Here is a 57,671-nt window from a genome sequence, read left to right as displayed (position 1 = left end):
CTTGAGAGTCTCAGAAATGAATGATAATTAGGGTATTTACAAATATGAATACATGTAATATAATTAAGTTGTAATATGTCTTCGGGGCAGGGTGAGATTCCCTACCGGCGGTAAAGTCCGCGAGCCGTAAATGGCTGAACTTGTGAAATTCAAGTACCGACAGTAAAGTCTGGATGAGAGAAGATTGTTAGCAGTGCTGTGATATCGATTTATTCATTATATGAATATATTGATGTTAATGACTGATAAAGACAATTAGCCCCAGGTGATTCCACCTGGGTTTTTTTTGCTCAAATATCATACCCTCGGACATTATTAAAATATAATATAAATTTTAATAATTAAGGAGAGAATAAAAATGGAAAACAGAATTGAATTGAAAAAAGGTGCCAGAATGGAAACGAAATCAGTAGTAAAAATAGGTATGCTTTCTGCTATCGCATACATCATAATGTTCCTGGAATTCCCTATTCCGATATTTCCCGCATTCCTTAAGCTTGACTTTTCAGACATACCTGCACTGATAGGCGGATTTGCAATATCTCCGATAGCCGGAGTCCTTATACAGCTTATAAAGAATCTGATACACTTCATCACAAAGACGTCTACAGGAGGCGTTGGGGAGCTTGGAAACTTCATAGTAGGAGCTTCGTATGTATTTGCAGCAAGCTATTTCTACAAGCTTCATCACAACAAGAAAGGCGCTATAATAGGATGCCTCGCAGGAACTGCAGCAATGACGGTAGCAGGGGGATTCTTCAATCTTTTCGTGCTTCTTCCTTTCTATTCAAAGATAATGCCGGTAGAGGCTATAATAGCAATGGGAAGCGCTATAACACCGCTTATTCATGACCTTCCATCGCTTGTACTTTATGGAATAGTTCCATTCAACATATTCAAGGGTATAGTAGTGAGCATAGTTACCATACTGATATACAAAAAAGTGTCACCAGTGCTTAAGAAAAGATAATATAATAAAAATTTCAGCAAAGTGAGCTAATATTTAAAAGAAGAAGGGTGGACGTCACGTCCACCCTTTTAGATTGCCCTGAAAACAGTATTAGAAAAAACGTGTCATGAAAAACCTGTTAGTAAAAATTTATATAGAAAAAAGAAGCTCGCTGTACGAAGGGTATGGCATGAGCTCTGAAGGCAGCAGCATCTCTATCTCGTCTGCTGACGTCCGGAGAAGGTTCATGGCAGAGGTGACATCCTCTCCCATGTATCTTGCAGCTTCCTGAAGATCTAAAATGTTTCTTGAGCGTGTAAGCATAGACTCAAGCTCGTCAGAGCGTCTGATGAGGGAGTTTGCAAGAGATGAAAGCCTTGAAATCAGAGAGTGGGATGGAATCCTCTCCGAAGTAGCAGTAAATTCAGCCAGTCCGCTGTGATAGTTTATGAGAGTCTGCGTGTATGCTATCGCAGAAGGAAGGATATCCTTTCTAACTATGTCAAGCATTGTAAGCGCCTCTATGGATATTACCTTGCAGTAATTATCAAGCATCACCCGGCACCTTGATTCGGCTTCCTCCCGAGTGAATACGCCGTGAACAGAGAAAAGGGAAAGGCTCTTTTCGGTGCAGAGCTTTCGAAATGCATCTGCGGAAGACCTTATGTTTTCGAGTCCACGATCGCTAGCTTCCTGCTCCCACTGCCTTGAGTATCCGTTTCCGTTGAATATTATCCTCTTGTGGTTTCTAATGTCTTCTCTCAGTATTTCCGTGACGACCCTGTGAAGATTATCCATGCCGCAGCCGGAGAGTAAGGATTCAAGCCTGTCGGCAAATTCCCTGAGAGAGTCAGCCATTGCTGTATTGAGTATTATGTTAGGGCCGGAGAGTGAAAAGCTGGAGCCAGGCATCCTGAATTCAAACTTGTTTCCGGTAAATGCAATAGGAGAGGTCCTGTTTCTGTCCGAGGTATCCTTTTTGAAGTCGGCCAGGCTTCCCGCGCCGGAGCGGAACATGCTGAGCTCTCCTCTTATGAATTCTGATCCGCCTTCTATCGAATCCAGGATCGAAGAAAGCTCATCTACGAGGAATATCGAAACTATAGCAGGAGGAGCCTCGTGCCCTCCAAGGCGGTGGTCATTTCCGGCACCTGAGACAGAAGCTCTCAGGAGGTCTGCGTGACGGTCGACTGCCTTTATGAAGCATGAGAGCATTACAAGAAATACCATGTTGTTTTCAGGGCATGGACCAGGCTCAAGAAGATTTAGCCCGGTGTCTGTACAAAGCGACCAGTTATTGTGCTTGCCGCTTCCGTTTATTCCAGCAAAGGGCTTTTCATGAAGAAGGCAGGCAAGAGAGTGTTTTTCTGCTGTTTTCTTCATCATTTCCATTGTAAGCTGATTGTGGTCGACAGCCAGGTTTGATTCGGTAAATACAGGGGCAAGCTCGTGCTGAGAAGGAGCTACTTCGTTGTGCCTTGTCTTTGCGTATATTCCGAGCTTCCACAGCTCGGTGTCGAGCTCTTTCATGAACTCGGATACTCTAGGCTTTATGCTTCCGAAATAGTGGTCTTCCATTTCCTGTCCCTTGGGCGGCTTTGATCCAAAGAGGGTCCTGCCGCAAAGCATCAGGTCTTTCCTCTTCCTGAAGACCTCCCTGTCGATGAGAAAATATTCCTGCTCAGCGCCAAGGGTAGCTGAAACCTTTCTGACATCACCATGACCCATTAGAGAAAGCACCCTCAGGGCCTGTATGTTAAGGGCCTCAAGGGATTTCAGCAGCGGGGTCTTCTTGTCGAGCACCTCTCCGCTGTATGAGCAGAATACGGTAGGGATGTACAGCGTAGAATCCATTATGAATACGGGAGAAGCAGGATCCCAGGACGTATAGCCTCTTGCCTCGAAGGTGGCCCTGAGGCCTCCTGACGGAAAGCTGGATGCGTCAGGTTCTCCCTTTATAAGCTCCTTTCCTGAAAATTCCATCACTATCTCATTGTTTTCTGACGGCATGATAAAGCTTTCGTGCTTTCCGGCAGTTATGCCTGTCATGGGCTGAAACCAGTGAGTATAATGAGTGGCGCCCTTTTCTATGGCCCATTCCTTCATGGCATTGGCGACGTGATTGGCAGTCTCCAGGCTGAGAGGGCTGTTTTCCTCAGCAGTTTTCATGAAGGTGCTATATACATCTCCTGGGAGCCTGCTTTTGAGAGTCTTGCTGTCAAGCACCATGCTTGCAAACAGTTCGGGTATATTCTTCACTTTTTCTCCTTTCGTAAGCAAATATCTATAAAAGCGGAATGCCTGATTTGCTGCAGATGTCGAGGGTATCCTCATCCCATATCGAGGACTGTACTTCTCCTATATGGAGCTTTTCAAGAAGCAGCATGGAGAGCCTCGACTGTCCGATTCCTCCACCCATAGTCAGAGGAAGGACTTCGTCTATAACCATGGAATGAAACTTCAGTGTCCTCCTGTCATCGCAGAGTGATTTTGAAAGCTGGTAGTCCATAGCCTTTGAATCAACTCTTATTCCCATGGAGGATATCTCGAATGCGCACTGGAGGGTCTCGTTCCAGAAAAGTATATCCCCGTTGAGGCTCCAGTCATCGTAGTCAGGAGCTCTTCCGTCGTGCCGCTCGCCTGATCTGAGGAGATCTCCTATGTTCATTATGAATGCAGTCCTGTGATCTCTGAGAAACTCGTTCTCTCTTTCCTTTGGCGAGAGCTCAGGGTACATGTCTTCAAGCTCCTGAGATGTAACAAAGCTTACATCCTTTGAGAGCTCAGTCTCGAGCTGAGGGAACTGCTTCTTCAGCACATTGTGGGTATTTACGGCTGAGTCTACGATCTTTTTTACCGTATCCATCAGATAGCAGCGGTTTCTTTCAGCTGGGGATATTACCTTCTCCCAGTCCCACTGATCTACATATATGGAGTGAGTGTTGTCCATCTCTTCATCGCGCCTTATGGCATTCATGTCTGTGTAGAGTCCCTCGCCGCTTTCAAATCCGTAGCTGTGAAGCGCCATGCGCTTCCATTTTGCAAGCGAGTGCACTACCTCTGCATCAGTGCCGGTTTCCTTTATGTCAAATCTTACCGCCCTCTCAGTGCCGTTAAGGTTGTCATTTAATCCGGTAAGCGGGTCTACGAAAAGCGGAGCAGAAACGCGCTTCAGATTTAGGGAAGCTGCAAGCCTTGTCTCAAATTCTCTCTTAAGTATTCCTATTGCAGTCTGGGTTTCATACAGGCCGAGCGCAGGCTGGTATGAGGGGCTGATATAAACTTTGCTCATGATTTTCTCCTTTTCTGTATAAAAAAAGACGCCGCGGGTAATAACCGCAGCGCCATTGCTGATGCTAAAGATTATAATGGCATACAGAATATTTTGTCAACTGTTTTTTCAAAAAATTTAAAAATCATCATGATTTATGTTGACATGAAGCCTCTGATTATTATATAATTTTTGAAAGAACAAAGGCGTTCATCAGATGTGCAGGTAAACCAGGTTGCCGGCAGATTTGATGGACGCCTTTTTTAGAAAGGAAAAGCCATGGATACTACCATTAATGAGGTTCTGCAGTTTGCAGAGGAGAATGATATAAAATTTGTGCGCCTTGCCTTCTGTGACATATTCGGGACAGAAAAAAATATGGCGATAATGGCAGATGAGCTGCCAAGGGCATTTAAGTACGGGATTTCTTTTGATGCATCTGCTGTAAAGGGTTTCATGAATGTGAATGAGTCGGATCTTTTTCTTTTTCCGGATGCTTCGACTATTTCGGTGCTCCCTTGGAGCCCCGGTGGAGGAAGAGCTCTCAGGATGTACTGCAATATCAGATACCCGGATGGCAGGCCTTATGAGGGAGATTCAAGAAAAATCCTTGAGGCGGCCACCAGAGAAGCAACTCAGATGGGATATGAAGTAAAGATCGGAGCAGAAACTGAGTTCTATCTGTTCAAGCTGGATGAGCATGGAGAGCCTACGACGATTCCTCATGACAGCGCCGGTTACATGGACATACCTCCAAGAGACAGGGGAGAGCATGTAAGAAGAGAGATATGTCTTACGCTTGAGGAATTTGAGATAAAGCCGGTATCATCGCATCATGAGCAGGGCCCAGGTCAGAATGAGATAGATTTCAGATATGCCGATGCGCTGGAGACGGCAGACAGCCTCATAACCTTCAGATCAGTAGTAGAAATGGTAGCCGGGAGGAACGGGCTTCACGCCAGCTTTACGCCAAAGCCGATCCCAAATGTCAGCGGGAGCGGATTTCACATAAATATGTCGCTCTTCAGGGACGGCGGCAACATATTCAGTGAAGAAAGCCAATACAGAAACGATGCAGAGAGCTTTATAGCAGGGATACTGTGCAGAGTGGAGGAGATAACGGCCTTTCTGAATCCGAGCCACAATTCATATGAGAGATTTGGGTCATTCGAGGCTCCCAAATATATCAGCTGGTCCCATCAGAACAGGTCGCAGCTTATACGGATTCCTGCGCAGGGAGGCGAATATGCGAGAATGGAGCTTCGTTCTCCGGACAGCACATGCAATCCATATATAGCATTCGCGCTGCTCATCTATGCAGGGCTTGAAGGAATAAGAGAAAAAGCCTTGCTTCCAGAGCCGGTAGACGAAAACCTGTTCGAGAATGCCGAAGCAAGAGAAGGCCTCAGGGTGCTTCCCGGAAATCTCTATGAAGCGGTCGAAACAATGCGAAAAAGCAGCTTTGTCAGATCAGTGCTTCCGGAAAGCACTGTGGACAAATTTGTAGACACTGTCATAAAAAGAAAGGATTAAAAGACTGAGAGGTAATCATGTTGGAGAAGATAATGATCGTATCAAGTGCATCCATGGGAGAAGAAATGCTTGGCAGCATCTTAAAGTCGACCCCATATTCCAGCATGATAACAGCAAAAAGCTCGGCCGAGGCCAGAATGAAGATAAGAGAAGACAATGTGGGGATAGTTCTTATAAACTGTCCTCTTTCTGATGAATTTGGGATAGATCTCGCGGAAGAAATCAGCAGGATGAGCAGCAGCGCAGTAGCACTTATAGTAAAGAGTGAGCTCGTGGACCAGGTAGAGCACAGGACCGGAAAATTTGGAGCATTCGTAATACCAAAGCCGCTTTCAAGGCAGGTACTGCTTCAGTCGATGAAGATGCTTACGGCTACAAGAAAGAGAATACAGGGCTTTCAGGATGAAAACCTGAGGCTGAGGGAGAAGATAGACGAGATAAGGCTGATTGACAGGGCCAAGCATGCGCTGATCCAGTATCTTGGGATGAGTGAGCCACAGGCACACAGATATATTGAAAAACAGGCCATGGATATGAGAATCACCAGAAGAGAAGTGGCAAACACGATACTCAGCATGTATGAAAACTGATAAGGAGACAGATAGTGACTAAATACGTATTTGTAACAGGCGGAGTTGTATCCGGACTGGGAAAAGGAATAACGGCGGCTTCACTTGGAAGGCTTTTGAAAGCAAGGGGCCTTAAGGTGGCAGCGCAGAAGCTGGACCCATATATAAACATCGATCCGGGAACTATGAGCCCGTATCAGCATGGAGAGGTTTTTGTGACCGAAGACGGCGCAGAGACTGACCTCGACCTGGGACATTATGAGAGGTTCATAGACGAGGACCTCAACGAATTTTCAAACCTCACTACAGGAAAGGTGTACTGGAACGTTCTCAGCAGAGAAAGAAGAGGAGACTATCTTGGAGAGACGGTTCAGGTCATACCGCATATAACTGGAGAGATAAAGCAGTTCATATATAATGCATCTTCCACGAAGCAGGCCGATGTGCTTATAACTGAAATCGGAGGGACTGTCGGAGACATCGAGAGCCAGCCATTTCTTGAAGCGATAAGGCAGGTAGCGATAGAAAAGGGAAGGGAAAACTGCCTTTTCATACACGTGGCGCTCGTGCCGTATCTTAAGAGCTCATCTGAGCACAAGTCAAAGCCGGTTCAGCACTCAGTAAGAGAAATGAGATCGCTTGGACTGAGTCCGGACATAATCGTAACGAGAAGCGATGAGAGCATAGGAGAAGGAATAAGGCAGAAGATATCTCTGTTCTGCAATGTAAAGCCTGACTGCGTCATAGAGAATATAACGCTTCCGGACCTTTATGAGGCTCCGCTGATGCTTGAGGAGCAGAAATTTTCGAGCATAGTATGCAGAGAGCTGGGAATATATCCAGGGGAAGCAGACATGTCGCAGTGGAAGGCGATGTGCGAAAGAAGAAGCAGGGCAGCGGATGAGGTCTGCATTGGGATAGTAGGAAAATACGTAAGCCTTCATGATGCCTATCTTTCAGTTGCAGAAGCGCTCAGGCATGCAGGATTTGAAAATGACGCAAAAGTAGACATAAAATGGATAGAGGCAGAGGAGCTTATGATGCCTGAGAGCAGCTTAATGGATTCTCTGGAGGAAAATCAGGAATCAAGGCTGGAAAGAATGCTGGGAGACCTGGATGGCATACTTGTGCCAGGCGGATTCGGAGACAGGGGAGTAGAAGGAAAGATACTTGCCTGCAGTTACGCAAGAGAAAATGACATACCATATTTTGGTATATGTCTGGGAATGCAGATTGCAGTGATAGAGTTTGCAAGGAATGTGCTTGGCCTAAAGACTGCAAACTCTGCAGAGTTTGACAGAGATACAGAGCATCCGGTAATCGACTTTATGCCTGACCAGAGCGGAGAGATATCAAAGGGAGGAACCATGAGGCTGGGAGCTTACCCCTGCATTGTAATGCAAAATACAAGGCTTGCAGATGCATACTTCTCGAACGAGATCTCGGAGAGGCACAGGCACAGATATGAATTCAATAATGTTTACAGAGATGAATTCACCGAAGGGGGCATGGTTTTCTCAGGTACCTCTCCTGATGGAAATCTCGTAGAGGCAGTAGAGACGGCATCAAACAGATTCTTTGTGGGAGTGAAGTATCATCCCGAGTTCAAGTCGAGGCCTAACAAGGCACATCCTTTATTCAGGAGCTTTATAAAGGCAGCAAAGCAGTACAGATCAGAAAAAAGTAAGGAATTAAAGATTTATACAAGATTGTAGATTTATACAAGATTGTAGATTTATACAATATCTTATATTTAAAGCAAGAGAAAGAGGTGGACGTCATGTCCACCTCTATAATTTTACAGCAATTTAAAGTATAAGCTTCCTGATATCATAGTAAATTCCCGATATGGTACTAAAAAGTAAATCTTGAGGTAAGGTCTTTCAGAATCTCTGACTGGCTGGAGAGCTCTTCGCTTGCCGCAGAGCTTTCCTCTGCAGTCGCGGAGTTCGTGTGAACCACAGTGCTTATCTGATCAAGGCCCTCGAGAGTCTCTGAAAGTGAATCAGCCTGAGTTCTTGATGCCTCTGAAATCTGGTCTATCAGCGATACTGTCTTGTTAACGCCCTCTATAACTTCTTCAAGTACTGTTCCTGTCTCTGACGCCAGAGCAGTACCATTTTTAACTGCGCGGAGCGAATCTTCGATGAGAGCGGTTGTGTTCTTTGCAGCCTCTGAAGATTTAGTGGCAAGGTTTCTTACTTCGTCTGCAACTACTGCGAAGCCCTTGCCTGCGCTTCCTGCTCTTGCTGCCTCTACGGCTGCATTGAGCGCGAGTATGTTTGTCTGGAATGCTATGTCCTCTATGGTCTTTATGATTTTTCCTATCTCAGATGATTTAAGGTCTATTTCTTCTATAGCTTCTATCATCTCGACCATCTTCTCATTGCTCATGTTGGCTGCATCTCCTACAGTCTTTACGTACTGAGCGGCATTTACTGCATGCTGTGCGTTCTTGTTAACATGGTCAGAGATTTCGTTTATGGTAGCTGCCAGCTGCTCTATTGAGCTTGCCTGCTCCGTAGTTCCCTGAGCAAGGAGTTGCGATCCTCCAGCGACCTGATCGGCCCCGCTTGCTACCTGAGACGATATCTGTGCAATTTCGCCTATAAGATGGCTGAAGTTTGATGAAGTCTTGAGAAGAGATTCCTTTATCACGGCAAACTCTCCGTCATATGAATGCTGAAGCGATATGTCGAGCTTTCCGTTGCCCAGATCATCGAGCGCGGATGAGATTTCCTCTATATAGTCTATATAGTTCACAAGCCTTGATGTGAGAGATTTCAATGAATTTGCAAGGTGTCCGACCTCATCATCTGACGATACATCTATCTCTATGTTGAGATTTCCTGCGGCAATCTCGTTTGTTATCTCAGTCAGCCTTCTTAGAGGCGCCACTATGCTTCGGGATGTCATTAAGAGCGCTGCAAAAATAAGAAGGAGACAGAAAGCATAGAATGTAACCAGATAGTTTCGGGTGGAGTCGATTACATGAGTGTATTCCTTTTCCGGGACGATTGAGATTATCTTCCATCCGGTATAACTCTCTTCGCCGACGATTCCATACGAATCCTCTGTTCCGTCATTGAAATGAATCACCTCTCCGCTGAGGCTGCTTATCTCGTCTATCATGTTCTGGCTGAATCCTATCTCAGTCACCGGCTTAAGGACAAGGGCTTCATCCTTGTGTGCAAGCACGGTTCCCTGCGAGGAAACCAGCATCTGATGACCGGATTCATATGAGCTCTCAGCATCTGTTACCATGCCGTTAACCACAGATATCTGTATATCTACGGCAGCTACTCCGACTATCTCGGAGCCATCGTATACCGGGGCTGAGATAGTGAGCACCATGGAGCCCGTGTCGACGTCCTGATAAGGCTCTGTTATTATATATCCGGCATCTATGTCGGCCTGATCCGTAAACTAGTAGCTTTTCTCTGAAAGGTCAAAGCTCTCGTCTCCAACCCAGTCTCCTCCGTCAAACGCCAGGTTTGCTTTTGAGCTGGCAAGGAAAAGGGACAGTATGTTTTCGCTGTCAGTGGCAGTAGAGGCTGCCAGCATCGAGTGGGTGCTGCCGTAGTATGGCGACTTTGTAAATTCGGTCCTGTCTACTCCAGAAGAGAGAATTCTTATTACGTTCTCATCCCTTGCGGCCTTCTGAACCATTGATATGTACTTCGTAAAATAATTGTTGACATCTCCTACGATATTATTGGTAGAGACCTTTGCGATGGAGTTCTCGCTGCTCATTATTACCTTGTCGATCTTGTTGATCACAAAGCCTCCTGTAACGAGCATGGCAACGAGTATGATTCCTCCGATTATGGTGAGAATCTTGGTTTTGATGCTTTTCAATACTTTTACCTCCTTGAATTTTGATGTATTTCGCAATTGTTGTATTTATAAACTTCAATTATTGTAATATAATGAATTGAAGCAGTTATAAAAGACATTATATATCAAAATTAAATTTATTTCAATGAATTATAAAGGAGAAAAGAATGATAGAGCTATCTACACAGGGAACAGTAAGGAAATCTGAGATATATGCAGAGCGGGGAATTTTCAGGCAGGCAGCGCAGATATGCATGGAGAAGTTCAGGATGAACAGAGTGCATATAATAACAGACGAAAATGTCGAAGGCCTGTATCTGGAAACACTTATAGGAGATTTTGCAGACATAGCATATGCACCGGCTGATGGTATATATGGAGATGGTGAATCTGAGGCCGAGTATGAATTTGATGAGGAAAACATCGCATATCCTGATTTTGAGATAAGCTACTCGGTCATTCCGCCGGGAGAAGCCAGCAAGAGCCTGAGCACGATTGCAGACATATATGACAGCCTTGCCGAAGCGCAGATAACGAAAGATGATCTGATAATAGCTCTTGGAGGAGGAGTCGTAGGAGATATATCCGGGTTTGCAGCAGCAACATATATGAGAGGAATAAGGCTATGCCAGATACCATCTACGCTGCTTTCTCAGGTAGACTCATCTGTAGGAGGAAAGTGCGGTCTCAATCTTGCTCAGGGAAAGAACCTGGTCGGGACCTTCTATCAGCCAGATCTTGTGATTGCAGATCCTCTCCTGCTGAACAGCCTCAGCGAGGAAGATTTTGCAGACGGCATGGCAGAAGTCATAAAATATGCGATTGCCTGTGATCCTGAACTCATGCCCCTTATACAGGATTTCATATCAGAGGGAGGCTCAGCACAAAAAAGCTCAGGTATCCTCACTGAAATAATAATAAGATGCATAAGGGCAAAGGCTGATATCGTAGAGAAAGATGAGCTTGATCAGAAGGGCATCAGGAATGTGCTGAATTTTGGACATACCATAGGCCATGCAATTGAAAAGCTCTCCGGATATGAAGGCTACACGCATGGACAGGCAGTGGCTGCGGGAATGGTATATGCCATAAAGATGTTCTCAGGCGAAAACAAGGAGGAGCTCCTCTCGATGCTTACCTCACTCCTTAGAGAATTCGGACTGCCTGAAGAAACTCCGTTCTCATCTGCAGACATAGCGGAATCTGTCATGAGCGATAAGAAGATGGATTCAGAGGGATATATAAGCTTTATTGTACTGAAGGATATTGGAGTTACTGAAATCCAGAGGAAAACTCCATCTCAGATACTGGAGGCGCTCCAGGAAATACAGAGGCGTTAATGATCAGAGCACCATATTGAGTGTGAATACATTATCTTTAGCCTCAAAGCAGCAGAAGCCTCCGTATTTTTCCGCTATCGACATCATGCTCCTGGTTCCTATGCCATGATTGTGCCTGCCTGAATAAGGCAGGCCATTTATTATATGGACCTTTCCTTCAAAGCGGTTTATGATCCTGATGCATATCCTGTCATCAGCCATGCTGGCAAGCACGCTTATTTTTCTATCCTGGACATTTTTGATTTTTAAAGATGCATTTATCGCATTTTCAATCGCATTTGAGAATACAAGGCAGAGCTCAATAACATCTATGTTTACAGACTCAGGTACAGAAACCCTTACCGATACATCGATATTCTCTTCCCGAGCCTTGTGTATGTACTTTGAAAGTATGGTGTTCAGTACATAATTCTCACAGAAATATTCAAATTCATACGCTTTTATAGTATCTCCAATTTCAGCTATGTGATAGATGGATCTTTCGGCATCGTTTTTAGAAATTGCCTCATAGATATCCTGGAACATGGATACGGTCTGATTTCGAAAATCCTCAAGATCGCGGAGCTTCTGATTTATGGAGTCTACTGATTTTTTCTGAAACTCGGTGTGAATACGAAGTATCTCGTTTGCCTTGGTCTTGTCCTGGTATCTGCAGGCATTAAGAAAATACACGTTTATGACTTTATAGACAGAGACCGCCATAGCAAATATCAGTATGCTAACAAGTATATAGTCGTTATCAAAGTTGGGGCTGAATGGCTGAGAGTGAATCAGGAATAGTATTATGCAGAATGATGCTGGTATAGTCGCAAATTTTGCCCAGCCTCTGTCTATTCTGTGTATGATGTCAAAAAATGATTTTCGAAAGAAGAACAACACAAAACTGCATATCAGCATGAAGGTATAGAACTCCATAAGAAGATAGACGCTGTCTCCCTGAGCCAGCACTCTCGAAACAGAGGTAAAGAATATGAGCATGAGGTTTATCCACCAGGAAGTGAAAAAGATGAATATCTGCCTGTAGCCAGATTCCGAAGAAATCATGTCCTGATACAGGAACATTACGGCGGGGATGGTCAGCAGGAAAATCCTGTGAGGAAGCCCAACATTAAACCTCAAAACGAAGTACATATTTAAAATAAAATTAATTAAAATTGAAAAAATCGTTATAATCAAAGACTTTCTGACGCTGTATCTAAGCGGAGTTGCCAGAAATGTTATTATTGAAAAATAAGTTATTCCTGTAAAAAGAGATACTGTATTTAAGAGCTGATCCATTACTGTCATTTCACCTCATGATTATTTTGTTCTGAAAATCTGCAGTTAAGGTCTTCGATGTATTTTTTTGCCATATCGACATCTCCTGAAGAGATCATCAAGCTTATCATATTAAGATGATGGCGCATGTCGTGCCGGTATATCCGCAGTGAATCAAGGCGACTGAGCACGTCCATGTATTCCTTTTTCTGATATTCCTTCTGAAGCTCGAGCATCTCCGCGTCCTTCTGGAGCAGCAGGGTCGAAGATATGTCCCTGAAATAAAGATATATTACGTAATATATGATAAAGCACAGAAGAAACAGGAGAAGGTTAATCCTTATATGAAGCATGTCACTGTCAAAGTGGAGCGAAAAGGCATTGAACCTGAAAAGTGCTATATTGAAGAGAAAGGGAAGTATGCACAGCGTCCCCCAGTTTTCCTGGATTTCATAAATCATGTCGGTGAACGGCTTTTTTATATATGTCTTCAGTATAAGCAAGAAAGCGACTATTATAAGAGTCTGTACAGCGATATAAGCAGCATATCCGCCAGAGAGAGCCGATGTCGCTCCGCCTGTTATAAATGCCGCAAACCGGTTGAGTACATACGTAGTCAGAAATACAAAAGTGAATCGGAATCCTCTTACCGATGACAGAAGATAGCCTGTTATGTAGAGCGAAAAAGCAGAGATTAGCCAAAGCAGCTCTTCGAGAAGTGGAAATTCCATGTAGTAAAGCATGCCATTCATCAGTACCATTGTGGATACTGTTGCAGATATCATTGCAGCAACAGTATCCTTTAAGGAATACGCAAGGGGCGTCAGCGTAATCAGTATTATGCCTGACAGGATCATGTTCATGAAGATGCTCATGAGATAGATTGAATCAGAATATAAAGTGTTCATATGTATAATTCCCTGTAATATAAAAATTTCAAATATGGTTAATATTTCAATGATAGTATAACACAATATGAGGGATTATCAAAAGTAGCAGTTTTGTAGTGACTTTATTGAGAGTTTTTGATAAGATTAAATAAAGTGCGATATTAAAAGGAGAAGATGTGATGGCGAAAGTAGAACTGACAAATATGGTGATGATTGTGGACAGAGAATCAAACAGAGTGCTGGTTCAGGAAAGGACAAAAAGTCCTGAGGGGATTACTTTTCCGGGGGGTCACGTTGAACAGGGAGAGAGCATAGTAGATTCTGCAGTAAGAGAGGTAAGGGAAGAAACTGGGCTTGAGGTGAAGAATCTGAAGCACTGCGGAGTTATCCACTGGTGCAATACGGACAGCAATGAAAGATACCTGGCATTTCTTTACAGGACGAGCGATTACAGCGGAAAGCTGTCTCAGAATGCAAGAGAAGGAAGAGTTTTCTGGACGGAGATGGAGAAGCTTGAGAGCATGGAGCTTTCGGAGAATTTTCAGGAGTGCCTGCCGGTTTTCCTTGTTGAGAATTACAGCGAAGGATTCAGTCAGTGGAACAGCTCGCAGCAGAATCCCATGGAATACAGATAGATTTAAGGCTGCCGGAATTATGAATGGACCGGGATACATAAAAATCAGTTACAGTGTAATACAGAAAAAGCAGATGACCCGAACTTTTTCAGGATCAAACTTCCTGAAAAAAATCCGGGTCATATTTTTTTACATCATGAGGCTGCAGACATCATTTGCATATTCCACAGGGTCCTCCACTGAAAGTCCTTCTATCAGGAGTGCCTGGTTGTAAAGCACTCTTGCAATCTTTTCAGCCTTTTCTCTGTCATTTGCGAATGCATCCTTGAGCGTTTCGAATATCCTGTGTGAGGTATTTATCTCGAGGATTTTTTCGGCCTTTGCACCTGCGCCGTCCGGCATCATGCTGAGCACCTTTTCCATCTCTATGGAGAGCTCGCCCTCGCTTGAGAGACATACCGGGTGGGTCTTTAGTTTTTTGGATGCTTTTGCGGACTTTATCTTTCCACCGAGGGACTCCGCTATGAAATCAAACAGCTCCTTATTTTCGTCTGATTCCGGACTGTCCTCCTGTGATTCGTCATCCTTTGCTTCAAGATCCAGGTCGCCGCTTGAAATGGATTTGAATTCCTTCTCGCTGTATGTTCCAAGCATCTTTATTGCGAATTCATCCACCTCGTAAGTGAAGAAGAGCACCTCATAGCCCTTGTCTGCAAAAACCTCGAGCTGAGGCAGCTTGGCTATTTTGTCAACAGTCTCTCCTGTAGCGTAGTAGATATATTTTTGGTCCTCATTCATTCTTTCTACATATTCCTTAAGCGTCACGAGCTCTTTTTCAGTTGAGGAATAGAACATTATAAGGTCCTGGAGCATGTCTTTGTTCATTCCGTACTCGCTGTAGAGTCCGAACTTGAGCGTCCTTCCGAAGGCTTCGAAGAATTTTACATATTTTTCTCTTTCATCCTTCTGCATCGAGAGCAGTTCTTTCTTTATCTTTTCCTTAATCTTCTTGGATATGAACTGAAGCTGTCTGTCGTGCTGAAGCAGCTCTCTTGATATGTTGAGCGACAGATCCTGCGAATCCACTACACCCTGAACAAAGCCAAAGTACTCAGGAAGCAGGTCCTGGCATTTCTGCATGATCATTACATTATTGGAGTAAAGCTCCAGACCTCTCTCGAAATCCTTGGAATAGAAGTCAAACGGCGCTCTGCCCGGTATATAAAGGATAGATGTGAAGCTCGAAGCCCCGTCCACGCTGTAGTATATCGATTTTAGCGGCTTATCGAAGCCGAAGTGCTTTTCGTTGTAGAAATTCTCGTAATCCTCATCGGTTATCTCAGACTTGTTCTTTTTCCATAGCGGAACCATGCTGTTTATCGTTTCTTCGCCCATCTTCACCGGGTACTTGATGAAGTCGGAGTATTTTTTCACGAGGCTCCTGATCCTGTAGTCCTGAAGGTACTGGTCATAGTCGGTCTCATCCGCATTGTGCTTTATCTCAAGGATTATTGTGGTTCCCTCGTGCTCTCTTTCACATTCCTCTATGGTGTAGCCGTCAGCGCCTTCTGAAACCCATTTGAAGGCCTTTTCTTCACCGGCCTTGCGGCTTATCACCGTAACTCTGTCTGACACCATGAAGGCAGAGTAGAAGCCTACCCCGAACTGTCCTATTATGTCGATCTCGTCCTTTGATTCAGAATCGGTCTGGGACATCTGCTGCTTGAATGCGAGCGAGCCGCTTTTTGCTATAGTACCGAGGTTTTCTTCCATGTCCTCCATATTCATTCCGATTCCGGTATCCTCTATCGTGAGGGTACGCGCATCCTTGTCTATGGATATGTTTATATAGAAATCATTCTTGTCGAAGGTCACGTTTTCAGAGGTCAGTATCCTGTAGTAGTTCTTGTCTATGGCATCGCTTGCGTTGGAGATGAGCTCTCTGAGGAATATCTCCTTGTGGGTATAGATTGAGTTGATCATCAAATCCAGAAGCCTTCTGGATTCTGCCTGAAATTGTCTGGTCTGCATAAAAATATCTCCTTTTCATAATATATTCACGTTTTATTAGCACTCTTTGACGACGAGTGCCAACTCCTGATTATAATTTTACCAAATACCGATGAAAAGTCAAGATTTTATGATATTTTTCTCGATCGTAAGCGTAAGCTCGTTTATGGATTCAGTGAGGCTGTCCATCTTGCTTTCAAGCCTCATCAGCACATACATGCTTACGGCTATAGGAAATCCGAAATTGCTCATCTGAAATATAAAGTCTTCCATCTCTTTCTCCTTTCCGGATTTATTGATATGCAGCCAGGCTCAGGCATCATATTTAAATATGGTCAGATATGCTGGAAAAGGGAACTGAAAGAAAAAAGAAGGCTGTTTTGGGTCGAAAAAAAGACCGGGCTAACGGCGGCGCATCTAAGGGATTTAATCCCTTAAAAAATTCGGCATAGTCGGTTTAAATATCGGCTATGCCGTTTTTTCTTGAGGCTTCGGAAGTTCCACTGCTCCGATACAGTTGAAAATCACTTTAATATGCTGTTTCCTGTGACCGTTGACTATCTCTGCCTTGTAGACAATGATTTTCTCAATAAACTGCCGTATTATCTCCGCATCCAATTCCTTGATGTCTGTGTACTTCTGCACCAGTGACAGGAAGTGTTCAGCATTGAGGGATTTTTCTTTTGTGCTTTCAAGGAATTGCTGTAGTTCTGTAACACGGTTTTGTAGCTGTGCCTGTTCGGTTTCATAGGTAGCAGTCAACTTCATAAAACGCTCATCGGAAATTTTGCCTACCACATTGTCCTCATAGAGCTTTTGGATGATGTTGTCGAGAGCATCAAAACGTGTCTTTGCCTGTTCGTATTCCTTGCGGCTATCTTTTAGTTCCCGCTCAAGTTCTCGCTCCGAGGTGTCTGTCACAAGCCTGATAAATTCATCCTCATGCTCCCTTGCGAAGGTGGTAACCTGTTGTAAATGATGTAATAAAAGTTGCTCTACAACTATATTCCGTATTTGATGAGAACTGCAGCCGCCTTTTTTCTTGCGGTAGGTTGCACAGACAAAGTATTCTTTATCATGCTCCCAACCACGCCCTCGCACTTGGTACAGCTTGTTTCCGCAATCAGCACAAAACATCATGCCGGAGAGAATGCCCATCTCGCCCATCGGGGAAAGTCTGCGCCTGCCATCACGGATTTTCTGCACGATATTGAATGTTTCCTCATCTATTATGGATTCATGCGTATTCTCGAAAACTTGCCATTCGGATGGGTCATTCTTTATCTTCTTTTTCTGCTTATAGGACTTACGACGCGTTTTGAAATTCACTGTATGTCCAAGGTATTCTTGCCTTGACAACATCCGGGCAATTGTGGAATCCCTCCATATATACGGGTCATCGTAGGCTTGCTTTGCAGGAACTGCGATGCCTTTTCTTTTACCATAAGCAACAGGATTTTCAATTTTCCGTTTTTCCAACTCGTTAGCAATCTTGGTGGGTCCGAGACCGCTTATGCAAAGGTGGAATATTTCTTTAACTACGACGGCTGCTTCCTCATCCACAATCCAATGTGTCTTATCCTCCGGGTCTTTTATATAACCGTAGGGAGGATTGGTACAGAGTGGTTTGCCTGATTGACCTTTTGCCTTAAACACGGCTCGAATTTTCTTGCTCGTATCCTTTGCGTACCATTCGTTGATGATATTGAGGAATGGTGTAAAATCGCTATCCTGCTGACTGGCACTGTCTACACCGTTATTGATGGCAATGAAGCGAACATCAGCTTCAGGGAAAGCTATCTCAGTGTAGTAGCCTACCTTCAGATAATCTCTTCCAAGACGGCTCATATCCTTTACGATTATGGTTCCGACATTGCCCGCGTCCACCTCAGTGACCATGTGTTGAAAATCTGGGCGGTCAAAGTTCGTACCGCTGTAACCATCATCCACAAAGAACTGTGTATTCGGGAAACCGTTGTCATCAGCGTATTTCTTGAGTATTGCTTTCTGATTGATGATACTGTTGCTGTCTCCTTGTAACTCATCGTCACGGGAGAGCCTACAGTAGAGCGCCGTTATTTTGCTCTCATTCATCGCAGTAGTGTTGGGTTGTCTATTCATTTTTTCCTCCTTTCCGACAACCCTCAAGCGGATGTTATATTACCGTACTACTGCGGGTAAGTCGAGTAATATTCTTAGGAAATCTTTGAACACTCGGATAACTTTAAATTGCTTAGAATCAGTCGTTTCACCTTATCATAAGCTGTTTCCTTTGCGTTCTCGCTGACCTTTGCCTCAACGATATACAGCGTTCCGTCTATCATGGTTTTTGTGATATGAGGAACAGGGGTGGTCTTGCATTCTGCCATATTTACGTATCTCCTTTCTACCCGGTGGGGGCGGTCACATCTCTGGGTGAAAAATTATCGGACAGCGGTGTGGGGCTTCGTGTGAAAAAACGCAGATTCAAACGGGGGAATAGCCCCAAAGGGGTGGTGAAAGTGCCCTAATGCATACTTTCAGACACTTTCACTGTTAATTGCCCGCTTACAGAGCTATCTGCAACACTTTAATGGCATCCTGGCGGATAAGCTTTCCATCAAGGAACTCAAAAGCAAGGTAGCCAATCTGGTCATTCAGTGCAAACTTCTCTGAAAGCGTCTTGATACTGACCGGACTTCTGCCAATAACCCAGTAGTAGCTAAAATCTCCAAAGGCAATCGGCTTACTGCCAACTTCTGTATTTGGCATATATTCGGAGATAATAACCTTTTTACCGAGGATAGTATCATCGCTGTCTCTCCAGAGATAGTTCCCGGCACTGTCCTTCAATGTGCGCAGAGCCAGAGCGGTTTCATCGTTCATAAGCCATGCGACGTTTTTACGATACTTCGGCTTTACAGAAAAGTACAAACCTATTACATTATCGTAGGTGATTTGAGCGGTAGTAATGCCCACATCTGCTCCATTGGTATCGCTTAAGATCCCTGTGGGCATTTGAATGCCGGTGCCATTGATAAAGGCATTGTCCTCAGCTCTCCCGAAGTTCTTAGCAAAGCGGTTAATCAGGTAGTTTTCAATATCGAAGCTGGCATCATGTATAAAAGATTCGTCCATTTTTACGAAAGCAGCCAGTTTCCAGCTATCCACAGTGTTGATGGTGAAATCATCAATCCCATCGTAAATAGGGATGGCTTCACCTTCCGCCACCCACTGGGCAAAGTCAGTGCTGTCCTTGGCGAAAATACGGTGGCCAGAGCCATAGGCTTTGATGAAAGTGCCGATATTGCGGAACAGGCTTTCTTTTTCAAGAGCAGCCATGTACTTATTACTGGCACTATTCGGCAATTGATAAGTGCCGGTTTCAGTACTGCCTTTTGAGAGTCCGGCATAACTGCTCTCACTGCCGCGCATGGCATTCCAGAAATGCTTGTCATATTCTGGCGAGCCGGTATAAAGTAATCTTTCAGTATAATTCATAATATTTTCCTCCTTAAATTTTGATGTGAGTTTATACTGCTTTGCCGGAATGATAAGTGTATCCGGCATAACGGCAGTATTCTGATAGGTCATCGTAGCCGTTGACATGGACATTAGACTGCCCGTCAGTGACGGTATAGCGAATTTCCTTTGTTACAGTCACGGGTTCACTGGTTCGGCTGCGAAGATGGATTTTGCCTTTGGAACTGCTGTGATTTCTGCCATAAAGTAGATCAATCAGATTCATGCTGTTTTCCTCCCTTCATGAAGATGTATCCGCGCATCTTGCAGAAGTTTGTAGCTTCTGTATATGAGCAGAAGTAAAACTCGGATGCTCCGTCTAAAACTTTCCACTGAGCAGGTTCAGCGTTTTTGCTCACGAAAAGCACTACCGGTTTCATATCCTTGCGGCGGTACAGCGAGACACCATCATAGAGGTCATCGCCAAAATCCGATGGACTACTTTGTTTTGTGATCTCGCTGTAGGCATCCATCATGCCGATAATTCTGAATTGCTTCATCTTCTTTTCCTCCTCTGGTTTTTAATAAGGGATAGCTGGGTTAGGGTTTATCAGCACATACGCACCACCGCCTTTCATGTTCACAGTGGGGCAAGCTGTGGCAGGAAATATATATAATCCTCTATAGAGATATTGATTTTTGAAATAACCATATTTAATTGCCACATAATGCCCCATGTGTTTATGTTAAGAATTCAGATATCAGCTTGTAGCCGATAACCATTGTGGTTTTCTCACCGCCGGTGCGTGGACGCTTTCGTTTGACATCGGCAACGGCAGCAAGACTTTGCTTGAAATTCTTCATGCTTTCAGGATATTGACCATTTTCGCCGCACCAACATCTGTATCTTTCGTATACGGTAGAAGTGCGCTCTTCAGCAGTTCCGTCCTGTTCCATACAATCCTCAACAAAAAGCTGGATTTTATCGCTGTCATGGTGATACTGGGCAGTGGCGTTCTTTACCGATTGTGGCAATGCAAGACCATCTGCGTTTAGCATACGATAGCCATCAAGCAACCAGTTTAGGATTGCGGATTGCACTTCCGGTTTAGCAAATTCGTCCTTCAACGTTCGGTCTTGCTCGGCTTCCTCAAAATGACGTTCAAAGGGAACAATGATGATACGCCCACTGGTGAATATCGTCATATCATTGATAACAGGCAGGTAGTTTGTGTTGATGTAAAGTTTGAACTGAGGTTTGAAATCAAAGCTATTTTCATGCAGAAACCTTGCGTTTATGGTGTCGTTACCCGTCATGCTCTTCACCTGCGCAGCATTGAGTACCAAGCCTTTACCCGGCTCCGGGATATTTACAAAGCGCACTCCGGCAAGCCTTGCAATGTCCTCGCTTGGCTGAGAACTGTTGGTGCTGTTCTTCATAGCGATGGTTTCCGGCTTAGATGAACAGCCGTAGCTACCGAACACCTTCAACACGCTTTCGCACAGCGTTCCTTTGCCATTCCGGGTGCTGGCACCGTAGAGGATGGTCATGTATTCATGCCGGGTATCTCCCGTCAAACCGTAGCCGAGGATTTTCTGTAAGAACCGGGCTCTCTCTGCATCACCGCTTGTGATTTCATAGATGAATGAATCCCAACGCTTACAGCGAATACCCGGTTCGAATTTCACAGGTGTTATCTTTGTCAGCTTGTCCTCGCTGCAATGCTCGGAAAAGGTGCCTGTGTCCATATGCAAGGTGCCGTTTTTGCAGTTGAAAGCGTAAGAATCAGCATCGAACTCCTTAACGGATATGGGATGGTGTACCTGTGCATCCTTGAGGATATTCACGCGGTAGCCGTGGGACTGCCATTTTTTAATGTGGTCTATATAACCTTTCCGCTTATGCTCATCCTTGATATTCAGAGCGTACATATACAGAAGGTCTGCCAAGTCCATACATCGCTTCATCGCTTTCAGATTCCCGACATCCGATCTCCAAATGCCATCCTCGTAGCAGAACCACATCCTGCGTTCCGGCACATAGCGGAGGGTGTCTTTATGGAAGTCTGCAAACAGTCTGCCTGCACCAATATCTGTCCAGGGATACTGGCTTGTGTTCTCTAGTTTCATTTCCTCAAGCCGTGGCATCTGTTCATCAAAGTCCTCGATGGCACTGTTTCGAATGATAGGTGTATAGAAATTTGTCATACCACTGACGGCATTTTGAATGGTGATACTGCCGTAGGTATCACCGCCACGGCGGCTATCCCACTTGTCACGCATCAAACTGGACTGCCGAAACAGTCTGTCTATCTGCTCATAATTTCCATTACAATAGAAAGCGAGAATAGAACAGAGTGCCTGATCTGCTTCGCTCTGTGAGGGGTATCCTGTTATTTCTCCCTCCCACAGTTTTTTGAACTTCTCGCCGTTCTTGGCGGTCAAAGCCTTATCCAGTACGCTCTCATCGGATAAGTAACTTTCTCTCTCCATGATTTCCGCAGACACTTTTGGAGTAGGGCGTTTCATGTGGGTGTCGAGCAGCCATTGCAAGGCTTCTGCACATTCAATGACATCGCCGTTTTGATACACATTGCCTGTGACGGTCACAAAGCGTGTGGTGACATTGGGAACATAGACTTCGATATTACCTCGCTTGATGTAGTAAATTTCTGTATCGTATGTGTATCCATCCGAAGCTAAGCAAAGAATACGCAAGCCTGTACCGCTTGGGCTAATTTCGATATATGTTTGTGGGAACTTCTGAACAATGGCAAGTGCCCACGGCAGTGTTGTGCCGTCTTTGATGCAATGGTCAAGGTCGATGCCTATAATGCCATTTGATACACGGATTCCGATACCGCTGTAGTTCGAAGATGCTGCAACAGCAGTAGTAAAATCAGTAAAGGTTGAAGGCTCAGATACGCTGGCTCTGATCCCTGTCCTTGGGTTATATGGAACCTTGGTTTGTTTGTTATTTACGGTCTCGTACCGCCAGCAGCAGAACTCGGCATTGTCTTTGACATACTGGGGAATGTTGTTAAAATTCATTTTGTTGTTCCTCCTTAGGTATTTCTGCCGCTCTGCTATTCAAAGGACAGATGATATGTTCAGAGGGAGATTTTCTTTCCTCTACTAATAGCCGAAATATTTAACCCCCTCACTATTCACAGGACAGTTATCGCAAACTTGAACGACTTTTTAGAAAAATATTTTTGTCCCTACTTTGTAGCCATGGGGAAAGAGTAAATCTGACGATTTTGGAAAAACTTTTTGTCTTTTACCTACATGCGAAAAATCGAATTCTCTCGAACCTTCAGAAAACAAAAATGACACCCGTAAAGTTACGGATGTCGAAGAAAAGCAGATAAACCGAGAAATTAAATCAAAATTCCTGCGATATTAAATATTTTTATTGTTATTGCCATGATTTGATGATATAATATTGGATATATTTTGTAATTGAGGATATTTTGCAGGAGGTGCAAAAGTGGCGATTTATTACAACAAATTATGGAAAATGTTGATTGATAAAAATATGAAGAAGAAAGACCTTCAAAGTCTTGCTGGTGTCAGCTCGGCAACAATCACCAAGCTTGGCAGAAATGAAAATGTAAATACGGAAATACTCCAAAAAATATGTGCTGCGTTGGATTGCGATATATGCGATATTTTGGAAATGAAAAGAGAGGAAAAAGCATGAATCCTTCATGCAAGGTGATAATTATATGATAAACATCAGAAAACTTGAGTCTGAACTTTGGGAATCTGCAGACCTTTTACGACAAGGCTCGAAACTGAGTTCTCAAGAATATTGTATGCCGGTTCTCGGCTTAATCTTTTTGCGTTATGCATACAGTCGTTTCAAATATGTCGAAACAGAAATACTAAAAGACCGCCCTATGCGAAATGGGCGTGTGCTTCCAGTTGAGGCCAGCGACTTTAAACAAAAAAGTGCCATCTTTCTGCCGGAGAAAGCAAGATATGATTATCTGTTGAATCTGCCGGACGATGCTGATTCCGGCAAAGCTGTTAATGAAGCAATGGAACTTATTGAAGGGGAAAGTGCACAATTAAAAGGTATACTGCCAAAAACATATACTTCTTTCAGAAATGATCTTTTGAAAGAATTGCTACGTATCTTTAATAATAGTGCTCTTAACGAAATCAACGATGACATCCTTGGGCGGATATATGAGTACTTTCTCAATAAATTTGCCTCTGCTATTGCATCAGATGATGGCGTTTTCTTTACGCCCAAATCTCTGGTTAAAATGATTGTCAACATTATTGAGCCTACACACGGAACTTTGCTCGATCCAGCTTGCGGAAGTGGAGGAATGTTTGTATCTTCCAGTGATTTTGTCAATGCCGAGGGAGTTAACGCAAATTCGGCTATGACGTTTTTTGGACAGGAAAAAGTAGAGTTTAACGCCAAGCTCTGTATCATGAACATGGCTGTACACGGGTTAAACGCAAAAATAAAATCCGGTGATGAAGCAAACAGCTTTTATCACGATGCCCATAATTTGGAAGGCTGCTGTGATTATGTCATGGCCAATCCACCCTTTAATGTTGACAAGGTGAAGTCGGAATCTACGCAAAATGCCGGGCGTTTGCCCTTTGGTTTACCGGGTGTAAATGCAAAAAAAGAAGTCTCCAATGCCAACTATCTTTGGATTTCATATTTTTATGCCTATCTAAATGATATGGGTCGTGCCGGCTTTGTTATGGCAGCGTCTGCAACGGACAGCGGAAATAAAGAGCGAGAAATCAGGAAGCAGCTTATTCAAACCGGCCATGTTGATTGTATGATATCTGTGGCAAACAACTTTTTTTATAAGGTTTCGCTCCCTTGTTCTCTTTGGTTTTTCGACAAAGGTAAAAAAGGAGAGCTTAAGGATAAAGTGCTTTTTATAGATGCACGTAATTATTACACTGTTGTAGACCGCACTCTTAACGAGTGGAGCGAATGGCAGATGAAAAATCTAAATGCCATCGTCTGGCTCTATCGGGGAGAAGTAGATAAGTATGAAAAGTTGCTGATGGATTATCGTGCTCAAATCATAGGTGACTGTTATGAATTAGATACGCAATTCGAGGCACTATCGGTATTATTAAACGGTTATGGTGAGAAGCTTATGGCATTGCGTCAGCAAGTAGCTGATACCATCCTCCATGTGGAGCATATTAATCAGCTGATACCTTTAAACGAGATGCTAAAGCATTATACCGCAGAACTTAATTCATCCCTAAAAGCCTTTATTGAGTATGGTGATAGTTTAGAAAAGGACGAGGCAAAAGAACTGGCAAAATCCATAGACGAAACCGCAACCACTTGGGAGCGCTTCAAAAAGGCAGCTTCTGCCCGTATAGAGGAAGTAGTTTCACAAATCAAAGCTTGCCGCACAGTGATTAAAGAAGCCAAATGGCTCACGGATAAATTTGGCGAGGGTACATATGAAGATATTCTCGGACTCTGTAAACTGGCAACCATTGATGAAATTGAAGAAAAAAACTGGAGCTTGACCCCGGGTGCCTATGTGGGCGTTGCCCCTGTAAAGGAAGATGACGAAAACTTTGAGGAAAGAATGGCAGAAATCCATAAGGAGTTGGTGGCTTTGCAGGCAGAGTCAAACCAATTAATGGATACCATTTCGGCGAATTTCGAGGGGTTAGGGTTATGATAACAAATAGTTACATATTAGCTTCAGAATTTTGTGATTCGGTACGTGATGGTACACATGATACTCCAAAACAAACAAATTCCGGTTACCGATTGGTAACTTCTAAGCATATTAAAAATGGTCAAATAAATTCTGAAGAGGGCTATTTTATATCAGAAAGAGACTTTTACAAAATTAACGAGCGAAGTTTGGTAGAGCAATGGGATATTTTGATGTCCATGATTGGTACTATAGGTGAAGCGGCCATTGTTAAAGAGCAACCTAATTATGCTATTAAAAATGTTGCTTTGTTCAAGTGTGGAGATGAGCAAAAAGCTAAATGGCTATATTACTATCTTTGTAGTCCTGACGGTAGAGGACAGTTGTTTGGCAATCAAAAAGGTTCAAGTCAGCAATTTGTCTCTTTAACTCAGCTTCGTAATTTACAAATACCTGTTCAAGATTGCTTTATAATGAAAAAAATAACTGACATCCTCTCTGCCTATGACGATTTGATCGAAAATAACCAAAAGCAAATCAAGCTGTTGGAAGAAGCGGCAATGCGGCTTTATAAAGAGTGGTTTGTTCATCTTCGCTTCCCCGGCCACGAGACCACGAAAATAGTAGACGGGGTGCCGCAGGGGTGGGAAATTGCTACTGTTAAGGACATGGGTAAGGTTATTACAGGGAAAACTCCATCTACCGCTAAAACTGATAATTACGGTAATGATATCCCATTTGTAAAGATACCAGATATGCATGGTGTGGTTTATTCTTTAAAAACAGAAATAAAGTTGTCTAAAAAAGGTGCCGATATACAAAAGAATAAATATTTGCCACCAAAAAGTATTATGGTTTCTTGTATCGCAACCGTAGGGCTTGTATGTATAGCTTTTGATAGATGTCAAACTAACCAACAGATAAATTCTATTGTATTGAATGACGAAGATAACTTATATTATTTGTTCTTTGTAATGAAAGAAATAAAATCATTACTTGAAGGTGTCGGCAGTAATGGTGCCACAATGACAAATGTGAATAAAACAAAATTTGAGAATATAAAACTATTGTTTCCAGATGAAACAGTAATCAAAAAGTTCAATGTGTTTGCTGAGCCAATATTTGATTATATCTTAAATATTAGCAAACAAAATGAACAATTAATTGAGGCTCGTGATAAACTGCTCCCTAAGTTAATGAGTGGAGAAATCGAGGTGTAGCCTTATGAGAGGGGGAATATTTAGATGCCAAAAGATTTAACAAGTTCACATATAGACAGACAAAATATTTTGAACAACGAACTCGCGATAGTTGAGATTCAAAATAAATCAAATTTTAAAGGAATTCTCTGGGATGGAGAAATCACGTTTACTCGTGAAATGGCCTCTGAACTCTTCGAGGTTGATATCCGCACCATTGGTAGATATATAGAGCAGTACAATGATGAATTGACAAAAAATGGTTATAGAGTATTAAAAGGCAAGCAACTTAAAGATTTTCTAAAAGCAATGAAAGAGAATTTTGGTAAGGACATTAATGTCCCTACCAAAATTACAGTGCTGGGCGTATTTAATTTTCGCGCTTTTCTAAATCTTGCCATGCTTCTCTCTGAAAGTGAAAAAGCTAGAATTTTACGTCAAATGATGCTGGACATTGTGATTGATTTGATTAACAAAAAGACCGGTGGAGCGACTAAATACATTAATCAGCGAGATAAAGATTATATTTCTGCTTCTCTACAGGAAGATAATTATCGGCGGCAATTTACCGATGCTTTGAAGCATTATGTGGTTGACGATCGGTTTAAGTATGCACATTTCACTGACCTTATTTATGTCAGTATATTCAAAGAAAAAGCCAAAGAATATAAAAAGATACTTGATTTAAAAGCCAGCGACAAAGTACGAGATACTTTTTATAGTGAAATTTTAGATATTATCGCAGCTTATGAATGCGGATTAGCAGATGCTATTAAGGAAGAGTATGAAAAAAGAGATCGCTTGCTATCATGTAAAGAAGTCGAGGCTTTATTTGAGAAATTTGAAAAAATGGCATTATGGAAACCCTTAATTCACCGTGGAAGGATCAAGATGGCAAGCCGAGATATGGCACTCAGAGATGCGTTTCATTACCAGTTATCAGAATATATTCAACCCTTAGATAAAGAAGAATATGAAAAGTTTCTTGGTGCGGCAGGCGATGAGCTTGAACGTCTAATGGAAGAAAATCAGGCCGTTTTGAAGCGCTTAAAGGAGCGTGAATAAATGGACAGTATAATTTATTTCTCGCTTGAACAAGCAGTATCCACACATCAAAAGACTGTTCAATATAGTGGAGGCGGTGCATTGGGGCACTTTGACTTAGGAAGATTGGACAGTGTTTTGCAAAATATCCAAAATGATGATTACTATCCTACGTTTGTGGATAAACTGACACATTTGTTTTTCTGCACCTGTGAGTTTCATTGTTTTGAAGATGGAAATAAACGTTTGGCAATTACCCTTTCGGCTTACTTTTTATTGCTGAACGGTTATATGGCAGTTGCCAAACGGTTTTTTGAGATCACAGAGAATATCAGTTATCAGGTTGCTGCAGGTAAAATTGATAAGGACTTATTGCATCGAATAATGGCTTCAATTATGGATGGCACATATGAAACCGATGAGGAATTAAAACTGGACATATATAATTCGATTAGTTAGGAGGTATCCCAAATGAGCTGGGAATATTCTGAAAACATATTAGTGCAAAACAGTGCTGGAAACCTACTTCAAGATACTTTGGGGTGGGATGTTCAATTTGCTTATAATAAGGAAGATCTCGGCGAGAATGGAACTTTCGGACGAAAGAGTTATAAAGAAATCGTACTAACCCGCTATCTTCGGGCAGCGCTTTTTGAAAATAACGACTGGCTGACAGAAGAACACTGTGATTCCGCAATCAAAACCTTTCTTGATTATTCCTCTTCCAGTATCCTTATGCAAATTAACCGCGATAAGTATTCAATGCTTCGAGATGGAATACCAATTAAGGTCAAAAATCCAAGCGGCGAGCAAGAAGACAGAAAGGTTAGGGTGTTCAATTTCTCAGAGCCGGAAAAAAACTATTTTCTCGCTGTAAAGGAAATGAAAATTCATGGTGATCTATATCGGCGCCGGACAGATATTGTTGGCTTTGTCAACGGAATACCGTTGTTGTTTGTGGAGTTGAAAAAGCAGAATGTGGATGTGCAGGATGCATACACCTGTAACTATGCTGATTATCTGGACACGGTTCCCCATCTGTTTCATTTCAATGCTTTTGTGATGTTCAGTAACGGTGTTGAATCAAAGGTGGGTACTTTGGGCAGTAAATATGAGTTTTTCAACGAATGGAAGCGTCTGAATGAGGATGAAACCGGCACAGTTGATTTAGACACCATGCTTAGAGGTATTTGCGATAAGACAAATTTTATGGATCTACTTGAAAACTTCATCCTATATGATACATCAGGTGGAACAACAGCTAAAATTATGGCACGAAACCATCAGTTTCTCGGGGTCAATGAGGCTGTGGAATCCTATCAAAACCGTAAGCTGAACAACGGTAAGCTTGGTGTATTCTGGCATACACAGGGAAGCGGAAAAAGCTATTCCATGGTATTTCTTGCACAAAAAATACGCCGTAAATTTACAGGATCTCCGACGTTTGTTATTCTGACAGATCGGGATGAGTTGAATAAGCAAATCAGCGACACTTTTGAGGCTTGCGGATGTCTTGGAAGCACAAAGGCGGAACAATATATTGCTACTAGTGGAGATGACTTAATTAAAAAGTTAAAAGGCAATCCGAGCTTTATCTTTACGTTGATACATAAATTCAATAAACCGGATGAACCGCCAATAATCCCTGATCATGACATTATTGTATTGTCGGATGAAGCGCACCGAACCCAAAACGGAATATTTGCAGATAATATGTGTATCCTTCTGCCGACAGCGTCCCGCATCGGCTTTACAGGAACGCCACTGTTTGCTTATGATAACATAACAGAGAGAACATTCGGTGGTTATGTCTCCATTTATGATTTCAAACGGGCAGTTGATGATGGTGCGACAGTACCCTTGTATTATGAAAACAGAGCGGACTTATTGGGTATTGAAAATCCTGAAATCAACGATAAACTGCTGGACGCAATTGAACAGGCGGATCTTAATGTCAATCAGCAAGCCAAACTGGAGCAAGAATTAGCGAAGGACATTCATGTCCTCACCAGCAAAAAACGTCTGGATACGATTGCGAAAGACTTTGTTGAGCACTGTTCTGAATTGTGGACAACAGGTAAATCTATGTTTGTTTGTATCAATAAAGTAACTGCGGTTCGAATGTATAACTTAGTGCAAGAATATTGGATTCTTAAAATTAAGGAAATAGAAGATTCTCTCTCCGGCGCTACGCAGCAAGAGTATATGGAAGTTAGCCGAAAACTTGAATGGATGAAAAAAACGGAAATGGCCGTTATCATTAGTCAGGAGCAAAATGAATTAGCTACATTTGAAAAATGGGGATTAGATATTAAACCCCATCGCACAAAAATGGAAAAGCGTGAAATGGATAAAGAATTCAAAGACCCCGACAACCCATTTCGAGTTGTGTTTGTATGTGCCATGTGGTTAACTGGTTTTGACGTGAAATGCCTTTCCACTATTTATTTGGATAAGCCACTAAAGGCACATACACTTATGCAAACAATCGCTCGGGCAAATCGTGTTTATGAGGGGAAAATTAATGGTTTAATTGTTGATTATGTAGGTGTTGTAAAAGCATTGAGAAAAGCATTGGCTGATTATACAAATACCAAGGGAGGCACAGGCCCATCCGATCCGGCACCGGATAAAACGGAATTGCTAAGTCGTATCTACAAGCTTCTTGCAGAGATTGCAGGCTTCATGGAGCAACAAGGCTTTAATTTATCAAAATTAGTGCAAGCGGTCGATTTTGAAAAACTGGCATTAGTACAATCCGGTGCCAATGCTATGTGCGTTTCAGAAGATGTAAAAAAGAGATTTGAAGTAATGGCAAGAGAGTTATTCAAACTATTCAAATATGTTGAGAAGCAAGAAGTATCCGACCACGAACGGGCGTATAAAAATGCAATCAGTGCTGTTTATGATCAAATGCAAGAGAAACGGAAGCATTCGGATAATACTGACTTAATGATTCAACTGCATGATATTGTCAGTGAATATATTACCGTTATCAATCCTGCGGACCGTGTAAGTGAGGACGGTGCGAATTACTTGACAGAAAGCCGCCGCTTCGACATTAGTCACATTGATTTTGAACGTTTGCAGCAGGAATTTGCTCTTGTAAAGAATAAAAATCTTCTAATGAAGGATTTGGAAGAACTGATAAATGACAGACTGGATAATATGATGAGACGCAATCCTATGCGTATCAACTATTATGAACGCTATCAGACAATCATACAGGAGTACAATGCGGAACAAGATAAAGCGGCTATTGAAAAAACATTTATTGATCTAACCAACTTCGTTAACGACTTGGACGAAGAGGAAAAAAGATATGTACGGGAAGGCTTTAATAACGATGAAGAATTGGCAATGTATGATTTGCTCCTTAAAGATTCACTCACATCTGTAGAGATTAAAAAAATTAAAAAACTTGCAAAAGTTTTATTAGAGCGAATAAAAGGAAAAATCAGTGAGTTGGATCATTGGACAGAAAAAGAGGAGACACAAGCTGCAGTGGATGTCATCATACGAGATACCCTTTGGAGCGAACTGCCCGAAAGTTATGATGATAGCCTTTTAAATGAATACCGCAGGAAGATCTATGAATTTGTCTATTCTACTTATCCAGCAGCGTAATATAGCCATAACAAAAGACCAGTCATGCAAACATTGTACATGACTGGTCTTTCTTTTTGCCACCGCTTGAGGGCTGTCGCTCAAAACTTACTTGTTATCGTAAATCCCTAAGACGCACCCACTAATGGCTCCGGTCTTATTCAAGGCGCCATGCGGCGCGATCATACCAGGAAGGGGCAAATACTCCCAGGCAGGCTAATCCTTCTAAATATAGGAAAGAATTCTGTCTGTCATCTCTGAAGTCGATATATATTCTTTTCCGATGTCTGCGGTGCGCCACCCTGTGTCCAGGACTTTTTTGACTGCATTTTCAATCGCATCGGCTTCATGGGGAAGATTAAGGGAGTATCTCATCATCATCGCAGCGGAGAGTATGGTGGCAATAGGATTTGCGATTCCTTTGCCTGCGATGTCGGGTGCAGAGCCGTGGATTGGCTCATACATTCCAAATCCGGTCTCGTTCAGGCTGGCAGAAGGGAGCATGCCTATGGATCCGGTTATCATGCTGGCCTCGTCAGAGAGGATGTCTCCAAAAAGATTTCCTGTAACTATGACGTCAAACTGCCCTGGATTTCTGACAAGCTGCATGGCGGCATTGTCGACGTACATGTCGCTGTACTCCACCTCAGGATATTCATCCCTCAGGCGGTGCATGGTCTCTCTCCATACCCTGGAGGTCTCAAGCACGTTGGCCTTGTCTACGGAGCAGAGCTTTTTTGAGCGCTTCATGGCCATTTCAAAGGCTCTTCTGCCTATCCTTTCGACTTCCTTTTCGCTGTAGTTCATAATGTCATATCCTGTGGTTACTCCGCCAGACTCTTTTCTTCCTTTTTCGCCAAAATATACGTCTCCTGTCAGCTCTCTTACGATCACTATGTCAAAGCCGCCCTCTATGAATTCTTTTTTGATAGGGCAGGCATCAGAAAGCGCATCGTACATTATGGCCGGCCTTATGTTGGCGAACAGGTCAAGCTCCGATCTCAGTCCAAGAAGCGCATTTTCAGGCCTGTTGCCGCTGGGCATGGAGTCCCATTTCGGACCGCCCACGGCGCCAAGCAGGATACTGTCAGAAGCCCGGCATGTCTCCACAGTCTCTCCTGGCAGAGTGTTTCCCGTAGCATCTATGGCATTTCCTCCGGCCAGGCAGAAGCTGAGCTCAAAAGTGTGGCTGTATTTTTCTTCTATTTTTTTGATTACTCTGATGGCCTGATCCACTATCTCCGGACCAATCCCATCTCCCTTTATCACGGCTATCTTAAATTTCATCTTCTTCTCCTTTGATCCTTTTCAGACGCTAAATCTATTTCAGGGAATTGAGCAGCCCGCCTGCAGATATTATCCTCTGGATGAATTCAGGAAAGGCTGCGGACCGATATTCTTCATTTTTAGTTATGTTCTTTATTATTCCTGTCTCAAAATCGATCTCAAGGACATCTCCTTTTTCGGCAGCTTCTGCCGCAGGGGCACATTCCATTATAGGGAGCCCTGTATTTATGGCGTTCCTGTAGAAGATCCTCGCGAAGCTCGATGCGATGACACACGAGATGCCGCTTCCTTTTATCGCGATGGGAGCATGCTCCCTGGATGAGCCGCATCCGAAGTTCCTGGCGGCCACGATGATGTCCCCGGGTCTTACATCCTTTGCAAAATCGCTGTCTATGTCTTCCATGCAGTACTTTGCGAGCTCTGCAGGATCTGAGGTCGTAAGGTGTCTTGCGGGTATTATTACGTCGGTGTCCACGTTGTCTCCATATTTGAATACATTGCCTCTTACTGTCATATCTGTCTCCTTTTACATAATATCTGATTACATGATGTCTGCGGGGTCGGTGATTTTTCCTGTTATTGCCGAAGCCGCTGCCACTGCAGGGTTTGAAAGATAAACCTCTGAGGTGACATGGCCCATTCTTCCTACGAAGTTCCTGTTGGTGGTTGCGATGGATCTTTCGCCGTGGGCAAGTATTCCCATATAGCCTCCAAGGCATGGCCCGCATGTAGGCGTTGATACTACTGCGCCGGCCTCTATGAAGATCTCTATGAGGCCTTCCCTCAGTGCCTGTAGATATATCGCCTGAGTCGCAGGGATTATTATGGTACGCACATTCTTTGATACTTTTCTTCCTTTCAGTATCTCTGCAGCTGTCCTCATGTCTTCGATCCTGCCGTTTGTGCACGACCCGATTATGGACTGGTGGATCTCTACTCCCTTTGCCTCATCAATCGGCCTTGTGTTTTCAGGAAGGTGAGGGAAGGCAACCGTAGGTCTGAGCGCGCTCAGATCTATGTCGATAACCTCGTCGTAGTGCGCATCTTCATCTGCTCTGAATATGATGAATTCTCTTTTTACCCTGCCTTTTACATATGCGAGAGTGGTCGCATCGACCGGGAATATCCCGTTTTTGGCTCCGGCCTCTATGGCCATGTTGCAGATCGCGAAACGGTCATCTATGGACAGCGTGCTCACGCCTTCTCCTGTGAACTCCATGGATTTGTAAAGCGCGCCGTCAACGCCAATCTTTCCTATTATATGAAGGATGACATCTTTTCCGGACACCCATTTGCCGAGCTTTCCTGTGAGGTTGAATTTTATAGCGGAAGGAACCTTGAACCAGGCTTTTCCTGTAGCCATTCCTGCAGCGAGGTCTGTGCTTCCTACTCCTGTCGAGAATGCCCCGAGCGCGCCATAGGTGCATGTGTGCGAATCGGCTCCGATTATGAGCTCTCCAGGAGCGGTAAGTCCTTTTTCCGGGAGAAGGGCATGCTCGATGCCCATCTCGCCTACGTCGAAGAAGTTCACGATGCCCTGCTCGGTCGAGAAGTCCCTGCAGATCTTGCACTGCTCAGCGGATTTGATGTCCTTGTTCGGAACGAAGTGATCCATCACGAGGCATACTTTTTCCCTGTCGAATACATTTTCAAAGCCGGCTTTTTGCATCTCTGCGATTGATACCGGACCGGTGATGTCGTTTGCAAGCGTGAGGTCGAGCTTAGCTTCGATAAGCTGCCCCGCCGTAACATTTTCAAGCCCTGCATGATATGCAAGTATTTTTTGAGTCATTGTCATTCCCATGTTTATATATCCTTTCAGTTATGCTGCGTAGTATTTGTTGATTCCATTCACGTATGCCTTTATGCTGGCCTCCACGATGTCTGTGGATACGCCTCTTCCTGTTATGACATCCTCGCTTTCGCCTATTCTTATCTTGACGACTGCCTCGGCCTGAGCATCTTCTCCGTCAGTAAGCGCATGAAGCGAGTAATCTACAAGCTCTATGGCAAGTCCGGAGATCTTGTTTATGGATTTGTAGGATGCGTTCACGGGACCGTCTCCCGTAGATACCTTTTCCACTGTCTTTCCGTTCACCTTCAGCTTGATCACAGAGGTTGAGGTGATGTCGTTTCCGGTATTTATAACAAAGCTCTCAAGCTCGAGCTTTCTGTCTTCTGTTTCAGTGTCCTTGAGGATTATGCTCTCTATGTCTCTGTCCTTTATGAGCTTCTTCTTGTCAGCAAGCACCTTGAATTTTTTGAAAGCCTCGTCAAGGTCTTCTTTGGAAAGGCTGTAGCCAAGCGCATTTATTCTGTCTTCAAATGCATGTCTTCCAGAGTGTTTTCCAAGCACCATGGTGGTTGCCGGGATTCCCACGGATTCCGGGGTCATGATCTCGTAGGTCGTCCTGTTTGAAAGCATTCCGTGCTGATGGATTCCAGATTCGTGGGCAAATGCATTTGCGCCTACGATGGCTTTGGTAGGGGCAACAGGCACTCCCGTTATTGTCTGGATGAGGCGGCTCGCACGGTATATCGCGTGAGTGTCGATATTCGTATCTGCATTATATATGTCTTTTCTGGTCTTTATCGCCATGACGACTTCTTCAAGAGAAGTGTTTCCTGCTCTTTCTCCGATTCCGTTTATCGTACACTCGATCTGGTCCGCCCCGGCAGCTACTGCGGCAAGTGAATTTGCAACAGCCATTCCAAGGTCATTGTGGCAGTGAGTCGAAAGCGACACATTCTCGATTCCAGGAACGTTGTTTTTAATGTGAGATATTATATTGAACATCTCGGAAGGCGTGATGTAGCCTACAGTATCCGGGATGTTTATCGTCGTTGCCCCGGCCTTTATCACCTGTGAGATTATCCTGACCAGGAAGTCAAGATCGCTCCGGCATGCGTCTTCTGCCGAAAATTCTATGTCGGAGACGTACTTCTTTGCGTAGGATACCATTGCAACGGCTCTTTCTACGACTTCATCCGGAGTCATCTTAAGCTTATGCTCCATATGCACAGGGGATGTCGCTATGAAGGTGTGGATCCTTGGCGATGCGGCATTTCTTATTGCCTCAAATGCGGCATCGATGTCTCCCTTTGCGGTCCTGGCAAGGCTGCATATCGTCGAGTCCTTTATCTCAGCTGCTATTGCTTTTATGGATGCGAGATCTCCAGGAGAAGCAATCGCAAATCCGGCTTCGATTACATCGACTTTCATCGCCTCGAGCTGTCTGGCTACCTCTATTTTTTCCTTAAGATTCATGCTGCACCCTGGTGACTGTTCTCCATCTCTCAGCGTAGTGTCAAATATTTTGATTGATCTGCTCATGTGTTCCTCCTCCTGCAGAAATTTTATATGATTCTGCTTATATGTGTTTTGATTTTTTACAATAAAAAAAGCCCTCCATCCCATAAAAGGGACGAAGAGCTATAGCTGTCCGCGGTACCACCCAGATTCGGCAGATTACTGCCGCACTTTTATCAGATACTGGGCTCAAAGAGCCGAAATATCCTGCCCCTGTAACGTGGGGATACGTTCCAGCCTAAGCACCAAGGCCTCAGCGGACGGTTCCTGGGGGAGCTTCACTGATTTACGCTGCTGCCTCGCACCACACGGCAGCTCTCTGAAAACTCAGTCAGTTACTTTACCCATTCACAACCTTTTTTTATTGTTTTTTAGCTTGTGATAGATTATATATTCAAAATTTCAGTTTGTCAACGGACTTTTTTAAATTTTTGGAATATTTCAAATCAATAAAAAAGCGTGAAAACGATTATCTGAAAATAAAACGCCGTGTAAAAAACAATAAAAATAAATTTTCACTTAAGTCCATTTCAGAGCCTAAAGGCTGTATTCATTAACTAGAGATGCAAGCGAGCTGACCATATCCTCGAGGTTTGCTATGGAGTCTGCAATCTCCTTCATGGAAACGCACTGTTCCTCGGTTATGTCGCCTTGTATCACCTGTATGTTCTCTATGATGCTGTCTACGGAGCTCCTTCTCCACTTCGGACATGTTGAGCATAAGGCCATCAACTATTTCCTGGATCTTGTTAGTCGAATCCGAAGATTCCATTGCGAGGCTCTTTACCTGGGTCGCTACTACCGCAAAGCCTCTTCCGTGTTCCCCGGCTCTTGAAGCCTCTATGGATGCGTTGACAGAGAGTATGTTGGTCTGCCTTGCTATATGGTCTATGGATTTAAGGATCGACTCGATAAGCTGAGATTTTCTTGTATGTTCTTTTCCTTCATAAGCCTTGATTTTTCAAGAGTAAGGTTCAGCTTGTCCGTAACGCTGTCGATCTTATGTGAAAGCATATCCGTCATTTCACAGGTGCTGCTGCTCTCAAGAGACTGAAGTGATGCCTGAGCCGAAAGCTGCTGTGTATTTTCTGATATCTCGGAGCTTGCAGTGCTTAATTCTTATATGGACATGTTTATCACGGATGATGCAGCTTCAAGCCCGGATGAAGCGGATTTTATGTTCGAGGTCATGGACCTTATTGTATCTGTCATCTGATTGAAGGAATGGGCGAGAAGTCCTATCTCATCTCTTCTTTTCACCTTGACAGGCTCGATGTGAAGGTTCTTTCCTGCGACCTGGCTGGAAGCAGCTGCTATCCTTGAAACGGGTCCCCGTATTTTTCAATCTTGTTTCCGGTGTAAGGCTCGCCTTCCTATGTCATTTCATAGTCATCCTAGGTAGGCTCCAGATCGCCGATATGAGATGTCTCGCCGTTTTCAGAACTTTCGGCAAGGTACATGAACAATTCAAAAAAGCAATATGCTTATACAATATGATGTTTTTTTTGACAATTTAAGCTCGAGATAGTAAGATGATTTAAAGAAGTAAAGTGATATAAGACGAATTTGGATACTTACAGAATAAAAACAGAAGGAACAGGTATTTTGTTATGAAAAAATATACTGCCGTACTTGCGGCACTGATGATAATTTTAAACGGCTTCACTTTTGATGCTTTTGCTCAGCCGGATTTAAATCTGGAGGGCAGCAGCACTCTGCTGATGGAAACAAGGCACAATCAGATAATATACAGAGAAAATGAAGATAAAAGAAGGCTGCCGGCTTCTGTTACCAAAATAATGACAGTGGCGACAGCCTTTGACATTATAAATGAAAAAAATATCCCGATGGACACCTTTGTAAGCATATCTGAAAATGCGGCGAAAATAAAGGGAGCCAGAATAAAGGTCTTTAAAGAAGAGATGCTGACGCTGGATTCTCTGATAAGTGCGATAGTTATCAATTCGGCAAACAACGCGAGCGTAGCCCTTGCGGAATATCTTGCAGGGAGCGAGGACGAATTTGTAAAACTGATGAACATAAAAGCAGATGAAATGGGGCTGAAGAACACGAATTTCGTTTCATGCAACGGTCTGACGCTGAGCAGCAGGCACTATTCAACTGCTCTGGATATAGCGCAGATAGCGCTTGAGCTTATAGAAGAAGGAGATATCCTCAAATATTCGTCCCTGAAAGAGAAGGACATAATAATATATAAAGGCCCGGACATGCCGGTCAGAAGGATAAAGCTTGAGAGCACCAACAGGCTCCTCGGAGAATATAAAGGAATTGACGGCATGAAGACAGGATGGATGGGACCGGAGTCAGGCTACTGCTTTGTAGGAACGGCGCAGGTGGACGGAACAAGGCTGCTGAGTGTTACCCTGGGAGCTCAGGAGAAGGATGGCAATTTCAGGGATACTGCAAAGATGATGGATTACGGATTTGGAGATTTCAGGTATCTTACCCTGATGGAAAAAAATCAGGAGGCAGGCAGCATAAAGATAAACGGGAGCTTCAGGAAGGTAAAAGGCGTGCTAGCAGAAGATCTGATAATTTATGGAAATTTTGAAGAACAGGATTATTCCACAGAAGCTGTTTTTGAGGATATGGAGCTTCCGATAAAAGAGGGTCAGAAGATCGGGACGATTTATGTATATGGCAAAGACAAGATAGTGCATCAGGCAGAGCTTGTATCAAAAAGCGATGTGAGCAGGTCTTGGATATTCGTTCTGACGGACAGGATTAAAAGCTTTTTATCATGACACGCTCCATCTTGCTAAAGCAGGGCATATCTGTTAAAATACAGGTAATAAAGGAGATGGTATTATATGAAGATTCATGAATCGGCAGAGAATTATCTGGAGACCATACTTGTGCTTCAGAAAAGAAATGGATATGTAAGATCCATAGACATAGCGACGGAATTAAACTTTTCCAAGCCAAGCATAAGCAATGCGATGAAACAGCTGAGCAGCAAGGGGTACATCCAGATGGATGAGAGCCGGCTGATAACCCTTACTGAAAAAGGCAGACAAGTCGCAGAGCAGATATATGAGCGTCATCAGCTGATAAGTGAATTCCTCGAGATGCTCGGAGTGGACAGTCAGACTGCGGCAGAAGATGCCTGCAAGATAGAGCATGTATTAAGCAAGGAAACGTTTGAAAAATTTAAGGATCATGTAAGTCAGATGAAAAAATAGAGAGTCATTAGTATATAAGGGATTAATTTAATATGAACAGGATCTTCGGTTATATTTAAAATACTGGAGCTTCTGTTCATTTTTCGTAATATGATATTTCATAATTTGAGATATGTGCAATAGATGGTTTTTATAATTACTTGAAAGAATCACAAAAACGATGTAAGATGTAAAGTGGAACATGATACATATATTTGATTTGGTAAGATTTGAAAGGGGCTTTTATGAAACAAAAGACGGCATTACTCGTAGACAGTGGGATAGATGTACCTTCTTCGGTAATTAAGGAGTACGGCATATATTCTCTTCCACTCAAGATAATTTACAAAGACAGAGAGTACTCAGATGGAGTAGATATACAGGCTGAAGAAGTTTACAGCAACCTTTCAGTCGAGATACCAAAGACATCTCTTCCAGGAGCAGCTGAAGCAATATCAATTCTGGACAGGATAAAATCAGACGGCTATGAAAATGTACTTGCGGTTACGTTATCCAGCGGACTGAGTGGAACATACAACATGATATCCCTCGTAGCCAAGGATTATGAAGGACTTGATGTACAGATCGTGGACACAAAGAACATAGGGATAGCAGGCGGCATGGTAGCTATAAGAGCGGCGGAATATATAAGTCAGGGAATGGATTTTGAGACTCTAGTAAAGACAGTGAATGAAGACGTGCCTGATTCAAAGATATTCTTCTGCATATCGACGCTTGAATATCTTCAGAAAGGCGGAAGGATAGGGCTGGTATCTTCGATGCTGGGTACGGCGCTTAATCTAAAGCCGATAATCTCATGCAATGAAGAGGGAATCTACTACAATGTGGCAAAGATAAGCGGCAGAAAGCGATCGCTCGACAAGATGATTGATATTGCAACAGAATATGCTTCAAAAGGAAAGCTTTACAACCTTGCAGTAGTGCATGGCGGTGCAGCAGAGGATGCTGAAAAGGTTAAGGAAAAGCTGCTGTCAAAGCTTTCTAAATACAAGAATGTATTTGAGGGACAGATAAGTCCGGCGCTTGGAGTCCATACGGGACCGGGGCTTGTTGGAATTGGAGTACAGATTCTGGAAAGATAAGAAGAGGTATGGATGGAAAGCTATATAAAAACAGAAGGAAGCAGAAGCTCAACCTGGTTTTTAGACTCTATAATACATTCTACAAATGAGCTTGTCGTGATAGTCAATGAAAAAGGGATAATAGAAGAGATAAGCGATGCATATTCTGATTTCCTTGGAGTGAAAAGAGAATATGCACTTGGCAAAAACGTAAGTGAGATTATTGAAAACACAAGGCTCCTTGATGTAATCGAGACAGGAGTTGCAGACATCGAATCGACTCAGAGGATAAACGGCAAAAACATGATAGCTACCCGTATTCCCATAAAGAAGGATGGCAGGACCGTGGGAGCATTTGGAAGAGTGCTGTTTAAAGACGTGGATGATCTAAAGAAGCTCTATGAGAAGATAAACCGGATGAAGACGGAGCTGAATCTGTACAAGAGCAGGTTTCTCAAGCTCAACTCCGCAAAATACAGCGTGGAGAGCATAATAGGAAGCAGCAGGAACATGAGGCAGCTCAAAAACAGCATAAAAATAGTGGCAAAGACAAACTCAAACGTACTCATACTTGGAGAAAGCGGCACGGGAAAGGAGCTCTTTGCCCATGCAGTGCACAGCGCAAGCAAGAGAAGCAGCAAGCCCTTCATATGCATAAACTGCGGCTCAATACCGGAGGAGCTCATGGAATCAGAGCTTTTCGGATATGAGGAAGGCGCCTTCACCGGAGCGAAGAAGGGCGGCAAGATAGGTCTTTTTCAGGCGGCAGATCAGGGAACTATATTTCTTGACGAGATTGGAGATCTCCCGATGTCCATGCAGGTCAAGATACTCAGGTTCCTTCAGGACAGAGAGATACAGAAGGTAGGCTCAAGCGTGAGGGAGCCTGTGGATGTGAGGATCGTTGCAGCCACAAACAGGAACCTCGAGGAAATGGTTGCGGGCGGACATTTCAGGTCGGATTTATATTACAGGCTGAACGTAATCACGATAAAGGTTCCTCCTTTGCGGGAGAGAAAGGATGATATCCCTGAGCTCTCCGAATTTCTCGTCGACAAATTCACCGCTAAGGAAGATATGGAGAAAAAGAACATATCAGACAGGACCATGGAGTATCTGAGGCTCGAAAGCGTCGTATCTATGTGTTAACATAGAAGCCTATACCATTGATTTGACTTGTTTTCGAAAGACAAGTCCGAAAATTTAATACCGTTGTTCTCTTCATCAGTTCTCTCCTTTTTCCGAGGGATATCTGAGACCTGATGTTGAAGATAAATATTGGAGGGTTGTCCGAGAGGTCGAAGGTGCGAAACTCGAAATTTCGTGTCGGTGATGAGCCGACCTAGGGTTCGAATCCCTAACCCTCCGCCAGAAAACCCGCGGTTTTCCTCAGTTTCTGAGGGAAGCCGCTTTTTTATGTGTGTGCAGAAGTGTTTGGTTTATTCTCTCCTCCCGATCGATCTGGAATCACAGCGAACTCGTCCTTCTGGATTTCTAGCTTTGGTTCGATGACAAAATTAAGTCCATCAACCATTGCTTGTGCTGATACCAGTTTTGAGTTGAAGTCCAAATGAGCGTAAATATTTGCGGTAGTTGCAAAATCACTATGACCTAACCAATCCTGGATCTGCTTCATCGGCACATTATTTGCCAGTAAAAGACTGGCACAGCTGTGCCTAAGGTCATGGAAGCGAATCTTTCTTAAACCATGCTCCTCCAGCAGCTTGGGAAACGCTGTTGTAACATAGTTTGGGCGAATTCTGACGCCCAACTCGTTGACACAGATATAATCAAGAAAGTCCTTGCTATAGGATCTACCGCAAAGCTTGCGGTTGCTTTCTTGTTGTGCTTTGGCAGCCAGAAGTTTCTCCTTAAAAGCTGGCACCAATGGCAAAGTTCTCATACTGGATTTGTTCTTGGTTGAATCCGATGCATAGATCATCTCTTTACCATCAATGCTGAAGGATGTGACGGTGTGCCTGACAATGAGTGTGTTGTTATTAAAATCAATGGCACTCCATTTAAGACCGACCGCTTCGCTTCTTCTCAGCCCATAGAAAGCCCCAAGCAATATAGGAATCTCAAGTTTCGTTCCTCTGGCCACTTCAAATAACTGATTTACTTCATTTTTATCATAGAAGCTGCCGATGAACCGTTCCTGTCTTGGACGCTCGATCTTGCTGGCCGGATTAACGGGAATCACATCGAGCTTCATCGCATATTTCAAAGACCTATGGATAATGGTGTGATAATGAATCACAGTGCTGGCCTTCACCCGTTTCAATTGGAGGGTATAGAAATCCTGAATATCCTTGGGTTTGAGATCAACAAGTTTGATCTTTTTGTCTTTGAAATATGGAACAATAGGTGATTTGCACATGCTTGCATAGCTTGCGTAGGTAGTAAGCTGAATCGTATTTTTTGCTATCTCAAGCCAATGCCCCAAAAATTCATCGAAAAGCATGTCCTCCATCGAAACCGGTATATCCGGTTCGAAGGTCTTCCGGGTTTCCCGGAGCATTTCCTGTGCCCGTTTCTTATTTCCTTTTACGGGCAACTTCGTAGAAATCCATTTGCTCTTGCGCTTTCCTTCATGGTCTTTGTAAGTAAGTACCATGTAGAAATAGCCTTTCTTTTCTTGCAGGTGTCCTGCTACCATTATAAAAACCTCCTTGTTTGTAGCTCCGATTACCTGCCGTTGACACATAGAACGTATCATAGGCAAGTTGCTTCGTGCAATGTTGTGGAGGTTCAAATGGACGGCTGTTCATTTCCGACTCTGAGATACGATATGATGTGTGCTTTTGGGATTCTATAGTTACGCCCAATTTTTATAAAGGTCACGTCACCGTTTTTCAGGAGCTTATAACCCGTCTTGGTGCTGACACCAAGGATTTCACACATTTTATCAATATTCATGACGTCGGGATAATCTTTGAGCATGAGGCTATAGGCGTCTTTACTGGATAAATTTGTGCTCATGCAAAAACCTCCCTTCATTTAATAAGAAACAGCCGCACCTGAATCAATGGTTCCGCTCATGTGGCGGGATTACCAGGTGCGGCTGCTGTATTTGATTATGGTTCTTTGGATGGACCGGACAAGCGCTGGCATACGCTCTCATAGGACTTTCACCTCCCTCCATTCTGATGGCGGGCCGTACTCATTGCCTGCGACGGTTTGATCACGCTCGGACTGTGACTATACGGAAGTATCATTATCTGATGCACAAGGTCATGGCCAGCCGATCTGCCAAGATCGACCAGCAGCAAGGGTATTTGTCGCTCTCTTCGTGAAACGAAGGTCATAGCGTACCTGCTGCCTGGCTTGTCCTTGCGGCTCATGCACCAAAGGTATCCGGTTCTCCTATATGAAGTTGTCAAAGATCGATTTTATGAGAAGATAAAAGTCCCTCTCATAAGCCATGAGATTTGAAGTGTATTTATAAACCCTATTCCTCAAAATTTTTCAATTCTTTTTCTAAAGTCTTTAGTCCTTGGCTAATGGACTTGCAGACAGCCATAACACTGACGCCTTCTGCTTGGGCAATCTCAGTCTTGCTCATCTCCAGAAAGTAGTAGGCATAGATTCGTTTGGCCTGGATGTCCGGCAGTTTGGCGATGGCAGCATGCAGCTCCTGCTTCGTCATCTTCCGCTCATAGATCTCATAGGGTGACATGGAGACAAAAATTGCTTCATGCTCGATCCCGTCATCTCGGTCCAGTGAATAATGGGCCTTGTTCCAATAAACCTTTCTCCGATAATTGAGCTCTTTTCGCTTGGATTCTTCGAAGATCTCAGCAATTTCGTCATCGACCATAACAAAACAGTCATTCTCATAAAACGGGTATACATCCCGCAGATTTATCTTTTTCAATTTTATTCTTCTTCTCGTTGTTGGCTTGTTAGCGGCGAACAAGAAGGAGGCGGTGGACTGCGGCATCTCAGTGAGACGAGACAGCCAGCGTTATTCATTTGGCTGTAAACAAACATGACAGGCTCCTTTTGGCGGGGAGCCTGTCATTGGTGATGCACTGCCAAAAAGCTGATTACTGAATAAAAAAGGCCGGATGATCCTCTCAATTGAGTAATCATCCGGCGGTGGTAGCTCAGTGAATCGGCTCCGGTGCTCGGTATCGATTGATATTCAGTTGTTCATTGTCTGCTTGTGCGGTGGTCGCTACTTCGATAAGTGCGCCGGTGCTCCATAATCAGATAATGAGTTCATCCCTGGTCTGCAATGACAGGAATGGTCGCGACCTTTCCGCACATCTCACATTTAATAGTGACAATCCCTACGCTGTCTGTGGTGACATCGAAAAGTCGCTTCCCACAGTGGGGACAATTGATGGCTTTGTAGAATTCGTCAAAGGCTTCTTTCTCTGCTCCAAGGACGATCTCGGTGGTTCTCAGACAGTCAGACTTGTAGGGGCAGACCTTCGTATTACTGCATTTGATCAGAATCTTCAGTTTTGAGCCTTCTATGGTGTCAAAGAGTCTTCTTTCTCGATTACATTTGATCTGGACGGTTCTCATTGGGTATCCCTCCTGTACTAGGCGTACATGATGCCGGGCATGATGACCTCATGACTGCTGTCTCCAGATGCTTTCATACTGCCTAACAGGGAGGCTGAATAGATCGACCATTTCCCAAAGCGACCTCGTATGATCTCGATGGTATCATCCAGTTGTTCCAGCCTGGCCCGTCTGGCAGCATCATCAAAGAGCATCAGCTGCTGTGGCATGAATTTGGGTTCGAGGTTGATGGCGCGAACAGTTACTGCCCGCACAAATGTATGCCAGTCGTAGTTATTTTCAAACAGATGCCGTGCCGCTGAAGCGATCTCCATGGGGCGTTGGGTCGCCATGGGCAACTGCATCTGATATTGACGATAGGATAGGGTATTGTCCTTCACTGTGATTTGGACGCCATTGGCTTTCAGGTCATGGACTCGAAGCCGATAATCGATGTTCAGACCACTATGGAGTACTGCAAGGTCCTTACTCATAAAAAGCCACTCCTTCCAAGGGTTTCTATAACTTCTTCGTTGACAGATGAAGTTTGCGAAGGTATAATGAAGATAACTTCATCTTGCAGCTTAATATTAACAGGCTAATGAAGAATAGTCAATAAAAAAATGAAGTTGTTGAAGTTATATTCATTACGGGAGGCAAGGAAATGAAAACTTTCTCAGAGAAGATCAAAGAAGCTCGGGAGGAATTGAAGCTCAATCAGCAGCAACTGGGTGAGCTTGTCGGCGTTTCAAAACGTTCTATTGCTGCATACGAAACAACGGACACCAAGCCTCGTGGAAATATCGCTAGAAAACTGGCTGCAGCCTTCCAGGTATCCGTAGACTATCTGCTCAATGATGAGATCACAGACCCAAAATACGGCATAGAAAAAGCTCCCTACATTGAGGAAGCTCGGGAACGGCTGGGACCCAAGGCAGCTAAGGAAATGGATGTTCTCCTTGAGCAGAACGTAGCACTATTTGCTGGCGGAGCCCTGGATCAGGAAGCCAAGGATGCTTTCTTTGAGGCCGTCATGAAGGCTTATCTGAAGTGTAAGGAAGAAGCCCGGAAAACCTATGGCCGAAAAAAGGAAACGGATTAAAATTTTCTCGTTCTTTGTTTTCAGCCATTTGACCATTTTATCGTTCACTGTCCGTATTTTTGTACCGACACTTTGATTTAATGATAGTGAGGGATTGTTAGCGGGATGAGTATTTGATTTTATATCATTTGAAGGTGATTACATGTCGATAGAGATAATTTGCCGGGAAGTATCCCGCATAATGCGAAAATATGATGAGCCAGATCCTTGGAAGCTGGCTGAAGCCATGGGGATCATCGTTCTAGTAATGCCACTTGGCTGTACAGATAAATCGTGCAAAGGGTTTTTTCTGCGACAATCAAGAAAAAAGCACATCACCATCAACAGCGACTTGCCGGAACCAATCCAACGGATTATCTTGGCCCATGAAATCGGTCATGCTGTCCTTCATCATGAAGCAGCAAAGATGAGGGCTTTCCATGATTTTGCATTGTATGATACATCCTCCCAGATGGAATATGAAGCCAATCTGTTTGCTGCGGAATACCTGCTGGAAGATGATGAGGTCACAGAACTCCTTAGTGAGGACACCTTCTTCTTCTCAGTTGCCAAGGAATTGGAAGTACCTCCTGAACTGCTTGACTTCAAATTTCGGATACTCAAGCGCAAGGGCTGGCTGATCGAATCTCCGATCCAGTCGAACAGCAATTTCCTTAAACACCTGTCGGATCGGGGTGAGGACATGTGACTTCAAAGGCTAAAGTCTATGTTGCCGTCATCGCTTCATTCTCTGAAGACGGGAATCTGTTCCCAAGACGCCTCCGCTGGGAAGATGGCCGTGAATATTCCATCGAAAAAATCCTGGATGTTCGTCCTGCAGCAGCGCTGAAAGCTGGTGGTCAAGGTGACCGTTATACAGTCCAAATCAATGGTTATCAGAGTTATCTTTTCTTTGAGCGAAGTCCAAATATCAGCGGGACAAACCTTGGCAGATGGTTTGTGGAACGAAAATAAACAATTTCATCATAATTGATATCGCCGACAGACCAACATCTGATCGGCTTTTTTATTATAAAAATACTTCTTACCATACTAATATTACGATTTCGCAAACTTATTATTGCTATGTCAAAGAGGGTTGGTTATAATTAACATATGTATGAATTTGTGATATCAATCCTAATAGAGGTGAAGGGCAATGATTATTAGCTATAAAAAACTTTGGAAGCTCCTAATCGACCGAGACTTGAAGAAAAAAGACCTTAGACAGATGGCAGGTATTAGCCCTTCTACAATTGCAAAACTCGGGCGAAATGAGAATATCAACACGGAGGTCATTATTAAAATTTGTCAGGCTTTGAAATGCGATATTTGCGACATGATGGAGATTATTGACAGTAAATCTTCAGATTTAGAAACCAATGAAGATGAATACAAGTCTTCATCTTAAATATTTTAATTGACAATCACTAAAGCCAAGATGTCTTGATAATTACTCGTGAATATATTTGGCAAAATTGCTTCAACTAATATCGAATAATTTTGAGAGGATGAAAACGATGCGTACAATCAATGAAATGCTAAAACCAAGAGAAAATGTATTTTCTGATACTGCCAGGGAGGATGTGCTAAACCTCACCGATCTTGCAGAAAACAGAATTGATGCGAATAAATTCTTCGGAGAAAACTTCCAAACCCAAGGAATGACAGTTTTATTTGATACTGCATTTGCTCGCTTTAAAGGAGAATCTGATACCGGCGTCATTAAGCTAACACAGGCAATGGGTGGCGGTAAAACTCATAGCATGTTAGCCCTTGCTCTGTTGGCTCAGAATCCAGAGATAAGGGAAAATCTTCTCGGACCTACATATGCAGGAATCGGAGATATCCGAGTTGTTTCATTCTCTGGCAGAGAAAATGCTGATTTGGGGATTTGGGGTAGCATCGCTGAGCAACTCGGAAAGAAGGAGTTCTTCAAGGACTATTATTCCCCTCTTAAGGCACCTGGTGAAAAGTCATGGGTTGAACTGCTCAAGGGTCAAAAAACACTCATCTTGCTGGATGAACTACCTCCGTATTTGGAAAATGCTAAGTCAATTATGGTGGGCAACTCTGACCTTAGCAAAGTCACCATGACTGCGCTCTCAAACCTTTTCACAGCTTTAGGTAAGGAACAGTTGGCGAATGTATGCCTGGTTTTCTCTGATCTTAAAGCGGCATATGAGTCAGGCAGCGAATTATTGCAGTCAAGCTTCCGTGAACTTGAAGCCGAAGCGAACCGAATAGCAATCGAAGTAACGCCTGTGGCTCTTAACAGCGATGAGATATACCACATTTTGCAGAAACGTCTGTTTGAAGATGTCAGTGGCTTTGAATACTCATTGAATATAAATGACGTTGCTATTGCGTATAAGACAAGTGTTGAAAAAAGCAAGAAACTCGGTTTCACAAACTACACTCCAGAAACGGTTTTTAAAGGCATCAAGGACTCCTATCCATTCCATCCGTCAATCAAAGATCTTTATGCCCGTTTCAAGGAAAACCAAAATTTCCAACAAACGCGCGGCTTGATTAAATTGATGCGCCAGATTGTCCGTCAATTCTATGAAAGCGGCATGGCTAAAGAGAGCTATTTGATTAACGTTTTTGACTTTGATTTGAATGAGCAAAAAATGCTTAGTCATATCCGGCAGATCAAGCCCTCTCTAGAAGAAGCAATCAATCATGATATTGCACAAGATGGCAAGTCCATTGCAGAAGTAATCGATATAGAAAAGCCTGAGAACAACGGCGTTACACAGGATATTGCAAAGCTTCTCCTCGTGTCTTCCTTATCTACGGCAAATCATGGACTACTCGGACTCACCGAATCGGAAATATTCGGCTATTTGAGTGCGCCAAATACAGATATTAACGAGATCAAATCCAGCCTGGAAGAATTGAAGACTCTTTGCTGGTATATGAAGCAAGACAATCGTGGCAGGCTGTATTTCCAGAACACAAAGAATATGGTTGCCGAGATGAATACCCTTGTTGACAGTTATACTAATGAGAATGCAAAAAAGGAACTTAAGCGAATATTGGAACAGAACTTCAGTCCCAAGCTAAAAGTCTGCTATGAAATGCTGTATGTGCTCCCTGCAATCGATGAAATCGATCTTGATCAGAATAAGATTTCTCTGGTCATTTATGAGCCATATCCCGGCAGTGAGCTGCATCCTGAGCTGAAGAAGTTCCATGACAATATTTCACTTAAGAATAGAGTCATGTTCCTTTCCGGACAGCGAAACATGATGGAAAAGCTATATGGCAATTCAAAGAAACTCAAAGCTATCCAGCAAATCGTTGACAACATGGCAAACGAAGGCGTTCCCGCGTCTGATCAGCAATATAAAGAAGCTGAAGCTCAACTTGATAAAGCCATTCAAGCCCTGTTCTCAACAATCAGGGAGACGTTTGTTGCGCTATATTATCCAACCAAGAATGGAATTGAGCTTGCAGAATTTAAACTTGAATTCAAAGAAAATAAGTTTAACGGTGAAGAACAGATCATAAGCTGATTGACTGATAGTTCTAAATACGAGGCCTTCTCAAAGGATGACCAGTTCTTGGAGAACCTTCGCAAGAAGTGCGAAGCTAGACTGTTTACCATCAAAGAACTGCCCTTCTCCCAAATAAAAGAGAGAGCTGCAACGACAGTGGCTTGGCAATGGTATCATCCGGACCAGCTTGAAAGCCTGAGACTGGATTGCATTAAAAAAGACAAATGGAGAGAAATTAATGGTTATCTGGTAAAGGGGCCTTTTGAGAAGGACCCGACCTCTGTTGTTGTAGAGCAGACATCATATGATGAAAAGACCCAGGAATTTACCTTGAAAATCCGAGGCATCGGCGGCAAGGTCTATTACGACATCGGCAGTGATCCTACTTCCGCATCTAAAGAAGTAATGGATCAGGTTTTAGTGACCGCAGAACCAGCTATTCGCTTCGTCTGTATTGATCCAACAGGGGAAAGAAAAACCGGTGATGTCGTTGAGTTCACAGGTAGTGTTCCAATTAAATATGGGCAAAGGAATACACCGAATGGCGATGTAATGACGCTGATCACTAATCCAAAGTATGTTGTGAAATATACAACTGACGGTAGCGAACCTAAAGAAAATGGTGGCATCTATAACGATGAATTTGTCCTTCCACAAGACAGCAAATACGTAAGAGTCGCTGTTTATTACAAGGATAGATTGCTTGAGGAAAAGAGTATCTACGTCACAAAAGGCGGCGGTACCAAACCGGCTAAAACGATTGATAAGAGCAAGGCGCTCGCCTACCGCTATCACAATAAAAAACAAATGGGAGATACTGAAGCGAGTTATAAAGAGCTGGCTCTTCTCTCGAAACTTGATGGGGTCCTCATTAAGGGGGCTACAGCAGAAATTTATAATAAAACAAATACGGATCATTATATTGAGTTCAATGCAAGTGTTCCATATTGGGCAGGAGATCTTCAATCGTTGATAGATCTTGTTCGAGATACCAGCTTTAAGGAAACCGAAGTAATTGTTGACTTTGGTTATAAAGAGCTGATGTTCTTGACGGGCGAGTTATTCACGCAATGGCTTGATATGAACAAATTTGATCTAAACAATCTTATTAAGAGTGGGGAAATCATACAATGAGCAACACTTATTATGGATTTGGATATGATCCAAAGGAAAGCGAGAATCACTTCTATGTGGTTGTTCCCAAAGAGGCAACTGCAGAAGTTGAGATTTACGAGCGCTTTCATTGGGATATAGACGAACAAAAAATAAACAGTAAGGACATCCTGAAACTCAGGATGTCACGATATAAATGGTCAAAGCTTTCAAACGATGTTGCAGCTGAGTTCAATGCAAGGCTGAAGGCCGACAAAAAGCCGACAAGCAGATTTATAGTTGGAGAAACACCTGTAGAAAAACTATTTGGGAAAGAATTAATGGTCTTGCTTTGGGGAGTTGAAAATAACGATCCGGCTGGAATTCCAACTGCTATTCGCAATTGGAAGGGTCTCCAGCCTGAAGAACGCTGGTGGCTATACACCATGACAAATGCAAGCACTGGAAAGATCAATGATAAACGCGGATGGCGCATGGCTTTGCGTTATGCGCTATGTGAAAATCCAGTAGATGAATCAAATCAGATTTCATTATTTACTGATTTGATGGGAGGAGAATAACATTGGACAATCAGATGTCATTTATAGAAAAGCAATTTCCTGTAAGTAAGTTAAGTAAGGAAAGTTATAAAGAGCGAAAATCATCTCAAGGTCAAACTATTACAGGCCTCGGTAAATGGTGGGGGCGAAAGCCATTAATTCTAGTCAGAGCTGCAATTTTAGGTTGTCTTATGCCCTGCAGTGATAATCCTAAGGCTGATATGGATATTTTTCTTAAAATATTATCTATGGATAATGACGGACTAATAGATCGAAAACAAAAATCTTTGTCGGCAAAAGAACTTTACGAGATTGCCCAGGGCAACAAGCATTTTAGACAGTTTCTAAATGAGTGGTTTGAAGTAGATGGAGTTAAAGTTAAGATTCGAACTGGACAAGATAAAAATGATATCGAGAAGCGGTTATTCAAGACATTCGGTTATGACGATAAACTGAAATATTGTGTTCGGCCAGAACAACTTTCGACCATTCGTAAGGATAGCTGGAATGCAATTAATCATTATTTTGGAACTAGCGCCAAAACGTTAAATGAGTTGGTAGAACAACTTTCTATACTGAGATATGGTCGACAAATAACTGTTGGCGATTGTTTTTGTGGAGGTGGCTCAATACCTTTTGAGGCTGCCCGTATGGGCTTTGATACTTATGGTTCCGACTTGAATCCAATAGCCGGATTACTAACATGGGCCAGTATTAATATCTCTGGCGCAAATCAAAAAGAATTAAAGGAAATTAATGATTTCCAGAATAGAGTGTATAAGATAGTTGATAAAGAAATTTGCGAACTCGGCATTGAACATAATGAGAAAGGAGATAGGGCACTATCATATCTTTATTGTACAGAAACTTCTTGTCCAGAGTGCGGAACAGTAGTCCCTTTATTACCTTCATTAGTAGTTGGAATCCGCGCTGGAAAGGTTGTAGCTAAACTTGTTCCTGATGGAAATCGATACAACATCACAATACATTCGAATGTTAATACTAAAGAAATGAAAGAAGCATCAAATGGTACGGTCACTTCGAAGGGTTTAGTCTGTCCTAACTGCGGAAAGACAACACCAATTCCTGTTCTTCGTAAAGACCGAAATGACGAAAAAGGAAATACGATTTATGGACTTCGACAGTGGGAAAAGAATGATTTTGAACCAAGAAATTCAGATATTTATCGTGAACGCCTGTATGCAATTCGTTATGAAAGTTTAGACGGAAGCCGATATTATCGAGCACCAAACGAGCGTGATTTGGCTAATGAAACCAAGGTTAGAAAAATTGTTGCGGAAAATATAGTTAGTTGGCAGGAACAGGGCTTAGTACCCGGCATGGCTATAGAAAGCGGTATAGAAACTGAACGATTGTTTAAGGAACGCGGTTGGACGCACTGGAATCATATATTTAGTGCAAGACAACTTTTATTGCTCAGCCTTTTTGTAAAGCAAGTAATGAATGAACCTTCTGTATTGCTTAAAGCAGTTGGAATACTAGGTATTAATAAATGTGCTGATTTTGGCTCAAAATTATGTCGATGGAATCCTAATTGCGATAAAACTGAACAAACATTTTATAATCAGGCATTTAACACAATGATGAATTATGGTGTTCGCAGTTTAAGTATGTTGAGCACATTATGGTTTAGGATTTCTGAACAATATCCGATTAATAAACAAGGAACAGTAACCCTAAATGATGCTCGATCTGTCACTTCAACATGTCATCTTTGGATTACTGATCCGCCATATGCTGATGCAGTAAATTACCATGAATTATCGGAATTTTTTCTTGCTTGGGATAAAAAATTATTAATAGGAGCCTTCCCTCAGTGGTATTCGGATTCTAAGCGAATTCTTGCTGTACGAGGTGATGATCATTTCTCCCATACAATGATAGAAATATATTCAAATTTGGCAAGCCACATGCCCGACGATGGCATGCAGGTGGTCATGTTCACACATAGTGATCCTGCTGTTTGGGCTCAACTTGCTTTAATCATGTGGAAATCAGGCCTTCGTGTTACGGCGGCTTGGAATATTGCAACTGAAACTGATGCTTCAGGTCTGAAAGATGGTAATTACGTCAAAGGAACCGTTCTTTTAGTTTTACGCAAACAAACTGGAGATGACATGGCCTTCCTAGATGAAATCAACTCTGATATCCGAGCTGAAGTGAGAAACCAAATCACAAGCATGTTGGAACTCGAAAACAAAGAAGAGCCAAACTTTTCCGATCCGGACTTTGTTCTTGCTGCCTATGCGGCTTCCCTTAAAGTATTGACATCATTTAAGACTATCGAAGATCTAGATCTTGATTACGAATTAAATTTGGCCATAAATAATCCCACTCAAAGCAGCATTGTAAAAATAATTGAAGCTGCTAAAAAAATAGCCTATGACTGTGTCATTCCTCTAGATTTTGAGAGCTATCTGTGGAAAGATCTATCAAACGCTGAAAAATTCTATATAAAAGGTCTCGAAAGCGAAAAACATGGTAACTACCAGATTAGTACCTATCAGGAATTTGCACGAGGATTCAACATCGGTGGATATAGCCAGATGATGGCGAGCGAAAAGGCCAATACTGCAAGGCTCAAAACTCCTGTTGAGATGGCAGGTAGGACAATAAATGAAGTACCTGATTTTGAAAAATCCATACTCCGGGTAGTATTTATGGGAATTTACACAGGAATAAAGGAAGATGAAAATCCATCAAGAGCACTCGGCTATATTAAGAACGAGTTGCCGAATTATTGGGACAAACGCGACATGATCAAGCAACTTCTCAGCTTCATCAAAGATACCAAAGATATTGATAATATGACTCCGCACTGGGAGCAAAGCGCAACAATGGCTGATTTGTTACATTCACTTGTTACCAACGACAGCATTTAAAGGGGGAATAGTCTATGAATCGCTATTCTTCAAGGAGACATAAACTAGACAAACAGTTTTTGATTGAAAAACTGAATAATGCAGTATCTTACGACAGGATCGCCGGTTATTTTTGCTCCTCCATTCTTGAAGTTGCTGGAGAAAGCATTGAAAATGTGGAAGGTAAAGTCCGGGTTATTTGTAATTCCGGACTTCTGCCGGAAGATATTGCAGTGGCTAACTATGCCCAAAAAATGAAACAGGAATGGTGCGAATTCTCTCCAGAAGAAAAATATACTTCACCTGAAAGCAGTATCCGGCTTTCTTCTCTTTATCGTTTGCTGAGCAATGGAAAGCTTGAAATCCGAGTGATTCCTGACCAAATCTTTGGTCTCATGCACGGAAAGGCAGGAGTAATCACTTATAAAGATGGCTCTAAAACCTCTTTTCTCGGGAGTATCAATGAAACCAAGAGCGCCTATACACTAAATTACGAAATGCTGTGGGAAGATGATTCAGAGGAATCTGTAAAATGGGTTCAAGATGAATTTGATTATTTCTGGAATAGTCAATATGCAGTGAACCTGGCAGATTTTATTGTCAACGACCTCAACAGAATTTCAAAGCGTATCGTTATCGGCCTGAAAGACTGGAGAGAAAATTCCGATGAAGTGGTCCCTTCAGCTGCAGTTGAAGAACCGGTTTATCGAAAAGAATTTGGTCTTTGGGAACACCAAAAATACTTTGTCGAGCTTGCTTTCAGAGAACACAAAAAGGATGGCGGTGCTCGGTATCTTCTCGCTGACCAAGTCGGTCTGGGAAAGACTCTGCAGCTCGCCATGTCAGCAAAATTAATGGCTCTCTATGGAGATAAGCCAGTCTTGATTATTGTGCCCAAAACGCTTGTATGGCAGTGGCAGGACGAAATGAAGACACTGTTGGACATGCCTAGTGCTGTTTGGACCGGTTCAGGTTGGCAAGATGAAAATGGTTATTTCTATCAAGCTGATAGTGTAAGATCCATACTTAAATGCCCAAGACGAGTAGGTATCATCTCACAAGGCCTTGTGTCAAGAAAAACAGAAGCGGCTGACTTGCTTACTCAGAAAGATTTTGAATGTGTCATTCTCGATGAAGCGCACCGGGCACGACGTCGAAATCCAACCAAAGATCCTAACAAGCATAAGGCAGATCCAAATTACTTATTGCAGTTCTTGAATAACATCACTTTTAGAACCAAGAGTCTGCTCTTGGCAACAGCTACTCCTGTGCAGATTAATCCTATTGAAGCCTTTGATCTGATAAATGCATTAAGTCTTCCTACTTTCAAGGTTATGGGTGACATGTACAGCGAATGGCACAAGAAGCCTCAGCTGATGCTTGATATGGTTTGCGGGAAAGAGCCTTATCCAGAGAGCGAAATCACAATGTGGGATATCATTCGAAATCCCCTCCCTACCAAAACTCCATCAGCTCAAGATAGAGTAAATCGAATTCGAGACAGGCTTGATATTTCCAATAAAACATATGTCTTGCCAGCTGATTATTACGCGTCCCTATCGGGGTCGAAGAAGGATAGCATCCGGACTTTATATACAACGGATGAATTTATAGCAAATTACAATCCATTTATTCGCCACATCGTGAGGCGAACAAGGGATTTTCTTGAAAATACAATCAATCCAGCCAGCGGTGAGACTTACCTTAAAAAAATTCTGGTCGAACTGTATGGCGAGGGCGACGATGGCGCAATCCCCCTCGAGGGATATTTGAGGCAAGCCTACTCAAAGGCACAGGAATTTTGCACCTTGCTTTCATCCCGCGTCAAGGCGGGCGGCTTTATGTCAACTCTTATTTTGAAGCGTATTGGAAGCACGATTATCGCTGGTGATAATACAGCGAAGAAAATGCTTGCCTGGACAGAGGCTGGAAAAGAAATATTGCAGGATGAATTTGATGTAATTTTTGAGGAAGACGATGATTTTGAAGAAAGTGTCAGCGAGGTAAAGAATCTAACGGATGCTGAAACCGAATGTCTTCGCGAACTTGTAAAAATGCTTTCCCTTAATCATGATAACGATCCTAAGTATATCAAGGTCCTCGATATTCTAAGAAATGGTATTGATGAAAGTGATAAGCCCTGGAAGGATAGCGGCTGTATTATATTCTCTCAATACTATGATAGCGCTTATTTCGTGGCTGAAAAACTTTCGAAAGATCTATCCGATGATGTGATTGGACTCTATGCAGGCGGAGATAAATCCGGATATTTTCTCAACGGTACTTTTCGCAAAGACTCAAAAGACAGTATCAAGGCCAAAGTAAAAAACCATGAAGTTAAGATCCTCGTCGGGACTGATGCAGCGAGTGAAGGATTAAACCTCCAAACACTCAGTACTTTGATCAACCTTGACTTACCTTGGAATCCCACAAGGCTTGAGCAAAGAAAAGGTCGTATTCAGCGTATTGGCCAAGTTGCCCCGAAGGTCAAGATTTTCAACATGCGATATAAAGACTCTGTTGAAGATAAGGTCCACACAGTCTTGTCCGCCAGGCTAAAAAACATTAAGGATATGTTCGGACAAATTCCGGACACCTTAGAGGATGTTTGGATTGACGTTGCTCTAGATAATATTGAAGAAGCAAAAGAGCGTATTGATAGTGTCCCGGATCAGAATCCATTCACCATTAAGTACGAGACAAAGATACCTGCTACAGAAGATTGGGAAGCTAGTACATTCGTTCTGGATCACGATGAGAAGTTAAAGCAGTTGTTGATGGGATGGTAACAAAGACTCACGTGATACTACAGGTAACCTGAAATATCGGCGGACTCATTTTCTAGTATCGCTTCAAGGTGAAAATGTGATGCATTAAAATATGAGAGGATGGTGTGTATGAAACTAGAATCAGCGCAAATCAGAAATTTTAGAATGCTAAAGGAATTGGATATCGATTTCGAGGATCTTCTTACACTAGTTATTGGAAAAAACAATTCGGGGAAAACATCATTCCTGTCAATTCTTCAAAAGTTTCTCTCTGAAAATAAACCTGAATTTACATTTGATGACTTCAATATTAAGACACAGAAGGATATTCTTGCCTGTGAAAGCAGCAATAACTCTCCTGAAGAATACGTTGAACCGCAGTTATCGTTGAAACTTTATATCTCGTATAACGATACCGATAACCTTGGCAGCGCTTCTGCGCTACTTTTAGATTTAGATAATGATATGCATTATCTTGTTGTGAATTTCGAATATGTTTTAGTTTATGAAAAATATCTAAAACTTGCTGGCGACTATATCGAATACAAGGCTAAAGGTATAGACCGTGATTTTGAATATTATCTAAGAAACAACATGAATAGGTATTTTACTGTACGAATTAAAGCGCTTGAATTCGGCAATGAAACAAATTTCAAGATTATTAACAGCGATATTGTAAATTCTATTATTTCGATGCAGATAATTGGTGCAAAAAGAGATGTTGATAATGAACAGGGACATAGCCGATCACTTTCATTTCTCGCTGGAAGATACTACAATTCCAGTGTCGCCTCTGAAGCGGAATTTCCAGAGTTACAGAAAAAGCTTTGCGAAACAGATGAAAGTTTAACCGGAATTTATCAAGAACTTTTTCTTCCTGTTGTGAAAGAAATTGCTGCAATGTCTTACAATCCCCAGGAAGCAGAATTATCAATCATTTCAACTTTAAGTGAAAAGAAGATATTTCAGGATAATACAACTGTGAAGTACAAGCATGAAGATACCCTTTTGCCAGAAGACTATAACGGCTTGGGGTACTTGAATCTTTTTGCTATCATTTTCAACATACGAATCAAACTCGACCAGTTATCAAAGAAAGGAAAACCTGACGAAAACCCGGCCCCTCTAAATTTCTTATTCATCGAAGAACCAGAGGCGCATACTCACCCACAGATGCAATACATATTCATCAAGAATATTAAGAAGATTCTCACGCAGCATT

Annotated in this window: 53 protein-coding genes, 1 tRNA gene, 1 riboswitch and 1 other annotated feature (2 of these 56 cut by a window edge); of the genes, 28 read left to right on the top strand and 26 right to left on the bottom strand. The window is 42.9% G+C overall.

Annotation, left to right across the window (positions count from 1 at the left end; all coding sequences use genetic code 11):
• A protein-coding gene (locus tag AC4PGZ_RS11795) for an ABC transporter permease (protein WP_492158811.1) crosses the window boundary here: on the top strand, window positions 1-24 show its end. The gene continues 1,302 nt to the left of window position 1, outside the view; 24 of the gene's 1,326 nt are visible here — the last part of the coding sequence; its start codon lies beyond the left edge, outside the window; its stop codon occupies window positions 22-24.
• A 49-nt stretch (window positions 25-73) separates the two neighbouring features.
• Window positions 74-189: riboswitch (FMN riboswitch) on the top strand.
• A gap of 169 nt (window positions 190-358) precedes the next feature.
• Window positions 359-970: an ECF transporter S component gene (locus tag AC4PGZ_RS11790; protein WP_492158810.1), complete on the top strand. Its 612-nt coding sequence runs from the start codon at window positions 359-361 to the stop codon at window positions 968-970.
• A gap of 129 nt (window positions 971-1,099) precedes the next feature.
• Here AC4PGZ_RS11790 and AC4PGZ_RS11785 read toward each other — a convergent pair whose 3' ends face one another.
• Both AC4PGZ_RS11785 and asnA read right to left on the bottom strand, forming a co-directional pair.
• Window positions 1,100-3,208: a glutamine synthetase III family protein gene (locus AC4PGZ_RS11785; RefSeq protein WP_492158809.1), complete on the bottom strand. Its 2,109-nt coding sequence runs from the start codon at window positions 3,206-3,208 to the stop codon at window positions 1,100-1,102.
• A gap of 25 nt (window positions 3,209-3,233) precedes the next feature.
• The gene (asnA, locus tag AC4PGZ_RS11780; RefSeq protein ID WP_492158808.1) at window positions 3,234-4,241 is read right to left on the bottom strand and encodes an aspartate--ammonia ligase; all 1,008 of its coding nucleotides are present in this window, start codon (window positions 4,239-4,241) and stop codon (window positions 3,234-3,236) included.
• Between the two features lie 258 nt (window positions 4,242-4,499).
• On the opposite strand from asnA, the gene AC4PGZ_RS11775 reads away from it, so the two are divergent.
• The 3 genes from AC4PGZ_RS11775 to pyrG are packed head-to-tail and all read left to right on the top strand — an operon-like array spanning window position 4,500 to window position 8,037.
• Window positions 4,500-5,753: a glutamine synthetase family protein gene (locus AC4PGZ_RS11775; protein WP_492158807.1), complete on the top strand. Its 1,254-nt coding sequence runs from the start codon at window positions 4,500-4,502 to the stop codon at window positions 5,751-5,753.
• A 17-nt stretch (window positions 5,754-5,770) separates the two neighbouring features.
• A complete protein-coding gene (locus AC4PGZ_RS11770) occupies window positions 5,771-6,343 on the top strand; it encodes an ANTAR domain-containing response regulator (protein WP_492158806.1) in 573 nt (190 codons plus the stop codon).
• 14 nt (window positions 6,344-6,357) lie between these two features.
• Window positions 6,358-8,037 carry a CTP synthase gene (pyrG, locus tag AC4PGZ_RS11765; protein WP_492158805.1) on the top strand — a complete coding sequence of 560 codons (1,680 nt, stop codon included), beginning with the start codon at window positions 6,358-6,360 and terminating at the stop codon, window positions 8,035-8,037.
• A gap of 139 nt (window positions 8,038-8,176) precedes the next feature.
• Here pyrG and AC4PGZ_RS11760 read toward each other — a convergent pair whose 3' ends face one another.
• Together AC4PGZ_RS11760 and AC4PGZ_RS11755 are read right to left on the bottom strand one after the other, a co-directional pair.
• A complete protein-coding gene (locus AC4PGZ_RS11760; protein ID WP_492160275.1) occupies window positions 8,177-9,712 on the bottom strand; it encodes a methyl-accepting chemotaxis protein in 1,536 nt (511 codons plus the stop codon).
• Window positions 9,713-9,748: 36 nt separating this feature from the next.
• Complete coding sequence (locus AC4PGZ_RS11755) at window positions 9,749-10,180, bottom strand: hypothetical protein (protein ID WP_492158804.1); 432 nt, start codon at window positions 10,178-10,180, stop codon at window positions 9,749-9,751.
• A 146-nt stretch (window positions 10,181-10,326) separates the two neighbouring features.
• Between AC4PGZ_RS11755 and aroB the strand changes: the two genes are divergently transcribed.
• On the top strand, window positions 10,327-11,499 hold the full coding sequence (aroB, locus tag AC4PGZ_RS11750; RefSeq protein WP_492158803.1) for a 3-dehydroquinate synthase: 1,173 nt from the start codon (window positions 10,327-10,329) through the stop codon (window positions 11,497-11,499).
• Window positions 11,500-11,502: 3 nt separating this feature from the next.
• On the opposite strand, the gene AC4PGZ_RS11745 is transcribed toward aroB, so the two are convergent.
• The gene (locus AC4PGZ_RS11745; protein WP_492158802.1) at window positions 11,503-12,786 is read right to left on the bottom strand and encodes a sensor histidine kinase; all 1,284 of its coding nucleotides are present in this window, start codon (window positions 12,784-12,786) and stop codon (window positions 11,503-11,505) included.
• Window positions 12,783-13,664, bottom strand: coding sequence for a sensor histidine kinase (locus AC4PGZ_RS11740; protein WP_492158801.1), 882 nt, complete (start codon window positions 13,662-13,664; stop codon window positions 12,783-12,785). Before AC4PGZ_RS11740 ends, AC4PGZ_RS11745 begins: the two co-directional genes overlap by 4 nt.
• A gap of 161 nt (window positions 13,665-13,825) precedes the next feature.
• Here AC4PGZ_RS11740 and AC4PGZ_RS11735 point away from each other — a divergent pair, with 161 nt between their 5' ends.
• Window positions 13,826-14,281 carry an 8-oxo-dGTP diphosphatase gene (locus AC4PGZ_RS11735; protein WP_492158800.1) on the top strand — a complete coding sequence of 152 codons (456 nt, stop codon included), beginning with the start codon at window positions 13,826-13,828 and terminating at the stop codon, window positions 14,279-14,281.
• Window positions 14,282-14,410: 129 nt separating this feature from the next.
• Here AC4PGZ_RS11735 and htpG read toward each other — a convergent pair whose 3' ends face one another.
• The 8 genes from htpG to AC4PGZ_RS11695 form a co-directional block, all read right to left on the bottom strand.
• Entirely contained in the window at window positions 14,411-16,252 is a 1,842-nt protein-coding gene (gene htpG / locus AC4PGZ_RS11730; RefSeq protein WP_492158799.1) for a molecular chaperone HtpG, read from the bottom strand.
• Window positions 16,253-16,351: 99 nt separating this feature from the next.
• Complete coding sequence (locus AC4PGZ_RS11725; protein ID WP_492158798.1) at window positions 16,352-16,504, bottom strand: YvrJ family protein; 153 nt, start codon at window positions 16,502-16,504, stop codon at window positions 16,352-16,354.
• A 195-nt stretch (window positions 16,505-16,699) separates the two neighbouring features.
• Window positions 16,700-18,352 carry a recombinase family protein gene (locus AC4PGZ_RS11720; RefSeq protein ID WP_492158797.1) on the bottom strand — a complete coding sequence of 551 codons (1,653 nt, stop codon included), beginning with the start codon at window positions 18,350-18,352 and terminating at the stop codon, window positions 16,700-16,702.
• 74 nt (window positions 18,353-18,426) lie between these two features.
• Entirely contained in the window at window positions 18,427-18,600 is a 174-nt protein-coding gene (locus tag AC4PGZ_RS11715; protein ID WP_492158796.1) for a transposon-encoded TnpW family protein, read from the bottom strand.
• A 178-nt stretch (window positions 18,601-18,778) separates the two neighbouring features.
• Window positions 18,779-19,711, bottom strand: a complete 933-nt coding sequence (locus tag AC4PGZ_RS11710) for a phage major capsid protein (RefSeq protein WP_492158795.1) — start codon at window positions 19,709-19,711, stop codon at window positions 18,779-18,781.
• A 31-nt stretch (window positions 19,712-19,742) separates the two neighbouring features.
• Window positions 19,743-19,958, bottom strand: coding sequence for a hypothetical protein (locus AC4PGZ_RS11705; RefSeq protein WP_492158794.1), 216 nt, complete (start codon window positions 19,956-19,958; stop codon window positions 19,743-19,745).
• Complete coding sequence (locus tag AC4PGZ_RS11700) at window positions 19,945-20,232, bottom strand: hypothetical protein (RefSeq protein WP_492158793.1); 288 nt, start codon at window positions 20,230-20,232, stop codon at window positions 19,945-19,947. The genes AC4PGZ_RS11705 and AC4PGZ_RS11700 overlap by 14 nt, the downstream gene beginning before the upstream one ends.
• A gap of 181 nt (window positions 20,233-20,413) precedes the next feature.
• Window positions 20,414-22,723: a phage/plasmid primase, P4 family gene (locus AC4PGZ_RS11695; protein WP_492158792.1), complete on the bottom strand. Its 2,310-nt coding sequence runs from the start codon at window positions 22,721-22,723 to the stop codon at window positions 20,414-20,416.
• A 439-nt stretch (window positions 22,724-23,162) separates the two neighbouring features.
• Between AC4PGZ_RS11695 and AC4PGZ_RS11690 the strand changes: the two genes are divergently transcribed.
• The 6 genes from AC4PGZ_RS11690 to AC4PGZ_RS11665 are packed head-to-tail and all read left to right on the top strand — an operon-like array spanning window position 23,163 to window position 31,208.
• Entirely contained in the window at window positions 23,163-23,375 is a 213-nt protein-coding gene (locus tag AC4PGZ_RS11690; protein WP_492158791.1) for a helix-turn-helix domain-containing protein, read from the top strand.
• 25 nt (window positions 23,376-23,400) lie between these two features.
• The gene (locus AC4PGZ_RS11685; protein ID WP_492158790.1) at window positions 23,401-25,359 is read left to right on the top strand and encodes a type I restriction-modification system subunit M; all 1,959 of its coding nucleotides are present in this window, start codon (window positions 23,401-23,403) and stop codon (window positions 25,357-25,359) included.
• Window positions 25,356-26,558: a restriction endonuclease subunit S gene (locus tag AC4PGZ_RS11680; protein ID WP_492158789.1), complete on the top strand. Its 1,203-nt coding sequence runs from the start codon at window positions 25,356-25,358 to the stop codon at window positions 26,556-26,558. The genes AC4PGZ_RS11685 and AC4PGZ_RS11680 overlap by 4 nt, the downstream gene beginning before the upstream one ends.
• Before the next feature lie 24 nt (window positions 26,559-26,582).
• On the top strand, window positions 26,583-27,602 hold the full coding sequence (locus AC4PGZ_RS11675) for a hypothetical protein (protein WP_492158788.1): 1,020 nt from the start codon (window positions 26,583-26,585) through the stop codon (window positions 27,600-27,602).
• On the top strand, window positions 27,603-28,040 hold the full coding sequence (locus tag AC4PGZ_RS11670; protein WP_492158787.1) for a Fic family protein: 438 nt from the start codon (window positions 27,603-27,605) through the stop codon (window positions 28,038-28,040).
• 12 nt (window positions 28,041-28,052) lie between these two features.
• Complete coding sequence (locus AC4PGZ_RS11665) at window positions 28,053-31,208, top strand: type I restriction endonuclease subunit R (RefSeq protein ID WP_492158786.1); 3,156 nt, start codon at window positions 28,053-28,055, stop codon at window positions 31,206-31,208.
• 204 nt (window positions 31,209-31,412) lie between these two features.
• On the opposite strand, the gene leuB is transcribed toward AC4PGZ_RS11665, so the two are convergent.
• From leuB to AC4PGZ_RS11630, 7 genes are all read right to left on the bottom strand, one after another.
• A complete protein-coding gene (leuB, locus tag AC4PGZ_RS11660; RefSeq protein WP_492158785.1) occupies window positions 31,413-32,474 on the bottom strand; it encodes a 3-isopropylmalate dehydrogenase in 1,062 nt (353 codons plus the stop codon).
• Window positions 32,475-32,508: 34 nt separating this feature from the next.
• Complete coding sequence (gene leuD / locus AC4PGZ_RS11655; protein ID WP_492158784.1) at window positions 32,509-32,988, bottom strand: 3-isopropylmalate dehydratase small subunit; 480 nt, start codon at window positions 32,986-32,988, stop codon at window positions 32,509-32,511.
• Window positions 32,989-33,015: 27 nt separating this feature from the next.
• Window positions 33,016-34,278 carry a 3-isopropylmalate dehydratase large subunit gene (gene leuC / locus AC4PGZ_RS11650; protein ID WP_492158783.1) on the bottom strand — a complete coding sequence of 421 codons (1,263 nt, stop codon included), beginning with the start codon at window positions 34,276-34,278 and terminating at the stop codon, window positions 33,016-33,018.
• Window positions 34,279-34,296: 18 nt separating this feature from the next.
• Window positions 34,297-35,892, bottom strand: a complete 1,596-nt coding sequence (locus tag AC4PGZ_RS11645; protein ID WP_492158782.1) for a 2-isopropylmalate synthase — start codon at window positions 35,890-35,892, stop codon at window positions 34,297-34,299.
• Window positions 35,893-36,145: a binding site (T-box leader), on the bottom strand.
• 192 nt (window positions 36,146-36,337) lie between these two features.
• Window positions 36,338-36,667 carry a methyl-accepting chemotaxis protein gene (locus AC4PGZ_RS11640; protein ID WP_492160274.1) on the bottom strand — a complete coding sequence of 110 codons (330 nt, stop codon included), beginning with the start codon at window positions 36,665-36,667 and terminating at the stop codon, window positions 36,338-36,340.
• 5 nt (window positions 36,668-36,672) lie between these two features.
• Complete coding sequence (locus tag AC4PGZ_RS11635; RefSeq protein ID WP_492158781.1) at window positions 36,673-36,807, bottom strand: hypothetical protein; 135 nt, start codon at window positions 36,805-36,807, stop codon at window positions 36,673-36,675.
• 96 nt (window positions 36,808-36,903) lie between these two features.
• Window positions 36,904-37,122, bottom strand: a complete 219-nt coding sequence (locus AC4PGZ_RS11630) for a HAMP domain-containing protein (RefSeq protein ID WP_492160273.1) — start codon at window positions 37,120-37,122, stop codon at window positions 36,904-36,906.
• 272 nt (window positions 37,123-37,394) lie between these two features.
• Here AC4PGZ_RS11630 and AC4PGZ_RS11625 point away from each other — a divergent pair, with 272 nt between their 5' ends.
• From AC4PGZ_RS11625 to AC4PGZ_RS11605, 5 genes are all read left to right on the top strand, one after another.
• On the top strand, window positions 37,395-38,549 hold the full coding sequence (locus AC4PGZ_RS11625; RefSeq protein ID WP_492158780.1) for a D-alanyl-D-alanine carboxypeptidase family protein: 1,155 nt from the start codon (window positions 37,395-37,397) through the stop codon (window positions 38,547-38,549).
• Between the two features lie 66 nt (window positions 38,550-38,615).
• Window positions 38,616-38,987 (top strand): metal-dependent transcriptional regulator, encoded by a 372-nt coding sequence (locus AC4PGZ_RS11620; RefSeq protein WP_492158779.1) that lies wholly within the window; start codon window positions 38,616-38,618, stop codon window positions 38,985-38,987.
• Window positions 38,988-39,211: 224 nt separating this feature from the next.
• Window positions 39,212-40,069, top strand: coding sequence for a DegV family protein (locus AC4PGZ_RS11615; protein ID WP_492158778.1), 858 nt, complete (start codon window positions 39,212-39,214; stop codon window positions 40,067-40,069).
• A 12-nt stretch (window positions 40,070-40,081) separates the two neighbouring features.
• On the top strand, window positions 40,082-41,197 hold the full coding sequence (locus AC4PGZ_RS11610) for a sigma-54 interaction domain-containing protein (RefSeq protein WP_492158777.1): 1,116 nt from the start codon (window positions 40,082-40,084) through the stop codon (window positions 41,195-41,197).
• Window positions 41,198-41,328: 131 nt separating this feature from the next.
• Window positions 41,329-41,419, top strand: a tRNA-Ser gene (locus tag AC4PGZ_RS11605).
• 43 nt (window positions 41,420-41,462) lie between these two features.
• Here the strand turns inward: AC4PGZ_RS11605 and AC4PGZ_RS11600 are convergent.
• The 5 genes from AC4PGZ_RS11600 to AC4PGZ_RS11580 form a co-directional block, all read right to left on the bottom strand.
• Entirely contained in the window at window positions 41,463-42,707 is a 1,245-nt protein-coding gene (locus tag AC4PGZ_RS11600) for a tyrosine-type recombinase/integrase (RefSeq protein WP_492158776.1), read from the bottom strand.
• Between the two features lie 92 nt (window positions 42,708-42,799).
• The gene (locus AC4PGZ_RS11595; protein ID WP_492158775.1) at window positions 42,800-43,030 is read right to left on the bottom strand and encodes a helix-turn-helix domain-containing protein; all 231 of its coding nucleotides are present in this window, start codon (window positions 43,028-43,030) and stop codon (window positions 42,800-42,802) included.
• Between the two features lie 469 nt (window positions 43,031-43,499).
• Window positions 43,500-43,925, bottom strand: a complete 426-nt coding sequence (locus AC4PGZ_RS11590; RefSeq protein ID WP_492158774.1) for a sigma-70 family RNA polymerase sigma factor — start codon at window positions 43,923-43,925, stop codon at window positions 43,500-43,502.
• 347 nt (window positions 43,926-44,272) lie between these two features.
• Window positions 44,273-44,584, bottom strand: coding sequence for a hypothetical protein (locus AC4PGZ_RS11585; RefSeq protein ID WP_089609006.1), 312 nt, complete (start codon window positions 44,582-44,584; stop codon window positions 44,273-44,275).
• A gap of 17 nt (window positions 44,585-44,601) precedes the next feature.
• Complete coding sequence (locus AC4PGZ_RS11580) at window positions 44,602-45,057, bottom strand: DinB/UmuC family translesion DNA polymerase (protein WP_492158773.1); 456 nt, start codon at window positions 45,055-45,057, stop codon at window positions 44,602-44,604.
• 170 nt (window positions 45,058-45,227) lie between these two features.
• On the opposite strand from AC4PGZ_RS11580, the gene AC4PGZ_RS11575 reads away from it, so the two are divergent.
• The 10 genes from AC4PGZ_RS11575 to AC4PGZ_RS11530 all read left to right on the top strand — a co-directional run.
• Complete coding sequence (locus AC4PGZ_RS11575) at window positions 45,228-45,665, top strand: helix-turn-helix transcriptional regulator (RefSeq protein ID WP_492158772.1); 438 nt, start codon at window positions 45,228-45,230, stop codon at window positions 45,663-45,665.
• 142 nt (window positions 45,666-45,807) lie between these two features.
• The gene (locus AC4PGZ_RS11570) at window positions 45,808-46,353 is read left to right on the top strand and encodes an ImmA/IrrE family metallo-endopeptidase (protein ID WP_492158771.1); all 546 of its coding nucleotides are present in this window, start codon (window positions 45,808-45,810) and stop codon (window positions 46,351-46,353) included.
• Complete coding sequence (locus AC4PGZ_RS11565) at window positions 46,350-46,619, top strand: hypothetical protein (protein ID WP_492158770.1); 270 nt, start codon at window positions 46,350-46,352, stop codon at window positions 46,617-46,619. Before AC4PGZ_RS11570 ends, AC4PGZ_RS11565 begins: the two co-directional genes overlap by 4 nt.
• Before the next feature lie 184 nt (window positions 46,620-46,803).
• The gene (locus tag AC4PGZ_RS11560; RefSeq protein WP_492158769.1) at window positions 46,804-47,055 is read left to right on the top strand and encodes a helix-turn-helix domain-containing protein; all 252 of its coding nucleotides are present in this window, start codon (window positions 46,804-46,806) and stop codon (window positions 47,053-47,055) included.
• Window positions 47,056-47,164: 109 nt separating this feature from the next.
• The gene (locus AC4PGZ_RS11555) at window positions 47,165-49,165 is read left to right on the top strand and encodes a DUF499 family protein (RefSeq protein ID WP_492158768.1); all 2,001 of its coding nucleotides are present in this window, start codon (window positions 47,165-47,167) and stop codon (window positions 49,163-49,165) included.
• 48 nt (window positions 49,166-49,213) lie between these two features.
• Window positions 49,214-50,281 carry an FN3 associated domain-containing protein gene (locus AC4PGZ_RS11550; RefSeq protein ID WP_492158767.1) on the top strand — a complete coding sequence of 356 codons (1,068 nt, stop codon included), beginning with the start codon at window positions 49,214-49,216 and terminating at the stop codon, window positions 50,279-50,281.
• The gene (locus tag AC4PGZ_RS11545; protein WP_492158766.1) at window positions 50,278-50,820 is read left to right on the top strand and encodes a DUF3780 domain-containing protein; all 543 of its coding nucleotides are present in this window, start codon (window positions 50,278-50,280) and stop codon (window positions 50,818-50,820) included. Before AC4PGZ_RS11550 ends, AC4PGZ_RS11545 begins: the two co-directional genes overlap by 4 nt.
• A gap of 2 nt (window positions 50,821-50,822) precedes the next feature.
• A complete protein-coding gene (locus AC4PGZ_RS11540) occupies window positions 50,823-53,702 on the top strand; it encodes an anti-phage-associated DUF1156 domain-containing protein (RefSeq protein WP_492158765.1) in 2,880 nt (959 codons plus the stop codon).
• Window positions 53,703-53,716: 14 nt separating this feature from the next.
• Window positions 53,717-56,470, top strand: coding sequence for a phospholipase D-like domain-containing anti-phage protein (locus tag AC4PGZ_RS11535; RefSeq protein ID WP_492158764.1), 2,754 nt, complete (start codon window positions 53,717-53,719; stop codon window positions 56,468-56,470).
• A 108-nt stretch (window positions 56,471-56,578) separates the two neighbouring features.
• Window positions 56,579-57,671: the 5' portion of an ATP-dependent nuclease gene (locus AC4PGZ_RS11530; RefSeq protein ID WP_492158763.1), read on the top strand. 959 nt of this gene lie beyond the right edge of the window; the window shows 1,093 of its 2,052 coding nt (coding positions 1-1,093); it begins with the start codon at window positions 56,579-56,581; its stop codon lies beyond the right edge, outside the window.

Source organism: Proteocatella sp. QWL-06, from assembly GCF_058684135.1.
The sequence above is the reverse complement of the archived record's forward strand: the minus strand, read 5'-3'. Positions and strand labels throughout refer to the sequence as shown.

Coding starts and splice junctions, on each gene's coding strand:
- AC4PGZ_RS11610 (WP_492158777.1), top strand. CDS start 40,082: ATGGAAAGCTATATAAAAACAGAAGGAAGCAGAAGCTCAACCTGGTTT.
- AC4PGZ_RS11705 (WP_492158794.1), bottom strand. CDS start 19,958: ATGAATCTGATTGATCTACTTTATGGCAGAAATCACAGCAGTTCCAAA.
- AC4PGZ_RS11680 (WP_492158789.1), top strand. CDS start 25,356: ATGATAACAAATAGTTACATATTAGCTTCAGAATTTTGTGATTCGGTA.
- AC4PGZ_RS11625 (WP_492158780.1), top strand. CDS start 37,395: ATGAAAAAATATACTGCCGTACTTGCGGCACTGATGATAATTTTAAAC.
- aroB (WP_492158803.1), top strand. CDS start 10,327: ATGATAGAGCTATCTACACAGGGAACAGTAAGGAAATCTGAGATATAT.
- AC4PGZ_RS11790 (WP_492158810.1), top strand. CDS start 359: ATGGAAAACAGAATTGAATTGAAAAAAGGTGCCAGAATGGAAACGAAA.
- AC4PGZ_RS11775 (WP_492158807.1), top strand. CDS start 4,500: ATGGATACTACCATTAATGAGGTTCTGCAGTTTGCAGAGGAGAATGAT.
- leuB (WP_492158785.1), bottom strand. CDS start 32,474: ATGAAATTTAAGATAGCCGTGATAAAGGGAGATGGGATTGGTCCGGAG.
- AC4PGZ_RS11670 (WP_492158787.1), top strand. CDS start 27,603: ATGGACAGTATAATTTATTTCTCGCTTGAACAAGCAGTATCCACACAT.
- AC4PGZ_RS11600 (WP_492158776.1), bottom strand. CDS start 42,707: ATGGTAGCAGGACACCTGCAAGAAAAGAAAGGCTATTTCTACATGGTA.
- AC4PGZ_RS11575 (WP_492158772.1), top strand. CDS start 45,228: ATGAAAACTTTCTCAGAGAAGATCAAAGAAGCTCGGGAGGAATTGAAG.
- AC4PGZ_RS11770 (WP_492158806.1), top strand. CDS start 5,771: ATGTTGGAGAAGATAATGATCGTATCAAGTGCATCCATGGGAGAAGAA.
- AC4PGZ_RS11535 (WP_492158764.1), top strand. CDS start 53,717: ATGAATCGCTATTCTTCAAGGAGACATAAACTAGACAAACAGTTTTTG.
- AC4PGZ_RS11585 (WP_089609006.1), bottom strand. CDS start 44,584: ATGAGAACCGTCCAGATCAAATGTAATCGAGAAAGAAGACTCTTTGAC.
- AC4PGZ_RS11695 (WP_492158792.1), bottom strand. CDS start 22,723: ATGAATTTTAACAACATTCCCCAGTATGTCAAAGACAATGCCGAGTTC.
- htpG (WP_492158799.1), bottom strand. CDS start 16,252: ATGCAGACCAGACAATTTCAGGCAGAATCCAGAAGGCTTCTGGATTTG.
- leuD (WP_492158784.1), bottom strand. CDS start 32,988: ATGACAGTAAGAGGCAATGTATTCAAATATGGAGACAACGTGGACACC.
- AC4PGZ_RS11615 (WP_492158778.1), top strand. CDS start 39,212: ATGAAACAAAAGACGGCATTACTCGTAGACAGTGGGATAGATGTACCT.
- AC4PGZ_RS11560 (WP_492158769.1), top strand. CDS start 46,804: ATGATTATTAGCTATAAAAAACTTTGGAAGCTCCTAATCGACCGAGAC.
- AC4PGZ_RS11675 (WP_492158788.1), top strand. CDS start 26,583: ATGCCAAAAGATTTAACAAGTTCACATATAGACAGACAAAATATTTTG.
- AC4PGZ_RS11710 (WP_492158795.1), bottom strand. CDS start 19,711: ATGAATTATACTGAAAGATTACTTTATACCGGCTCGCCAGAATATGAC.
- AC4PGZ_RS11715 (WP_492158796.1), bottom strand. CDS start 18,600: ATGGCAGAATGCAAGACCACCCCTGTTCCTCATATCACAAAAACCATG.
- AC4PGZ_RS11620 (WP_492158779.1), top strand. CDS start 38,616: ATGAAGATTCATGAATCGGCAGAGAATTATCTGGAGACCATACTTGTG.
- AC4PGZ_RS11745 (WP_492158802.1), bottom strand. CDS start 12,786: ATGACAGTAATGGATCAGCTCTTAAATACAGTATCTCTTTTTACAGGA.
- AC4PGZ_RS11740 (WP_492158801.1), bottom strand. CDS start 13,664: ATGAACACTTTATATTCTGATTCAATCTATCTCATGAGCATCTTCATG.
- AC4PGZ_RS11665 (WP_492158786.1), top strand. CDS start 28,053: ATGAGCTGGGAATATTCTGAAAACATATTAGTGCAAAACAGTGCTGGA.
- AC4PGZ_RS11595 (WP_492158775.1), bottom strand. CDS start 43,030: ATGAGCACAAATTTATCCAGTAAAGACGCCTATAGCCTCATGCTCAAA.
- AC4PGZ_RS11545 (WP_492158766.1), top strand. CDS start 50,278: ATGAGCAACACTTATTATGGATTTGGATATGATCCAAAGGAAAGCGAG.
- asnA (WP_492158808.1), bottom strand. CDS start 4,241: ATGAGCAAAGTTTATATCAGCCCCTCATACCAGCCTGCGCTCGGCCTG.
- AC4PGZ_RS11555 (WP_492158768.1), top strand. CDS start 47,165: ATGCGTACAATCAATGAAATGCTAAAACCAAGAGAAAATGTATTTTCT.
- AC4PGZ_RS11735 (WP_492158800.1), top strand. CDS start 13,826: ATGGCGAAAGTAGAACTGACAAATATGGTGATGATTGTGGACAGAGAA.
- AC4PGZ_RS11685 (WP_492158790.1), top strand. CDS start 23,401: ATGATAAACATCAGAAAACTTGAGTCTGAACTTTGGGAATCTGCAGAC.
- AC4PGZ_RS11700 (WP_492158793.1), bottom strand. CDS start 20,232: ATGAAGCAATTCAGAATTATCGGCATGATGGATGCCTACAGCGAGATC.
- AC4PGZ_RS11645 (WP_492158782.1), bottom strand. CDS start 35,892: ATGGGATGGAGGGCTTTTTTTATTGTAAAAAATCAAAACACATATAAG.
- leuC (WP_492158783.1), bottom strand. CDS start 34,278: ATGGGAATGACAATGACTCAAAAAATACTTGCATATCATGCAGGGCTT.
- AC4PGZ_RS11635 (WP_492158781.1), bottom strand. CDS start 36,807: ATGACGGATATGCTTTCACATAAGATCGACAGCGTTACGGACAAGCTG.
- AC4PGZ_RS11580 (WP_492158773.1), bottom strand. CDS start 45,057: ATGAGTAAGGACCTTGCAGTACTCCATAGTGGTCTGAACATCGATTAT.
- AC4PGZ_RS11725 (WP_492158798.1), bottom strand. CDS start 16,504: ATGGAAGACTTTATATTTCAGATGAGCAATTTCGGATTTCCTATAGCC.
- AC4PGZ_RS11570 (WP_492158771.1), top strand. CDS start 45,808: ATGTCGATAGAGATAATTTGCCGGGAAGTATCCCGCATAATGCGAAAA.
- AC4PGZ_RS11720 (WP_492158797.1), bottom strand. CDS start 18,352: ATGAATAGACAACCCAACACTACTGCGATGAATGAGAGCAAAATAACG.